This window comes from Bacillus sp. ATD, from assembly GCF_050585765.1.
GTDB classification, from domain to species: domain Bacteria; phylum Bacillota; class Bacilli; order Bacillales; family Bacillaceae; genus Bacillus; species Bacillus stercoris.
This window is the reverse complement of record NZ_JBOBQH010000001.1, coordinates 57,672-114,851: the sequence shown is the minus strand read 5'-3', so window position 1 is coordinate 114,851 and position 57,180 is coordinate 57,672. Positions and strand designations below refer to the sequence as shown.

Below are 57,180 nucleotides of genomic sequence, written 5' to 3'. Positions count from 1 at the left end.
ATGGCTGAACAGCTTGATGACCGCTTCTGCTAAATCCTTCGTATAAGTCGGCGAACCTATTTGATCGGTGACAACCCGCAGCTCTTGTTTCGTTTCAGCAAGCTTCAGCATGGTATGAACGAAATTGCTGCCGCCATGTCCGTACACCCATGATGTTCTGATGATCGTGCTGTCTTTTGTTGCCAAACGAATCAGTTCTTCTCCGAGCTTTTTGCTTTTGCCATAGATGGTGTTTGGATCAAGGGGATCGTTTTCCTTGTAAGGCTGGTTTCCTTTCCCATCGAATACATAGTCCGTGCTAATATGAACATATTGAGCGCCGATGCGGGTTGCCTCTAGCGCAGTATAATAAGCGCCGATTCCGTTGATCAAGTACGCTTTATCAAGCTCTTTCTCACATTGATCAACCGACGTAAACGCGGCGGTATTGACCACAATATCCGGCTGATAATGGCCAAACGAATGCCGTACTGAGCGCTGGTCAGCAATGTTCATCATCTTCTTTGTTAACGCAATGACCTCGTATCCGGCTTGCTTCAGCTGGCGGCACAGTTCCAGTCCAAGCTGTCCTCCCGCCCCAGTCACCAATACCTTTGTCAATCAGATCACCTTCTTATCGGTCATTGTCTGTATACCACTGAATCGTACGCGCAATGCCTTCTTCAAACGGCACTTCCTGCCGCCAGCCCAGTTCGTTTTTCAGTTTTGATGCATTGATTGCATAGCGCCGGTCATGCCCTTTTCGGTCTTCCACGTGGGCGAACAATTCCTCACAGCCCAGGTGCTTCATGATGATGCTCGCAAGCTCTTTATTCGTGCGTTCATTTCCGCCGCCGATGTTATACACCTCGCCTACGGTTCCTTTTTCTAAAATCAGCTTGATGGCGCGGCAATGATCCTCCGCAAACAGCCAATCTCTAATCTGAAGTCCATCTCCATACAGCGGAACCGGCAGGCCTTGCTTCGCATGACGGATAATCGTCGGAATCATTTTTTCGCTGTGCTGATAAGGGCCGTAATTGTTGCTGCATCGTGTAATGATCGCCGGAAGCTTGTGGGTTTTCACATAAGACAATACGAGCAAATCAGAGCTTGCTTTGCTGGCTGAGTAAGGATTATTAGGAGAAAGCGGCGTCGTTTCTGTAAATGCTGGATCATCCGCTTCTAAATCTCCGTACACCTCATCCGTTGAAATATGAATCAGCTTCTTGGCTTTGCCTTGCAAGACCGCTTCCGCCAATCGGTAAGTCCCCATGACATTTGTGGTGATAAACGGCTCTGCTTGGGAAATGCTTCTGTCCACATGCGATTCTGCAGCGAAGTGAATAACCCCGTCATAGGTCTCGTCAAACGCGCAGTCGATATCCTCGTGAACGCTGATGTCCCCTTTTATAAAGCGAAAGCGGCTGTTTTGCTTTAATGTTTCCATTTCTTCCGGGTGGCTGGCGTACGTCAGTTTATCTAAAACGGTAATGCGCGCATCCGTTTCCCTGAGCATGAGCTTTGTAAACGTGAGCCCGATGAAGCCGGCCCCGCCCGTAATTAAATATGATTTTGCCATCACTTTTCGTCCTGTCCTTTCTGTAAAGCTTTGTGTACAAGCTGGGAAGCGAGATAAAGCGATTCGTGAGTTCCGGCATCTACCCACCAGCCTGATAACACATCATACGTAAGCTGGCTGTTTTCGATGTATAGATTATTCACATCGGTGATTTCCAGCTCGCCTCGCTTTGATGGTGATATTTGTTCAATATACGAAAATACCTCCGCATCATACATATAAATGCCGGTAACGCAAAGGTTGGTCGGCGGCTGTTTGGGCTTCTCGATGATGGAACGAATCCGTGTGTTTTCTTCATCAATCTCAGCGATTCCGAAGCGTTCCGGGTCATCCACTTCTTTCAGCAGCACCTTTGCCCCTTTCCCCTGCTGTTCAAAGCGTTCTGTATAAGGCTTTAATGAATCTTCAAATATATTATCACCTAATAACAAAATGAAAGGCTCTTTTTTCGTAAAGCGCTTTGCATAAGACAGCCCATCCGAAATGCCCGATGCTGCAGGCTGTACCTGATAAGTGATTGTAACGCCAAGCTCTTCCCCGTTTCCAAGCAGTTTATAAAATTGCGGCATATGCTCTTTTTGGCTGATGAGTAAAATGTCTGTTATTCCGGCTTCCTCCAGCTTCATAATCGACCAGTATATCATCGGATACGGGCCTACAGGAAGCAAATGCTTGTTGACGGCTTTCGTTAAGGGCATAAGGCGTGAGCCGTTTCCTCCGGCTAAAATAACACCTTTCACATTAACACTTCCTTACATGCATTTTTATACCTTTTGTTCATGTAATTCTTGAAGAATAGCTGTTACCCGCTTGATGCCTTTTCCATCCACGAACGGCCTTCCTCCTTTGTGCAAAGAAAGGCGAAGAGGATAGCTGCTCATAATGCGCGACATCTGATAAATGAGTGTTTCACCCGGTACAAGCTCACCCAAGCCAAGATCAAGAGCGGCACCTTGCCCGGCAAATCTTTTGGCTGTTGCCGTTTGATGTTCAACCTGAGAGAGAACAAGGCACGGCACGCCGATGCAAATGGCTTCATACAGTGAGATGCCGCCGGCGACAATGGCTGCGTCCGCTTGTTTCATCAAACCCGCCATATCATTTATCTGTTCGATCACCTTGTACTGCGGCTTCTTTTCGATCTGCCTTCGGACTGCCTCTTGATGCGGTGAAGCGCTCCCCATCACCAACATCATGTTTTTGTCTTTTATAGCGGGGACTTGATCAGCGGCAGCCAGCACTTTAAAAATAAGCTGCTTCGGATCACTTCCTCCTAATGCAACAAGGATAGTGCGGCAGTCTTTCTTAAGTGTGTAATTCTCTCTTGCGGCCTGAAAGGCGGGGTGAAGAATAAGATAGTCCGGGCCTTCATAGATGCGTGTGTTTCCCTGAACGTACACCCTGCCTCTGATGTCACCGTAAATGCCGTTAATGACCGCGTCACTAAATTGAATCGATTTACCATTTTTCTCTTCAAAGAGAACAATTTTCGCATCTGTTTCCGTCTTTATTTTCTTTAACAGCTCTGCAGGCGCACCTAGAATATCAAATAAAAGCAAATCAAGCTTCTTGCTTTTTATTTCCCGGAGAATAAATTCGTGCTGCTGCAGCTCCGGTTTTACGATGACACGCCAATGCTCTTCATGAAGAAACGCTTCAGACTCCTGATTCGTGTAAAACGTAATCAAGCAGCTCTGTTTGAGTTCTTCCGCAAGTCTCTTCATCCGGACAACATGGCCCATTCCCTTTTCATAGCCCCCGTCTGCAACGATCCCAACACGCATGGCTAGTCAGCCTCTCGTTTGATCGCCGCATCAGAGTTTCGGTTCAGAATGCTGATGAGCTCAGAGGCTGATACATTGGGGCGCTCGCCTGCTTTTTGATAGAGGGCCTTTATCGATTCATAGTCTTCCTTTGTATCAATGGTCAGCCGATATCGAGGGGCGCGAAACCGTTCCGGTGCTTCTAAAAACTGGACGTGATAAAGAGCTGGATGATTTCTCACATATAACGTGACATGCTCCTGATATTGATCCTCCAAAGCCTGAATACGGCTGATGTCAATTAACAGGTTGGCGTTGACCACTTCGCCGCAAATCCCTAATGGGGCATTCAGGAGATACGTATAATCCGCGCCTTGATCAAAATGCGCCTTAATCATTACATCGAGCAGCTCTGGATCAACAAACGGATGATCACCCGTTAACCGGATGATAACTGACGGTTTGACAGCCTCTATGACCTTGACAAACCTATCGAGAACACGTTCTTCGCTCCCGCGGAAAACGCGATAGCCATGTTTGGTGCAATGCGCCTCTAATATGTCGTCGGTTTCTTTGTCAGACGTGGCAATGACAAGATTATCCCGATCCTTTTGGTAAAACGCGCTTTTCCGGACGCGATGAACGAGAATATCAAGTAAACGATCCGATCCAATCGGCCGAAGCACTTTTCCCGGCAGCCTTGTTGAACCCATTCTCGCTTGAATGATAAATAGAATGTCATTCATGAAACGGGCTGTCCTTCATTAAAATGTCATCCCAGGCAATGCCTGTGTCGGCCGGGATGTCTCTTACAGCCCGAACACCGCCGGTCAGCAGTTCAAAAAATCTCGGGTGCAGTCCCTGCGGCTTTTGTCCGGGCCGAAGCACTGCGATATTGTCTTCACTAAAGACCTCACCTTTTTGAATCGGAGCTGTTGTAAAAATGCCTCTGTATGCAAAATTTCTGATTTCTCCTTCGATGGCGGTTGTTGTTTTGTATGAACTGCCAAGCAGTTTTTCAGAGATCGGCTTTTTGATCCCCTGTTTCAGCTCAGCCTCCGTTTTCCTGATGCCATCGACCATTTCTTTCAATTCATCCGGATTTAATGCAAACGAGTGGTCGGCACCCGGCAGATTTTTATCGATCGTAAAATGCTTTTCTATCAATCTTGCTCCAAGCCGAACCGCGGCACATGGCGCTTCTGTCGGATGCTCGCTATGATCCGAGAAGCCGATCACCGCCTCAGGAAAAGCGGCGGCAAGCATCGGAATGACGCTAAGGTTGCTGTACTCCGGCGGTGCGGGGTATTTCGCCACACAATGCATTATGGCAATTTGATTGTTTCCCTCTGCCCTGATGGTGCTCCAAGCTTCGTGAACATCAGAGATTTCAGCTCCGGCTGTCGAGAAAATCATCGGCCTGTTCAGCCTGGCAACATATTTGAGCAGCGGGAGATGGTTAATTTCATAGGATGCGATTTTAAAAGCGCTCGGCGAGGTGGACTGAAGCAGATCAGCTGACCCTTCGTCACATACCGTGCTTAAAAAGATTACCTGCTTTTCGCGGCAGTAATCCAATAACGGTGAAATCCACTCAGCGGGCATTTCCATAGATTGAACCAAAGAAAAAATAGAGACGTCCTTGCCCGCTGCCGTTTTGTACAAACCAGGATCTTTCTGATACATCCTATCAGCCTGGAACATTTGAAATTTAACGGCATCCGCTCCCGCTTCCGCCGCGGCATCTATCAGCGCAAAAGCCTGATCAAGCTTCCCGTCATGATTAATCCCCGCCTCGGCGATAATAAATACAGGAGCGTCATGGCCTACAGTTTTATTCGCAATCTGAAACTTTGCCATTATTTCGCCTCCTTGCCCGCCAAATATGATAATAGTAATACGATTGTTCAGCGGTGAAGCCCATTCGTTCATAAAGGCGGATCGCCCTTACATTGTGAAGCTGCGTCCCCGCTGTTACCGTTCTATGCTTCTGGATCTCCGGTTGTTCTATGAGATTCGCCAATAAATGAAAGGCAATACGTTTTCCTTCAAATCCCGGCTTTACAGCCATCAAATCGAGAATGCACTCATCATCCCTTGATAAGCCCTGAAGATAACCGATGACCTCGCCATTGTGTTTAGCGACAATATTAACCGCCGCCCTTCCATTCAGATTGTTTCGTGTCCACTCCTGAAAAATGTTGTTTGCTGCATCGCGGCTGAGATGAGGGTCCTGAAAATATCTGCTTTTTGCAAACGAGTCTCGGGCCAGCTCACATATCGCTTCTGTGTCTCCGGGCTCAGGCGGACCCAGTTCAAAAAATGGCGGGGTTTTGTCATAAAAAGACGGAGGCATCGCCAGCTTCAGCAAACTGCCGACAAAGTAAGAGGACGGCTGCTGCTGTATCACATGCGCGGCTCCGATATCTTCAGCCGGAACACGGACAAAGATAAAATCCGTTTCATCCATTTGGCGTACAGAATAAAAAGCTTCAAACAGCCTCTTCAGCTGCCCGGTGCTGTTCGCCGCAAGAAGTTTGACATTCATGACTTTCTTCTGAAGCACCTTGCTTTCCCACAAAGAATCTTCGTAAAGCAATACGCCTTGGAGCCTGCTGTTTTCAAAAAGGCCGAGGGAAAATTGATACGGAACATCCAATGTAAGCTGTCTGCTTTGGAGAAATTCCTCAATCGCCTCTTTGGAGACATGTTCTTTTACCGTATACACTTAATCAGCCCCTTTTACGATATCCCGCACAGCTTCAATGACATCATGTACATCGTCGTCAGACATTGATGGATAAAGCGGGAGGGAAAGGGTTCGTTTATAGTAATTCATGGCATTCGGAAAGTCCGCTTCCTTATATCCAAATTGCTTTTGATAATACGGATGAATGTGTACTGGAATAAAATGAACGCTCGTGCCGATATTGTATTTATCCTTTAAAGCCGTAATCATTTCGCTTCGCGTGACCCCAGCCTTTTTTTCATCAACTTGCAGAACATATAAATGCCAGGCGTGCCTGCCGTCATCATGGACAAACGGCGTGATCAATCCCGGAATCTGCTGAAAAGCGGTTTGATAGCGGCCGGCAATCTCTTCTCTCCGTTTCTGCATATCATCCAGCCGTTTCAGCTGATGAAGTCCGAGGGCCGCCTGCAAATCAAACATATTCATCTTATAGCCGGGCGATTCGACTTCATAGTACCAGCTGCCATTTGAAGAATAACGGTTCCATGCGGCTTTACTCATGCCGTGAAGGCTTAGCACCCGAATCTTATCAGCAAGCTCCTCATCATCTGTCGTGAGCATGCCGCCTTCCCCTGTCGCCAGGTTTTTGGTGGCGTAAAAGCTGAATGCCGTTGCATCCCCGATCGAACCGATCATTCTGTGCTTATAAGTCGTATATACCGCATGCGCCGCATCCTCCAGCACGAATAAACCATGTTTTTGGGCAATTGCCAAAATCGCATCCATATCGCAGGACTGCCCGCCAAAGTGGACAGGTACAACTGCTTTCGTTCGCGGTGTGACGGCTGCCTCAAGCTTTACCGGGTCAATATTGAGCGTGTTTTCGTCAATGTCCGCAAACACAGGCGTCGCTCCTGTATGAATAATCGTATTGGCGGTCGAGCTGAACGTAAGCGGAGAGGTAATGACCTCGTCCCCAGGACCGATTCCTTTTGCTTTCAAAGCCAAAAATAAAGCTGCGGTACATGAATTCACCGCCACGGCGTGTTTCGCCCCGACAAATGCGGCAAACTCTTTTTCAAACTGCTGAACCTTCGGGCCTTTGGAGAGCCATCCCGATTCAAGCGTTTCAGTAACCTCCTGAATTTCTTCCTTACCGATTAACGGCAATGAGTAAGGGAGAAAATGATTTCTCTTTTGCACCATTTCTTTGCGCTCCTATCATTTTATTCAGTATCTTCCCGCCTATAATCAACCCCTGTTTTGGCTTTCAGTTCCGTAAATAAAGCGTTTGTTGATTCTGCCACCGGATAATTAGCCGCTATGAATGCCAGACGCGCCTCTTCCGCTTTTTGATGCACGACAGGGCTTCGAAGAACCTCAACCAAGGTGTGTGCCAGTTCATCCGGCTGGTCAAACATAAAATCGCCAAGAGATTCATAGTACGGATACGAACGATTTCCGGATGATTTGCCGATCAGCACAGGCTTTTGAAACAGCATGGCTTCGAGACCGACTGTTGAGGTCTGCGTCACTGCGGCATCAGCATACGGCAGCAAGTCATAAAGGTCCAGCTCCTTTTTGATGACTCTGCATGCTTGATGTTTTTTCGCCGCTGCATGATACAGGTCAAGCTTGTTTTTCCCAATTTCCCACGGGTGGGGTTTGATGATGATTTGCAGCTGCTTCTGATCAGAAAGCCCTTCCAGCACACCGGAATAAAAATCTTCTGAAAAGGGCTGAGTGGCAATGAGCACAATTTTTTTAGACGGATGAAAAGCAAGTTTTCGATAGAATATGGACATATCCATTGGTGTTCTGTTAAAAATCTGATCGAAGCGGGGATGTCCCGTTACTAGAATCTGCTCGGGTTTACAGCCTTTTCGTAAGAACCACTCTGCTTCATACGCACCGAAAACTGCTTGATAGGTTGTAAAAACAGGAATGAAGGCTTCATCTCCCATCAACGCGCCATGCTGAAGACAAATGCTGACGGCCCCTTTCCTTTGACACATGAGAGCAAGCACCCTGCTGTAAATATCTTCTGCCGTACCGACAATAACAGCTGAAATCTTTTCCTGTTCAAACAGCGCATCAACTGTATCAATGGCCTCTATAAATAAAGGAATGTCTTTGAAAAGCCGGTCACGAAACGCTTGATCACCAAATGCCGGGTGGTCATCATAAGGGGCGAGAATCGAACAGGCTGTTTCGAGATAAGGCTTCGAATCGCCTTTTTGGCATGATTCCGCAATCTCCCGCTTGCTAATCACAGGCAGATCACAATAATGCGGCAAACTCCATCTGGCCAGAACAGCGGTTTTTTCAGGATCAAATTGATAGTAATTTTCGTTTGAAAAACGCAGGTAATCAAAGTGCAAAATGACTTTCCCTTTAACAGGTTCGTCATTTGTTTTAACGATGTTTTGGATTCTTTCTTCAAAAAACGGCTGAATCTGCCCCTCATCAATATGCTGATCCACCGGTCCGAATAACTCCGGTTCTTCTTCCATCATCACCCTCAGCTCAGGGCTGATGTATTGATAAAAATTACTGATAAGCCCAAGCGGAATCCCTTTGTAGCGAAGTTTGTCAAAAAGCTCGACATACTTCCGGTACAGCACCCAATAATTGCTTAAATAGGCCGACAAGCTCTCACCCCATTCCAAGCTTCTTTAATGATTCACGCAGCTCTCGGCAATTTCGCTGCGGAGGCAGGTTCCTGACAAATTCATTTTTTTCTGATTCAAACAGCTGAAAGTGAATCGATTGGTCGGTAATATAATTCAGGTCCAGCTCCTCATCCAGCGGGTAAAACGGATAAAAATGATTGACTCTCCAAAAGAACCGGGCATCTCCTATACGGTAAAACGCCGGGCTTTCATCCCAATAGGAGCCAAACTTCTCCTTCACCTTCTCAAGCACCGAATATCTGTGCATCACCGAGCAATGATCGATGGCGCACGGCGCGTTCCATGTCACTTGAGCGGCAGGCCTGACCGTTTCTTTTACAATGTCGCGATGCTCGTTTAAATGATAGGTTTTGGAGGCTGAGTAAATCACAGCCTTTTCAGGATGGGCATCGAGCTCTTGCACCATTTTCAGGAGCCGGTCCGGCATATAGATGTTGTCATCCGTCGCATAGGTGATATATTCACCCTCCGCCATCTCAATTGCCTGATTGATCAGTGCCGCGTACCTTGTTTTTTCTGTTCTTTCCTTTACTCCAGATACATCGCTTTGATAAAAACGCACTCGGTTATCATTCAAAAAAGGACGGATTACATTCAGCGTCTCTTCATTGGAGTTGTCATCCATAATAAACAATTCAAAATCTGAAAACGTTTGTGAGAGTATGCTAGAAATGGACTTTGCCACATAATCGCTTTTGTTATAGCTCGTCATAATGACTGATACTTTCGGCAAATCCTACACCTCCTTCTTGGAACTTCACACCTGAAACTATCGTTATCTTATGTCGCTTACGCTCAAGTTGCGCTAGGGATACAAACCAATATGCGAAAAGTTTGTGTATGTCTATGAAAAACAGCGGCTGCCCAGAGTGAAATCTGATCCGTCCGCTGTTCTTTTTCAGCATATTCCAAGCATCAGCCTCATAAGGTGAAAGAGATAAAAATCGCACCAGCGACTAAGATCGTTTTCCATCGGAGGTGAGTCATCGCGGAGCGTTCACCTATACATCCAGAACATGTTTTGAATGGCTTTCATAAAAAGGAGGAACGATATGAAACCGAAAAAAAATCAATACCAGCAAATGCAGGGATTTGATAATATGCAGGGGTATCAGCCTCAGTTTGGCGCCAACCCTTACCCGCAGCAAGGCCAAGGGTCACAAATGCAGACGATGGGGATGCAGCCAATGATGCCAATGCAGCAGGGACAGCAAGGACAGCAGGGGTTTGGATTTCCGGGCCAGCAGCAGGGCGGCGGGTTTCAAATTCCTTCGGGGCCTACACCATCAGCACCGGGCCAAAGCGTTCCCGGCATGCTGCCTGTTGAGGAATCTTATATCGAAAATATTTTGCGCCTGAATCGGGGAAAAACAGCCACCATTTATATGACATTTGAAAACAGCAAGGAATGGGGCTCGAAGATCTTTCGCGGCGTCATCGAAGCAGCGGGCCGGGATCACATCATTATCAGCGACCCGAAATCAGGAACACGCTATCTGCTCCTGACAATCTACCTCGATTACATTACATTTGATGAAGAAATTGCTTATACGTATCCATATTCCATGGCGTCCTATTCGCCAAGATAAGAAAAAAGCCAATCACTCATATGATGAGGATTGGCTTTTTTGTTTAGAGATATTTGACGGCTGCGACAACAACCATAATCCAAGAAATAATAAACGCCACACCGCCGAGCGGAGTGATCGCGCCAAGAATGGAGATTTGCGTCACACTTAGAATATATAGGCTTCCGGAGAACAGCACGATTCCCGCAAACATCAGCCATCCGGCTGTCGTGACACTGCCTATGCCGGATAATTTATCAGCCAGAAACGCGACAACGAAAAGCCCCAGAGCGTGATACATATGATACTGCACGCCTGTGTGCCAAACCTGAAGATATTTATCAGGTATTTTCCCTTCTAATCCGTGAGCGCCAAATGCTCCGAGCCCCACAGCAAGCAGGGCGTTAATGGCCCCTAATATGATAAAAACTTTCATCTATCTCTCCCGCCTTTTCGTTAAACTCATATCATTTATCTTATCGCACCTGCACCAAAATTCAATGTTTGTTCTCCGTTGACACGAGATTGTCGGATTTTCTCCTGCGCCAAAGCTGGAACTGGTCAGCCCCTATTGCAGCAAGCGTCCCTAATACGAGCCCGTTGCTTAACAGAGAAATAAATACCGGATGCAATCCTTTTAACGCAGTTTCAGGAACAAACATGATACCGACCCCTGTCAGCAGTGAGATGCCGATGACAGACCGCACCCTTTTTAATTCTTCTTTCTCATATGAATCAAATTCGGCAAAGGCCAGACCGCCCATTGCGGAAAAAACAACAAAATTCACCGCGAATCCGACGGGTGACGGCAGGCTCGCAAACGTATTCATAAAAAACGGGATCACGCTGATCACGATAACCAGAATACTGCCGAGCATAAACGGTTTTTTAGAAGGCATTTTGGTTGTTTCAATAAAACCTGCCGCTCCCGAAATCGGAACCGGTGCAATGGCACCCGTCAAGCCGCTAAGCAAATGGCTGAATGAAGCGGCAAAACCGGCATGGCGTTCATGATGCTTTCCATCAGGCTGTTTGCTGAATTTTTTCACGGCGATGTCCACGACCTTCATGCTCGCCAGCATATTCACGATCAGCAAGATGGTAATAAATATAGAAGTAATGATCAGGCCGCTGTTAAATAACGGAGTCCCAAAAGGAAACAGGGATGGCAGCTGAAACATCCGGTCCGGCATTTCAATCGGCTTTGCCGCCCCGGCAGCCGCAAACAGCACCCATCCGCCAAACAAAGCTAATAAAATAGAATATTGCTTGAAAAACATGATATTCGAATTTGTCATCATAAAGGCGGCAGCGATTACAACAAGCGCCAAACCAAATACAAGACCGTCCACCCCGTCCTTTCGATAGCCGATCCCGAGAATTCCTTTTATAATCGGCTGACTCAGCTGCATCACAAGAAGCAATAAATAGACGCCCGTGACAACCGGAGTAAACAATTTTGCAAGCCGGTCAATGACCTTGAAAACACTTAACAAAAAGAAACATACAGCGCTTACAAGAAGAGCTCCCTGCAACCCCCGCAGTGTGTCTCCATATGTCGCAAACACAGTTCCCGTCAGCCCTGCGTAGATCGTATACACTCCCCACCACAAACCGGCGGGGCTTTCATTGATCGGCAGTCTGTGGCCTTTCAAACACTGGATGACGGCGGCAATTCCCAGTACAAAAAAAGTGCTTTGAATCAATCTCGCAGAATCCGAGTGATCCAGATGAAACGACTGGGCAACCGCCACCGGAACAACAATCGCCGCAGCAATGATAAACGCTGTCCATTGCAGCGCGCCAAGAACCAATTTCACGTAAGCTCAACCTCTCTCTTTAAAAATCAAATAAAGACTCTCCGTTTCCGTCCTCTTCCTGCTTCTCTTTTTCTTGCTTTCGATATTTGTTTAATCCCGCGCTCCCCATCATTTTTTCCATCATCAGCTGGTCTGTCGATGGCGGCGGGGCAGGACTTGGCGTAACGCTCGGCTGTATGCGGGGCGCGCTCGCGGTCTCCGGCTGATCAAGCACGACATCACACAGAGAACGGACAACCGCTACATAACGCTTCAGCTCCTCATCTCGTTCAGCCGTTTTTGCTTTTTTCAGCTCTTCTTCCATCTTTTGAATCAAAGCAGATATATGAATGTTCATGAAGCACCCTCCAAAAAATAAATGTTATCTTCCTGCATTTTATCAAATTCCTGCCGCGAACGCAGAAATGAGTTTGTTATTTTTTCTGACAAACCTTGCGCAATTGACAAGCAGAAGAAATTTTTCACATAATAAATCACCATACCTTACAAAAAGGAGAGACGGAATGAACAACATCCCCTCTATCGTCAGCAAGCATAAAACCTATTTTGCAGCGGGACATACGAGACCGCTTGAAACGAGACTGAACATTTTGCAGAAGCTGAAACAAGCCGTCAAAACTCATGAGGCCGATCTCATAGCCGCTCTCTACCAGGATCTCCACAAATCTGAGCAAGAAGCGTACTCAACAGAAATCGGAATCATCTTGGAGGAAATCAGCTTTGTCATGAAACGGCTGAAAAAATGGTCCAAGCCCAAACGAGTCAAAACGCCACTGACTCATCTAGGCTCCAAGAGCATCATCATCCCTGAGCCGTATGGAACCGTTTTGGTGATTGCGCCTTGGAACTATCCCTTGCAGCTGGCGCTTTCCCCGTTGATTGGAGCCATTGCGGCGGGGAACACGGTCGTTCTCAAACCGTCAGAATATACGCCGGCTGTTTCCGCTGCACTTTCGAAACTCATCAGCAGTGTTTTTCCGACTGATTATGTCGCTATGGCAGAAGGCGGGCCCGACGTCAGCACGGCATTATTACAGCAGCCCTTTGACTACATTTTCTTTACAGGCAGCGTAGCCGTGGGAAAAGTCGTCATGGAGGCCGCCGCCAAACAATTAATTCCCGTAACCTTGGAGCTCGGCGGAAAAAGCCCCTGCATCGTCCATAAGGATGCTGACATACGGCTTGCCGCAAAACGCATCGTCTTCGGGAAATTTACAAATGCGGGACAAACCTGCATCGCACCGGATTATTTATTTGTCCACGAAGACATCAAAACGAAGCTGGCGGAAGAAATGAAGCATGCAATCAGAGAATTTTACGGCCCTCAGCCTGAACGAAATCCGCAGTACGGGAAAATCGTCAGTGAACGGCACTATCAGCGGCTGCTCAGCTTTCTGAATGATGGCATCCCGCTCACAGGCGGACAATCTGATCCTGATCATCACAAAATTGCGCCGACCATTCTCGAACAAGTGAAGGATGACTCTCCAGTGATGCAAGAGGAGATTTTCGGGCCGATTCTTCCGCTCTTTACATACCGTGATATCGGGGAAGTCATTGAGAAAGTCCAATCGCGCCCAAAGCCGCTCGCCCTGTATCTCTTCACCACAAACAAAGAAACTGAGCGCGCTGTTTTAGAGAATCTGTCGTTTGGCGGAGGCTGTGTCAACGATACGTTAATGCATGTTGCGACGCCGTATTTGCCATTCGGCGGCGTCGGGGAAAGCGGCATCGGCAGCTATCACGGATTTGACAGCTTTAACACGTTTACGCACAAAAAAAGCATCGTCAAACAAACGAACCGCTTCGACTTCGCATTTCGTTATCCTTCCTCCAAAAACGGGCTGCGAATGATTCGAAAAATACTCAAATAAAAAAGCGCAGATCACCTGCGCTTTTTACAAATCCTTAATACACCAATCAATCGGTGCCTCTCCCATTTTCTCCAAATAGGCATTCGCCCGGGAAAACGGTCTGCTCCCGAAAAATCCGTTTCTTGCAGAAAACGGGCTGGGATGCGTTGATTCAATGATAAAATGCTTGGACGTGTCGATCCGTTCTTTTTTCATTTGAGCATGCCGTCCCCACAAAATAAAGATAACCGGCCGCTCTCTTTCATTCAGCACATCGATAATCCGGTCTGTCAGACGCTCCCAGCCTTTTCCCTTATGGGAATTCGCCTGTCCGCGCCTTACTGTCAGCACAGTATTCAGCAAAAGAACCCCTTGCTTTGCCCAGCTCACAAGCGATCCGTGATTTGGGATGCTGCATCCGATGTCCTGCTGCAGCTCAAGAAAAATATTTTTTAACGAAGGCGGCTGCTTTACACCCGGCTTTACAGAGAAGCTTAAGCCTTGAGCCTGTCCCGGCCCGTGATACGGATCTTGCCCCAGAATGACGACCTTGACATCATCATAGGACGTATAATGCAGCGCATTGAAAATGTCCCGGCTGTCCGGATAAATCGTTTGCTCCGCGTATTCCCGCTTCAGCATTTCTCTGAGCTCTTGATAATACGGTTTCTCAAACTCTTCCTTTAGCTGATCCCACCAGCTGTCTTGTAAAAGCTGTTTCAAGATTCAGGCCTCCTTACGAACGATGAAGTCTGGAATAAACAGGTTCGCCATCCCAAACCATTTCACTTTTTGCTTCCCGCCTTTTCATCTCAGGCTCTTCAAGCAGGACGGCAAAGTTTTTCGTCGGCAGCTCTCCGAGTCCGTGCTTTTCACTTAACCGATCCAAATATTGCTTCCGCTTGGCGCCAAGGTCCGCAGACTGATTGTCTCCCGCGTCACTGAAGGCATAAATCACACTGGCGCAAGGGACACGCTTCACCCGGTAATCCTTGGCCGCGCGTAAATAAAAATCCCAGTCCCAATAATTGTGCACATCAGCATCGAAATACCCGATTTCATCATGCAAGAAACGTCTGTACATGCTGCCCGACGGCACATATGTAGAGAACACTCTCATATCCTCATAGTCTGCGGTATAAGCAAACAGCTTCCGTGAAACAGGATATCTTGTTCCGTTTTTCTCTTCAAACGAGACAATTTCCGCATCAGAATGAACGAAATCTGCCGTTTCTATTTCCTTCGCCATTCTCTCCACATGCCCTGGCGTAAAGAAATCATCGTCATCACACAGCATAATGCAATCGCCAGACGCCTCTTTTACACCGGCATTTCTCGCAGCCACATGCCCCGAGTTCTTTTCTAAATTGATGACAGCAATCGGCAGCTCCGGATACAGTGCTTTCACTGGCACGACCGATTCCCCCGCATCATTTACGATAATAATTTCATACGGCTTCAAAGTCTGGCGGGAAATCGACTCCAAAAGCTCACACAAAGCCGGAATCCGATTATAGGTCACAATTACGATAGAAATCTTCATGATGCTCTCCTTCTCATTTTCATAGTCATGTACTATTAAAACATATATTGGACGGGAGATCAGTGGGAATATCCTACTGAAACGGCATACTACAATGATAGAAACAGCAAAGTGGCTCCGATCAGAAGCACCATGATCAGCATCAGATCTCCAAAGACATGAAAGATATCTTTCATGCGGACGCCATTCGGAAGGATAAGACGCCACAGCTTAGATTGATAGACCGGCAGCAGCACCAGTGCATAAGAAAGACACAAAAATGTAAAAGCCGGCGGCACAAAAGCACAGCCTGCATCGTCCCAATTCATCATGATGTCATTCATACTAGATCCATCCAATAAAAACAAAGATATCATGAGGGCTAGCAACACAAAGGACCCCAATTGAACCTCAAACAGGCGCATTTTCTGGTTATATGCAAATCGGACCGCCCAAAACCAGACATAAGCATATGAACATAGCAGCGTAAGAATGGCACCTGCTGTAAAGACGACATCAGGCAGCCGATCAAGCAGAAAAACAAAAGGCAAGCTGGCTGCCATAGCCAAGAGCATGCAGCCACCAGTAAACAAAAATACTGCCCCATGAGCTACAAAACCATATAAACAAGAGCTAATCCTCACGACATACACCTCCTTTACATAGAATTTCTATGTATATACCTAAAAAATCAGACAAGCTGACGCCTGCCAATATAACAGCCCATTCGGCCAAATAACGGAAATAACAGCGTTGCAAAAGCACAAGTTCCAACAAACCAAGGTGTCAACAAGGATTGAAACAGCGCAGCAGGAATTACATTGAATAGAAAAACAAGCATAAAAATGACGTTTGGCACCATTGAGATCAGAATCGTATGTAGAACAAGCTTTTCTCCGCGTTTTCCAAACTCCTTCACGCCTTGATACCCAATCAGCACCCAGTAGACCATATATGCAGCTAAGATCAGCCAAACAGAAACAGAAATGCCTTTCCATACTGCTTGAACAAACGGTGATTCAAGCCATACATGCATTATTGCAATCGCAATGCCGACAGCGAATAGGGCACTGTTACAGAAAAGATGGAACATCAAAAACGCACGGAACGTTACTGGCTGTATTTTCTTAAACGAAGAAACAATGTCAGTTGGTGTTCCAAACTCCTGCAATAAAGTCTGCATAGCTTCCTCCTCACTCTTTCCTTCCTGAAAAGAGCGAAACAGATGATGTTCAATATGGCTCTCAATCTCTTCTATCATCGCCTCACCCTCAGGAAGCCCTTTAAGCCCGCTTTTGATTTCGGATACATATGTTTCTTTATCCATTTTGTCCGCTCCACTTCAGTATTCGGTCCATCATGGCTGAAAATACGCTCCATTCCTTCGTGCGTTCCGCCAGCACTTCTTTGCCCTCGTCTGTAATCCGGTAATATTTGCGGTCCGGTCCTTTCTCCTGCTTCTCCCAGTAGGAAGAAATATACCCTTGGCGTTCAAGCTTGTGAAGAGAAGGATACAAGGTCCCTTCTTTCATCTGCAGTTCATTTCCGCTGCGGCTTCCCATTTCTTTTACAAGCTCATAGCCGTACATCGGCCGCTCGTTCAGAAGCGTCAATACCAATATAACCGTGCTTCCCTTAACCAGCTCACGATTTAACATCTCAAAACCCCTACCTAGTTTTCTTATGTAGCATTTTACGAAAGCCCGTTGAGATTGTCAAATGATTCCTATAGATCTTCTATATTGTGATACAGAGAAAATCTAACTATAATGAAAGACAAAACACGATGGAGGTTCAAGACATGTCTATGCACAAAGCACTCACCATTGCCGGCTCAGATTCCAGCGGCGGTGCTGGGATTCAAGCTGATTTAAAAACATTTCAAGAAAAAAACGTATACGGGATGACCGCCTTAACGGTGATCGTTGCGATGGACCCGAACAACAGCTGGGACCACCAGGTATTCCCGATCGATACTGATACAATCCGCGCCCAGCTTGCAACGATTACGGACGGCATCGGTGTGGACGCCATGAAAACAGGAATGCTGCCAACCGTTGACATTATCGAGCTTGCAGCAAAAACAATCAAAGAAAAACAATTAAAAAATGTGGTAATTGACCCGGTTATGGTTTGCAAAGGTGCTAATGAAGTCCTTTATCCAGAGCATGCCCAAGCCCTGCGTCAGCAGTTGGCTCCGCTAGCCACTGTCATTACGCCAAACTTGTTTGAAGCCAGCCAGCTCAGCGGCATGGATGAACTAAAAACAGTTGACGATATGATCGAAGCCGCGAAAAAAATTCATGCACTCGGCGCTCAATATGTCGTCATTACAGGCGGAGGCAAACTCAAGCACGAGAAAGCCGTTGATGTTCTCTATGACGGTGAAACAGCGGAAGTCCTTGAAAGCGAAATGATCGATACGCCTTATACACATGGCGCAGGCTGTACATTCTCAGCAGCCGTGACAGCGGAGCTTGCCAAAGGTGCGGAAGTCAAAGAAGCCATTTACGCAGCGAAAGAATTCATCACAGCTGCCATTAAAGAATCCTTCCCGTTAAACCAGTATGTCGGACCTACGAAGCATTCTGCCCTGCGCCTGAATCAACAATCATAAAAAAAGCGGCTGCCTTACTGAGAGGCAGCCGCTTTTAAATCACCGAAGACTTTTCACAGAAAAAACTGCCGATCCCTCGGCAGCCTGTTTATTTGATTTTTAAATTATTTGCAGATTTCCTCAAAAATGCTTCTATCGACTGAACAAAAAGTGCATATTCCTTCATTTGTTGATATGCCCGCGTGAGAATTTCCGCCGTTTCACTGTGCGGTGTTGTTCCGCCAAGCATTTTTTTCAGCTGAAGCAACACATCCTTATATTCTTCCCGCTTATCTTCAACTTGGTCCGCAGCCTTTTCCAAACATGCCGGTGTTATCTTCTGTTCATGTATATTCAAGAAAACAACTCCTTTTACAGAAAAAAATAGTAGGTTATCGTTGAAGAATAGCACAGATGGCTTAGATTTCACATAAGAAAATAGAAGGATTTTCTACACAAGGGTCCAAATTCTGACATTCATTTCAGATTTCCCGGTCGAACTGACTGTTACTTCATGATTTCCCGGGAAAGGAAAATATCTCGCACTAAAGACCTCTTCTCCGTTATTGATAAAGATTTCAACAGAGGATGCGTCGATAAACATGTGCACGGTATGCAAATCCTTGATGCGGCAATGTCTCGACTCTGTTCTTTTTCCGTCGAAGCTCGTCCGTTCCAGCGTAACAATCCCCTCGTCTTTATGGAAGGAAAACGAAGCCGTTCCGCGGATACTGATTGAAAAACCGGACTCCGTATGAATGTCTTCCAGCAAGATCTCAGCTCTTTCAGCGTTTTCCACTGGAAGTGTGCCAGATGATTCGTGCATGTGGATTTGTAATTTCTTCTCGTTTCTGCGCATGGCTTTCAGCTCAGGCAGCGGCTGCTGAATCAGCTTCTCGCCTGATAGCGTCAGCTGTCTCGGCAGCGTCATGCAGTGAATCCAGTGATAGTCAATCGTCGGATGAGATCCTTCATCCTGGTCAGGCACAGCCATCCATGCAAACAAAATTCGTCTGCCCTGATCATCTTCAAGTGTTTGCGGCGCGTAAAAATCAAAACCTTGATCAAGCTCCCTAAAATCACCATGCTTCAGTTCAGGCTTGTTATAATCGAGACGCCCGACAAAATAACCTGACTGGTACACGTTCTGATAAAGGAAACCGTCAGCCTCAAGCCCTTGAGGCGAGACAATCAGCACGTCGGATCCTTGAAGGGTAAACAAATCAGGGCATTCCCACATGTATCCAAAATCGTCCAGCCCGTTGAATCCCGTGCCAGTTATCGGGCCAAGAAATCGCCACTCCGTCAGGTTATCAGAAGCAAACAATACAGCCTGCCCCTTCAAATTTTCCGTTTGCGCACCAATCACCATATACCATGTACCTTCATGCTCCCATACCTTCGGGTCGCGAAAATGGGGGGTGTATCCTTCCGGAAGGCGGGTGACAACACCCTTTTTCTCAAAGGACAGCCCGTCGTCAGAAACAGCAAGGCATTGATACGTTTCCCGATTTCCCTCCTGGTCCCTGACATTTCCTGTGTAAAACAGATAGAGCTGATCATCTTTCGGAACAGCGCTGCCCGAGTAGCAGCCGTTTTTATCGAACCAATCACTCGGAGCGAGCGCAATGTCTTCCCGCTTCCAATTCACAACATCCTGTGCCGTATAATGCCCCCAAAATTTCGCGCCGTGCCCCGTCTGAAACGGCTGCCACTGAAAGAATACATGATAGGTGCCCTTCCAATAAATCACGCCATTCGGGTCATTCAGCAGCCCAACCGGCGGCATGATGTGAAAATGCTGGCGATGCGGATCGCTGTCAGCGATAGGCTCTTTTTTCTCCACCTCTTCATAAGCCCGGCGACGAAGCTCCTGATCATGTGCTGTCATTTTTTTCTCCCCTCATCCTCATTGATCTTCATGACAAATGCTGCAATGAACGCTGACACTGCCGCAATGGCCATCCCAATCAGATAGTTGATCAAGTTGCCCATGCCAAACGGCGCAGCAATGGCGATCATCGGAATACCCGTTAACCCATAAGCGTTTGCAGCAACATGAGTAAAGACGACATAAGCACCGCCCAATGCGCCTCCGATCATCGCGGCGATAAACGGTTTTCGATAGCGAAGGTTAACTCCGAATATTACGGGCTCAGTAATGCCGAGAAAAGCGGAAAATGCTGCCGGAAGCGCGATTTCTTTTGTCTTTGCTTTTTTGGCCATAAAGAAGACGGCAAGGCCGGCCCCACCCTGTGCGACATTCGCCATTGACCAGATCGGCAGCAAGTAGTTTTTTCCTATATCCGCAATTAGCCCCGCCTCAATCGCATGGAAGCTGTGATGAACACCTGTCAGCACGATGAGTGAATACGTGCCCCCGAAAATCAACCCTGCAACAAAACCGGCATGGTCATACACATAAGTTAAAGCAACCGTAATCCCGGAGCCAAGGGCTCTTCCCAGAGGGCCAATCGCGATAAAAGCAACAAACCCGGTGACAATTACAGTAACAAAAGGTGTAACAAGCAAATCTACCGCATGCGGAACCACTTTTCTTGTCCATTTCTCTACCTTGCTCATTACATAAACCGCCAGCAGAACAGGGATGACAGTTCCCTGATAGCCTAGAAGCGCGATATCCAATCCGAAAAGATGCATATAATCAGGTGTCGCTTCAGCCAAACCCCATGGATTCAAAAGGTTTGGATGAATCATGATTCCCCCAATGACCGCTCCCAAGTACGGGTTGCTGCCAAATTCTTTTGAAGCGCTTACTCCAATTAGAATCGGCAAGAAAATGAATGCTGCACTTGAAAACATATCAAGCAGCTGAAAAACCGCAGAATCCTTGCTCATCCAATGAAACGCATTGATCATACCCAGCAATCCCATTAATAGACCGCTGGCTACAATAGCCGGGATAATTGGGACAAAAATATTAGAAAGCGTTTTCGCAAATCTCGCAGCAGGATTCAGCTTTTCTTTTGCCGCATCCTGATGATTGACGTGTTCCTCACGCTCAATATCAGCTTCTTTAGAAAAAGCATCGAATACTTTATTCACAAGACCTGTTCCGAAAATGATCTGGTACTGGCCAGAGCTGCTGAAGGCCCCTTTGACACCATCAAGCTCTTCAACCTGTGCTTGATCTATCTTTGATTCATCTTTCATCACTAAACGCAGTCTTGTTGCACAATGAGCCGCGCTGATAATATTATCTTTCCCTCCGAGAAGCTCAATGAGGCGTTTTGCAGTCTCTTTGTAATCCATCTGTTTCTCCCCCTTTTATTTAAACAAAAAAGACCTAAAATTCGCCAACGAATAAAGGACACAGTGATCCTTTTTTCATTTCGCAAATTTTAGGTCTTGCCTGCTTTACCAGTCACAATCCCGCTTATTCAGATTGAGAATACGCTTTCATCATAAAACATGACAGCGTTTTCGTCAACTACTTTTTAGTTAAATAGTTTGATAAAACATGTAGACAAAAATTCGTAAAAAATATTTGTGAAATAGTTCACAATATCATGCTATACTATGCTCAATCATGATAGAAAGCAGGAAAAGACCATGGAAACTCAAGCATTGCAAAAGGTTGAACAGTACGCTTTGAAAAAACAACACATATTCGCTTCAAGCAAAATCCGTTATGTGCTACGGTCCATTTTGGCCAGTATGTTTATTGGTTTTGGCATTACAGCCGCAAGTAAAACCGGCAGTTATTTCTATATGGCTGATTCTCCATTTGCCTTTCCGGCAGCCGCTGTCACTTTCGGGGCCGCTATTGTGCTGATCGCTTACGGAGGCGGAGATTTATTTACCGGCAATACCTTTTACTTCACCTATACCGCGCTCCGAAAAAAACTCCGCTGGCGCGACACCCTGTACTTGTGGATATCAAGCTATGCCGGCAATTTAATCGGCGCCATTTTGTTTGCCATCCTGATCAGCGCGACAGGGCTTTTTGAGGAGTCTTCCGTACATTCCTTTTTGATTCATCTGGCAGAACACAAAATGGAGCCGCCGGCTTCCGAACTGTTTTTCAGAGGATTGCTGTGCAATTGGCTTGTGTGCCTCGCCTTTTTCATTCCAATGGCTCTCAAAGGGGAAGGCGCAAAGCTCTTTACCATGATGCTTTTCGTTTTCTGCTTCTTTATTTCCGGCTTTGAACACAGCATTGCCAATATGTGCACATTCGCCATCTCACTTTTGGTCGAGCACCCTGATACAGTGACACTGATGGGAGCAGTCCGAAACTTAATTCCCGTTACGCTCGGGAATCTGACCGCTGGAATGGTCATGATGGGCTGGATGTACTACACACTCAATCCTGATCAATAAAAAAAACTTCCAGAGATCACTCCCTGCAAGTCAAAGCGGTTATTCCGAGAGATCTTGAAGACGCTGGACATGCAGCGTGATATAGCCGGTCTCGGATTCCGGCAAATGTAATTGATATTCATTTTTCAAAAACTCCGCCAGCTCCAGCGCACATTGATAGGCAAATGAATACTTTTTTTGGATGAAATAAAGCATCTCCTCGTCCATATGATGGAGCGCTTCATTTGATTCCAACCGGCTGACCGCGTATCGCAAATGCGTGACAAGGCGTTGATAGGAAATGCTGTTTTCATCCACCTTTCGATTAAAGTATTGTTCTATTTTCTCTATCATTTCTTTGATCATGGTCGTATGCTTCAGCGCTGAATACATGCTCTCCGCATCCATCTTGGCCGTATGGATGTGAAGGGCAATATAACCCGCTTCATCTTCAGGCAGAGACACGCCTAATGTCTCTTTTACATGTCCGATCGCCCACAGGCCGATCTCGTATTCTTTTTTATAGAGCGCTTTTATCTCATGCAGCAATTTATTCTGCACAAGCAGCCCATTTTGAACCCTTTCGATCGCAAAGGATAAATGGTCAGAAAGCGCGATATGAATGTGGTCGCTCAGCGGCGCCGCGAGCTCCCCTTCCGCATAGCTGATGATATCCTCAGCTATCTCTATATGCTCCTCCGGCAGTGTTTGCAGGATTTGTTTGAATTTTTCATTCTCGTCGCGCACGACAAAGATTTTTTCCACTTTATTCATAGGGATGAGATCATTTTTCTTTTTTTGAAAAGCGATTCCAGGTCCCATCACGATTTTTTCCTGATCATCCTCTTTTATTAAAGCCGCATTGTTGTTTAATACTTTATAGATTTTCAAGAGGTTATCTCTCCCGCCAATTTGCTTTTGACTGGGATTTTACCTCCTTTTGACCGCCATGTAAAGATGCGGGCCCGCTCTCTCCTGCTTTGGCGATTCCTTGAAGGCTTGCAAACACCTTCTTTTATAAAGCGCGGCGGCTTTCGCTTTCTGTTTTTCTTCCTCATTCACAGCCATCCGCCATTCATAAAACGAAACAAGTCCCGCGGCTTGCACCGCCGCCTTTCTTTGGTATGTACGCTGAGCCGAGTAGACCGCGGCAGCCGCAGTTTTTCTGTCCGGCGTCACCCAGTTCATCAAAAAGACCATCCACACCCGTAAAGATACAAGCAAACGTTTCATAGAAAAACATCCCTCCGCTTCTTTTTGGCAGGCAGCCTTTTTTAGCAGCCCGTTTTCTCAGCCGCAGCCCGCAGGAAAAGACGGCCGATTTCTTTTCTCGCAAACTAGCAGCTCTAGCAAAACTCATGACTCTATGATAGACCGTTGAAAGAGAATTCTTTGTCACAATATGAGTGAAAAAACCAACTAGTTTTTAGAAGTTTTGTTGAAAGCTGAGAGAATTGAAATGAAAATTGGAGAACGGTTTGAAAACTTTATACACAAGTTATCCCAAAGATAAGAACAACTTAATCACAAGAGATATCCACATGTCCACAAACTCTATCTATATTTTGTATACGAACATTTATTCCCAACTATATATATACACAGGTTTATTCACTTATGCACAGGGTTCTGTGTATAACTCCTTCCTTATACACAAACAAAATCCAATAAATGGTCCAAATGACACAAGGATTTTTTTGAATTTTCAAGAAATATATACTAGATCTTTCACATTTTTTCTAAATACAAAGGGGGAAACACATTGAAAAAGGGGATCATTCGCTTTCTGCTTGTCAGTTTCGTCTTATTTTTTACGTTATCCACAGGTGTTACGGGCGTCAAGGCAGCACCGCCGTCTTCAAAAACGTCGGCTGACCTGGAAAAAGCCGAGGTATTCGGTGATATCGACATGACAACAAGCAAAAAAACAACCGTTATAGTGGAATTAAAAGAAAAATCCTTGGCAGAAGCGAAGGAAGCTGGAGAAAGCCAATCGAAAAGCAAGCTGAAAACCGCTCGCACAAAAGCAAAAAATAAAGTAATCAAAGCGGTGAAAAACGGAAAAGTAAACCGGGAATATGAGCAGGTATTCTCAGGCTTCTCTATGAAACTCCCAGCTAATGAGATTCCAAAACTTCTCGCGGTAAAAGACGTGAAGGCAGTATACCCGAACGTCACGTATAAAACAGACAATATGAAGGATAAAGACGTCACGATCTCTGAAGACGCCGTATCTCCGCAAATGGATGACAGTGCGCCTTATATCGGAGCAAACGATGCATGGGATTTAGGCTACACAGGAAAAGGCGTCAAGGTGGCGATTATTGATACTGGGGTTGAATACAATCACCCAGATCTGAAGAAAAACTTTGGACAATATAAAGGATACGATTTTGTGGACAATGATTACGATCCAAAGGAAACACCAACCGGCGATCCAAGGGGCGGTGCAACGGACCACGGCACACACGTAGCCGGAACTGTGGCTGCAAACGGAACGATTAAAGGTGTAGCGCCTGATGCCACACTTCTTGCTTATCGTGTGTTAGGCCCTGGCGGAAGCGGGACATCGGAAAACGTCATTGCTGGCGTGGAACGCGCTGTACAGGACGGAGCAGATGTGATGAACCTGTCTCTCGGAAACTCTTTAAACAACCCGGACTGGGCGACAAGCACAGCACTTGACTGGGCCATGTCAGAAGGGGTTGTCGCTGTTACATCAAACGGCAACAGCGGACCGAACGGCTGGACAGTCGGATCGCCTGGCACATCAAGAGAAGCGATTTCTGTCGGTGCGACTCAGCTGCCGCTCAATGAATACGCCGTCAAATTCGGCTCCTACTCTTCAGCAAAAGTGATGGGCTACAACAAGGAGGACGAAGTCAAAGCACTCAATAACAAAGAAGTTGAGCTCGTCGAAGCGGGAATCGGCGAAGCAAAGGACTTTGAAGGAAAAGACCTGACAGGCAAAGTCGCCGTTGTCAAACGAGGCAGCATTGCATTTGTGGATAAAGCGGATAACGCTAAAAAGGCCGGTGCCATTGGCATGGTTGTGTATAACAACTTCTCTGGAGAAATTGAAGCCAATGTGCCAGGCATGTCTGTCCCAACGATTAAGCTTTCATTAGAAGATGGCGAAAAACTCGTCAGCGCCCTGAAGGCTGGTGAGACAAAAACAACATTCAAATTGACGGTCTCAAAAGCGCTCGGTGAACAAGTGGCTGATTTCTCATCACGTGGCCCTGTTATGGATACGTGGATGATTAAGCCTGATATTTCCGCGCCAGGCGTCAATATCGTCAGCACGATCCCAACACACAATCCTGAGCATCCTTACGGCTACGGATCAAAACAAGGAACAAGCATGGCATCGCCTCATATCGCCGGAGCAGTTGCCGTCATTAAACAAGCCAAACCAAAATGGAGCGTTGAACAGATTAAAGCTGCCATCATGAATACCGCCGTCACTTTAAAGGATGGCGATGGGGAAGTATATCCGCATAATGCCCAAGGCGCGGGCAGCGCAAGAATTATGAACGCGATCAAAGCCGATTCGCTCGTCTCTCCTGGAGGCTATTCATACGGCACATTCTTGAAGGAAAACGGAAATGAAACGAAAAAAGAAACGTTTACGATTGAAAATCAATCTTCCATTAGAAAGTCATACACACTGGAATATTCATTTAACGACAGCGGCATCTCCACATCCGGGACAAGCCGTGTTGTGATTCCGGCACATCAAACCGGAAAAGCCACTGCAAAAGTAAAAGTCAATACGAAGAAAACAAAAGCAGGCACCTATGAAGGTACAGTTATCGTCAGAGAAGGCGGAAAAACGGTCGCTAAGGTACCTACACTGCTGATTGTGAAAGAGCCCGATTATCCGAGAGTCACATCTGTCTCCGTCAGTGAAGGGTCTGTACAAGGCACCTATCAAATTGAAACCTACCTTCCTGCGGGAGCGGAAGAGCTGGCGTTCCTCGTCTATGACAGCAATCTTGATTTCGCAGGCCAAGCAGGCATTTATAAAAATCAAGATAAAGGTTATCAGTACTTTGACTGGGACGGCACGATTAATGGCGGAACCAAGCTTCCGGCCGGAGAGTATTACTTGCTCGCCTATGCCGCGAACAAAGGCAAATCAAGCCAGGTTTTGACCGAAGAGCCTTTCACTGTTGAATAAGAAGAAGCCCTGCCGATTGGCAGGGCTTTTTAACGATCAGTCAGCTAACGCCTCCTGCAATAAACGATACGACCGGAGCTTATCTTCAAAATGATGTGTAATGGTCACCACCATGATTTCCTCTGTTTCATACGCTTTACTCAAAGCTAGCAGCCGCTCCTTAACCTGTTCTTTCGTACCCACAATCATTCGATTTCGATTATCAGTAATTCGTCTCTGTTCATAGGGAGAATACGAGTTTCCCCGAACAGCTTCATACGAAGGAACTCCCTCTAAAGGAATCCCCTGCTCTCCCGCCAAAAGCGTAAAATCGAGGACAGCCCCAAGCTCCTCTGCCTTCTCCTCTGTGTCAGCACAAAGAACAAAAACAGCAACTGCCGCTCGAGGCGTATCTCCTAACACAGACGGTTTGAATCGTCTCTTATACTGTCTGACAGTATCCTCTCCGCCTTCTCCATTGATAAAATGGGCAAACATATAGCCAGCGCCAGATTCCGCGGCGAGCAGCGCGCTTTCTCCAGAAGAGCCTAGCAGCCATACATCCGGAGCAGTTGAAATATGCGGCGCAGCCGTCAGATTCGGAAAACGGTGTTTGTCATCCGCCAAATCATGCAAATACATGGTCAGCTCCTTAATTTGCTGCGGATACTGATCAGCATTGCGCTTACCGCCGTCATTCAGCGCCCATGATGCAATCGGCATTCCCCCCGGTGCTCTGCCAAGCCCCAGGTCAATTCTTCCCGGTGTCAGCCCCTCCAGAACACGAAAGTTTTCAGCTACTTTATAAGCACTGTAATGCGGCAGCATAACTCCTCCAGATCCAACGCGGATTCGCTTTGTTTTCGCCGCTATATGACTGATGAGCACCTCAGGACTGGAGCCTGCCAGCCGTTTAGAAAAGTGATGCTCAGAAACCCAAAATCTCTTATATCCAAGGTCCTCAGCAGCTTGGGCAAGCGCAACGGTTTGCTGTAAGGCCATTTCTGCATTGCTGCCCTTTGATACTGGAGATTGATCTAATATACTTAATGAAACCATCCCTACCACCTCATCCTCATCGTATCACTGATCCCCTAATTTTTCTTCAAAGCCGCTCACACTGCTTATCAGTGTCTCTCATCATTCGCCGTTTATTTGTGAAAGCATGTCCCTATTTGTCGGAATATGTTACACGTGAAACATAAAAACCCCTCCTAGACGGAGAGGTTGGCTTTAGTTTTTATTAAAGCCCTTTTCTTTCACGTAGTCATTTAAATACGTACGCGGCTTCTGCTTCATAAAGTTCAGTATTTGATCGGACCACGTTTCTTCCCGTTGTCCGTTTGTTCTTTCTCTATAGTAATCAGAAATGGTTTTGTCATACGAATTCATAGTATGACGGAAATCGTCTGCGTTCACATTATACGCATTCTCATGATAAACGGCCTGCTTTGGCAGTCTCGGTTTTTTGCCGGATAGATTCGCTGGATGACCTACTGCCAGCCCGAATAGCGGGAGCACATGGTCAGGCGTTTGCAGCACCTCTGTCACCTTGTCCAACTCATTCCGAATGCCGCCGATATAACAAATGCCAAGCCCCATAGATTCAGCCGCAATGCTCATATTTTGCGCTGCCAGCGCCGCATCAATCAAGCTAACCATAAACATTTCCGTATTCTCGAGCAGCTCAGAAATATGTTCCCCTTTTTCCTCAGCCAGTTGTTGATGGCGGTACAAATCCGCACAAAATACAAAAAAGTGCCCGTTCTTCTCAACGTAAGGCTGATTCCCAGCAAGCACAGACAGCTCACGTTTTTTCTCAGGATCAGAAACCCCGATAATCGAATATGCCTGCACATAACTGGATGTAGACGCAGCCTGCGCACTTTTCACTAATGTATCAATTTCTTCAGCTGTCAAAAGCTGATCAGTAAAAGACCGGATTGACCGATGATTCAAAATGGTTTCGATTGTGTTATTCATCACAAGAACCTCCTTATCTCTTTTTATCATATCCGAAAAAAAGTATTCCCAAAAGTGAAATGCTCTGCACAAAAAAAAGACAGCCTCTGAAAAGGCTGTCTTCATCTTAAGAATTAAAGAGATAACTTCTGTATTTCGTCAGCTGCACACTCGCGTTATACACAATCCCGAAACCGATTAGCGTTGCAAGCGTCGAGCTTCCACCATAGCTGACAAACAGCAGCGGAATCCCGGTAACAGGCATAATGCCGATGTTCATTCCGATATTCTGGAATGTGTGGATAACAATTAACGCCGTATAGCCAACGCAAAAGAAGGAAGCAAAACGGTTAAACGGATGTATTTTATCTATCAGAACGACAAGCCTGTAGATTAAGAAGAAGAACATGATAACAACAATTGCACAGCCTATAAAGCCAAAGCTTTCACCCAAAATGGCGAAGATAAAGTCGGTCTGTCCTTCTGGTACATACACCTTCAAATTGTGAACGCCATTTCCGACAATGCCGCCTGAGCCGATAGCCATAACAGCCTGATCAACCTGCCAGCTGCTATTTGCATCTTCCTGAGTTGTTCCATTTGTATCAGAAACCCAGGATGTTACCCTCTTTATTTGATACTCTTGAATCCCAACTGATTTAGCAGCATCAGGAAAATTAATCATTACTAACAAGATAAGAGAAATAAGTAAGATACCAGAACCACCAATGATTGCGATCAGCTTCCAGTTTACTCCTGACATAAAGATCATGACAATCACAATAAACATACATATCCCGGCTGTACCAGCATCCTGAAGAAGGATAAGTCCGATCGGCACTACCGATACACCTGCAATCTTAAGCAAAAGATGCACATCATCTCTGAGCGTTCGGATTTTTTTAGGGCTTGCTTTTGAAATCACTGAGGCTACCATCATCATGAGCCCAATTTTCATAAATTCAGAGGGCTGTAACGTTACAGAACCAAACTGAAACCAGCTTTTTGCACCGTTTTTCACTGGTGCAATAGACTCAGGACTGACTCTCAATATCAAAAGAAGCAAAATCCCGAATAAAAATACATATAAACTCAATTTTTCAAGCTGCTCCAAATCGAAATACAGCAGTACCGAAATGGCAATAGCCCCCAAAGCATAATAAATAATTTGTTTCGTCCAGGCATTATCTCCATACTGCCCAAACTGACCGGCAGCATAAATCGCCAATACGCTTATAATAAAAAACACACCAAATATAAAAATCAAATCCCCCTGGTAAAAGGGACTTTGCTGTTTCTTATATCGACTCATTCTATCCCGCCTTACATTTTCATCGGAAAATCACTAATGTTTATTATACATGAACCACGTTCAAGATGACACGTGAAGCTCGCTTCCTTTTAAGTTTTTTCCGCACTTGTGGCGTTTTTCAGCTACACGACATATGACGTATGATAGACCGAAATGTTTCGATTGACACAAAACTTTTCAAATAAAAAAACCCCTTTTAAATAAGAGGTTAAAAGAAATCCATAAGAAATGGAGGTTTTAGTTGAAAGTCGTCATCAAGCCGTTTGATTTCAAATACCGGTCCTTTTATCATGCCTGCTTCAAAAAGGAAACGGGCACTTCTGGCGCCTAGGAAGAAAGCGGTTAAAGAAGATATGCTGCATTCTATTAGATGGTCAGATGACTCTTCTGAAATGATCTGCACCTGCTGCGAATCGACGCGGAAAGTCTGTTGATTCCACGGTGCCCATTGATCCGTTACCTTAAAGTCAAAGGGAGCTGTTACCCGAGATTTTGGATATTCCCGTAAAAAACCTTCAACGTCAACGATGCGCGCCATACTATAAGGATATATCTCTTGTTTGACCCGGGGTTCGGCAGTTAAAAAATCAAGATCTTCCTCCATCCGTACAGTCAGTTCCGCTTCATTTAGCATCGAATCATGCTGGCAAATAAAATTCCACAAGCCTCTCTGTGCCTCTCTGTTCAAATAAACAAATTCCTCAACCCGCATCGTTTTATTTTTGATGTCATACACAAGATATCCACAGGGCACCCCATCTTCAGAGATGTACATAGCTTTCATTCCATGGATCTTCTCTGTCCAATGCTCCTTTGAACGCTTCATCAGCCCATTATGCTTCGTTCTGTACTGATTATAGATGGCATTCACTGCATCTGTTTCATCCTTTTGAAGCCTCCTCACGTCCCCAGGGGCATCGCCTAGTTTTTGAAACTGTTCTTTAAGGTAAGTCAGGCGTTTTTGATAGAAACAGAGTTCCCAGCCAAATTTGCGGTAAAAGGAGATCAGGAACGGATGCAAAAAGCTGATGGTTTGGTTTCTTTTCTTCATAACCGTTAGAGCGTCTAGAATAAGTTCCTTTACTGTTCCTTTTCTTCTGTATTCAGGCCAGGTTGCTACCCCGGCAATACCTCCCATCTTCATCTCCTGCTCTTCCAGCATGACAGAAAAGGGAATGATGTGAAGCTTAGAAAGGAGTTTCTCTTGTTCTTTGATTCCGATGATGTAATGGTTCTCTAAAGCTTTTACTTTCTCTTCTCGTTCCTCAGCACTAAGTTCTTTCTGAAAAGCATATTCAGACATACTGATTACTTCCCGCCAGTCTTCTTTTTCAAGCTTTATTACCTGATACATCTACATTCCCCCTGTTCTAAAAGAAAGCTCCGTACAATCTCCTATCTTATAAAGCATAAAAATAAGACAATAGGTCTAACTCATTTTCACGAAAACGTGTATCAATTTCTGGAAAACATGGTATAATAATTGTAACAGAATGTTCACAAAACAACCACAAAACAGACACAACTCAGTTCCTCTATTTCATTTTTGTAAACGTTATCACAAAATGAAAGGAGACGGGTATGATGGACATGTTTTTCGCTTACTTATTGGTTGCCAGCGCAACGCCTCTCTTTATTTGGCTTGATAACAAAAAAGTCGCACTCTCAGCTATTCCGCCAATCATTTTAATGTGGGTATTCTTCTTCTTTTACGCAACAGAAAGCCTTTCTCCACTAGGACACACTCTCATGATTATCTTGTTTGCCGTCAACGTCATTGTCGCTCATATCGCCGCATTTATCATTTACGGTCTTCCGTATCTTCGCAGAAAGCGAAGCAGCTGAAGACAGCAAAAAACCCTCTTCTCACGAAGAGGGTTTTTGTATTATTCGTTGTGGCCTGAGTGCTCTGAGTGTTTAGCGCCTCCAGGAGGATTTCCGTCCATGTGGTCACCATGGTGATAGTGAGCCGCGAAAATCCAGATGGATCCAAGTACGATAACGATCGCGCCAAAGAATCCGAACAGCGTGTTTCCGACTTGGATCGTGCCGTTTTCGCTCTCTGTCATGTGCATGAACATGAGAAGCTGCAGCGCCGCCTGAATGAAGGCGAAACCGAAGATAATCCAAAGTTTTGCTGATGGGCTCAATTCAGTATATACTGCAACCCATAGAGCCAGCAGGGTCAAAACGATAGACAGTGCAAAACCTACAATGTGCTTCCATGGAAAGTGACTGTGTTCAGCAGATTTGTTTGCCATTTTACAGACCCCCCAATCCCATGAGATAGACACCTGTAAAGATGAAAATCCATACAACATCTAAGAAGTGCCAGTACAAGCTTGAGATAAAGATTTTAGATGAAGTTTGCGGAGTTAAGCCGCGTTTCTTCAACTGAATCAGAATTCCTGTGATCCAGAAAATACCGATTGTTACGTGAGTTCCGTGAGTTCCAAGTAAAACAAAGAATCCAGACCAGAACGCACTTGTACTGAGAGCCGCTCCTTCATGTACATAGTGAACAAACTCGTTAATCTCGCATCCGACAAAGCCGGCACCGAGAAGAAGAGTGATAATTGTCCAAATGACGACGCCTTTTAAACTTCCGCGGCGCATTTCATGAACAGCGATCCCGCAGGTAAAGCTGCTGATAAGCAGCAAGAACGTCATAATCATTACCAGATTGACTTCAAAAAGTTCGTCTGGCAAGACACCTCCAGCTGTTCTGTTTTTAAGAACGAAGAAGGTTGCAAATAGTGTTGAGAACAACACAATTTCTGCCCCTAAAAAGATCCAAAACCCGAGTATATTAAGTCTGCCGGTTTCAGATTGATATTCCATAGGCGCGTTAGAATTGCCGTGTTCTGCATGTTCCATAACTCACGCCTCCTTATTCGGAAATCTTTCTTTCCGTCTCTTTTATTTCATCAACACTAATGTAGTAGCCGTTGTCGTATTCGAATGAACGCAGAACCATGCAGAGCAGGACTCCGATCAATCCGACTACGCCCATCCAGTACCATTCAAAGACAAGTCCAAAGCCTGCAAGACCGAAGGCAACAGACATAAAGAACGGTCTGCCTGAGTTGCTTGGCATATGGATTTTCTTGAATTTGCTTTCAGGGTATAATTCAGTTTTTTCTTCTTTCATATGCAGGAATGCATCTTGAGATTTGACTTCAGGAAGCACCGCAAAGTTGTAATGCGGCGGAATCGCAGAAGAAGTCGCCCAATCAAGCGTACGTCCCACACCCCATGAATCTCCGCTGATTTCACGAGTAGAGTAACGGAAGCTGTAGTAGATGTTATAGCAAAGGATTAAGAATCCTACACCCATCATGAAAGCTCCGACAGTTGAGATAAAGTTCAATGTTGTCCAGCCGTCGTTTGGTCCGTATGTGTAAATACGGCGAGGCATGCCTTGAAGCCCCAAGAAATATTGAGGGAAGAAACATACATTGAAACCGATCATAAAGATCCAGAAGAACCATTTTCCGATTCTTTCGTTCAGCTTGTGGCCGAACATTTTTGGATACCAGAAAATAAATCCGGCGAAACAAGCAAATACAGTACCCGCGATCAGCACATAGTGGAAGTGAGATACAAGGAAGTACGTATTATGGTATTGATAATCCGCTGCTGCCATCGCAAGCATAACCCCTGTAACCCCGCCGATAACGAAGTTAGGAATGAACGCAAGCGCCCACAGCATAGGTGTTGTAAAGCTGATTCGGCCTTTATACATCGTAAAGAGCCAGTTAAAGATTTTAACCCCGGTTGGGATTGAGATTGCCATTGTCGTAATTGAGAAGAATGAGTTAACGGACGCACTGTTCCCCATTGTGAAGAAGTGGTGAGTCCAAACTAAGAAACTCAATACAGAGATGGCGATAATAGAACCAACCATCGCTTTGTAGCCAAACAATTGTTTTCTTGCAAAGCTTGAGATGATTTCTGAGAAAATACCAAATGCCGGAAGAATAACGATATATACTTCAGGATGTCCCCAAATCCAGAACAAGTTAGCCCAAAGCATCGGCATACCGCCTGCTTCCAATGTGAAAAAGTGAGCGCCGAACAAACGATCAAATGATAAAAGTGCTAATGCTACTGTAAGTACAGGGAACGCAAACACGATAATAACCATTGTGATCAGTGTTGTCCATGTGAACATTGGCATACGCATTAATGTCATGCCTTTTGTTCTCATTTTTAAGATTGTTACCATAAAGTTGATCCCTGTCATCAGGGTACCGATACCGGCAATCTGAAGTCCGAGGAGGTAGTAGTTCTCACCCGGCCCAGGGCTCATGTCGTTACTTGCAAGCGGCATATAACTCGTCCAGCCTGCGTTCGGAGAACCTCCGATTACGAAAGAAATATTGAAAAGCATCGCACCTACAAAGAACGTCCAGAAGCTCAGGTTGTTCAAGTAAGGGAACGCAACGTCGCGAGCACCGATTTGAAGAGGTACAACAACGTTGATAAGACCGATTAAGAACGGCATCGCCATGAAGATGATCATGATTGTACCGTGAGTTGTAAAAATTTCATTATAGTGGTTTGAGTCTAAAAAACTGTTATTCGGAAGCGCTAGCTGGGCACGCATCATCAGACCGTCGACACCGCCGCGGAATAACATAATTACAGCAGATATAATATACATGATTCCGAGTTTTTTATGGTCAACAGTAGTTATCCATTCAGACCAAAGCCATTTCCACTTTTTGAAGTAAGTCAGTACAACAATGATGGCAATGGTTGAAAGCGCAATGGAAACTTGTGCGCCCAGAATTAATGGGTCACCAGTTACGAAAAATTCGTCCCATTTCATTTTCATGCGGGCTTCCTCCTTTCCTGATCAAATATCATTCTTCTGTATCATCAGACTTCTTAAATTCGTTTTTCTTTACGTTTTCAAACGGATCTGTTTTAGAGTGCGGTGAAACGGCTTGATAGCCAAGGCGTTTGCGCGCCTCCATCGCGTACTCAGCGTCTTGTCCGTGATCAACGTATTTCAGGTGAGTAGAAGAGAACGTTAATTCGTCCACATTTTCAGGAAGCATCAATTCATCATACTTCTCTTTTGTCAGCTTAGGAGCCTCGTTCTGAGTCTTTTTCACCCAGCTGTTAAAGTCTTTTTCTGTGACTGCATTCACATCAAACTCTTGGTCTGCAAAATGTTCACCTGTGAAGTTCGCGTTGCGGCCTTCGTAAGTACCCACTTTATCAGCCTGTAAGTATTGATCCATCAGCATTCCGGCCATCGCATATTTTTGTCCTCCAAGCTGAGGAATCCATAGCGAAGCCATTGAATCTGCAGATGAGATTTTGAACAAGATCGGGCGGTCTACAGGAATGTTTAAGTAGTTGACCGTTTCAATATCCTGTTCAGGGTAGCTGAATACCCATTTCCAGTCTACCGAAGTAGCATAAACAACAAGAGGCTCTTTGTCTTTTGTTGCTTCAGGAGCTTTTTCTAACGAATATATCGTCTGTACTGTTGGCACAGAAAGTGCAATGACGATTAAAATTGGGATCACTGTCCAGACTACTTCTAAAAACGTGTTACCGTGAATTTCTGGGTTATAAGATCCATTATCTTTGCCTTTACGGTCGCGGTATTTTACTAAAATAATGGTAAATAGAACAAAGACGACCCCGACGATAAACAGCATAAATCCGATAGATAACAGGATTAAATCACTTTGCTGTTCAGCTACAGGCCCTTTCGGATCTAGTACTGAAGCATTGCTGCATCCCCCAAGGACGAAAACCACAGTTAACAGCGCTAATACAAGCAACGGTTTTAATGCTCTGAACAAGAAGATCACCATCCTTCCTATTGATGTAATAAATCTGAAGTGCATACTTCCTCAAAATCTTTTCTCTACTTTGTTATGCTATCAAAAAGTTCACTTATTAGCTTTATTTTTTTATAAACTTCATCCCATTTTCGCTTAAATGTCATAAAATCGACAAAAATTGCTCCAACTTTATTCACATCTATCGCTTAAGATGAAAAGTTTCTAGTTATTTCCGCATATAAAGTAAAGAAAGATGATGAAGAACTAATTCTGACAAATTAAGGTTTACCACAATAAAAAACTTAGGTCAATCAAAAGTTTCATTTTGTTAAACTTTCTAGATAGGAATTATTTTTTCCTTGTCTAGCATCTTTTCACATGGTTACCATTTTAACGCATCAAATATTGAAAGAAAAGGCTCAATGAAGAGCCAATATGCTCTGAATTGTCCGCATTTTTCAAAGAGAGCATCCAGTTGTTTATCTTATACAAAAATGAGGAATGATATAAGCAAATAATAAAAATAGGATGTGTTGCATGATGAGTTTTCTTATTTCACTTATCGTAGCTATTATTATCGGATGGCTTGGAAGCCTTTTTGTAAAAGGAGATATGCCCGGAGGAATTATTGGGTCTATGATCGCAGGTCTTATTGGCGCCTGGATCGGTCACGGGCTGCTTGGAACATGGGGGCCGCACCTAGCCGGATTCGCCATTATTCCAGCGATAATCGGCGCAGCCATTGTTGTTTTTCTAGTAAGTCTGTTAACCAGAAAAAGAGGATAAATGCAACAGCACCCGAGGCGTCAGCGCTTTGGGTGTTTGTTTTGCCATAAAAATCGAAAAAGCCTCAACCCTAGCGGTTGAGGCTTTTGACTGGTTTGGCGCCCAACTGATCGATGAACGTTCTGAAGGCCTGTTTTCCCTCTGTTGTCTGTTTAAATACACCGGCGTGTTCAAGAATGCGCGCGAATACCTGTCCCAGCTCTTCCTTTATGACTAGATCTGCATTCTCTTTCGTTATGGTTCTTTTTTCCATCATCCGAAGAGCCCATTCACTATGTTTTGCCGTGAGCGGATTTTGTTCTAAGGCTGTTTTCGGATCAGCAGAGCATAGCGCCGCTGCCGTTTCTTTCATTTCCTCCTGTAAGCGGCCAGGCAATATCGCCAATCCCATGACCTCAATCAGGCCGATATTTTCTTTTTTAATATGGTGGACTTCCTGATGAGGATGAAATATTCCTAATGGATGCTCCTCATTCGTCCGGTTGTTCCTCAGGACGATATCGAGTTCGTACAGGTCTCCCCTGCGCCGCGCAATCGGTGTGACCGTATTATGAGGCGTATCGCCTGTATAGGCGGCAATGCCGGCTTTTTCATCGGAATACGTTTGCCATGTGCGGAAGATATGATCAGCCACTTCAGCGACACGATCCGGTTTGTCTCCTTGGAGCCTGAGCACAGACATCGGCCACTTCACTAAGCCCAGCGACACGCCGGGATAATCATTTAAGTCATAAACGTCTTCCGCTTCTGCACGTGCCATTGGAAAGTCATGTGCGCCGCCTTGGAAATGATCATGGCTTAGGATACTGCCGCCGACAATTGGGAGATCCGCGTTCGAACCGATAAAATAATGCGGATACTGCCCAAGAAACGACATCAGCCTTTCAAATGTTTTTTTGCTGATCTCCATCGGTTCATGTTCACCTTTTAAGACGATGCAATGCTCTGGATAATAGACGTATGGCGAAAATTGCAAAAACCATTGTTCGTCTTCAAGGATGACTGGAATGATTCTGTGATTTTGCCGGGCTGGATGATTCACATTTCCCTCGAACCCGACATTTTCTTTACACAACAAACACATCGGATAATTTGTCTGCGCCTGCTCTTTTGCAGCCGCAATCGCTTTCGGGTCCTTTTCAGGCTTGGATAGGTTAATGGTCATTTCCAGCTCGCCATATTCGGTCGGTACTGTCCAATGAACATTTTTGGCGATTCTGTCAGTACGTATATAATAGACATCCTCTGAATATTGATAGAATTCCTTTGTCGCCTGTTTTGGGCCGTATAATGCTTTTGTTTCTTCAAACTTGCGAATGACCTCGGATGGAGCAGGTACAAAACAGCCCATCAGCTTTGCGCTGAGCAGGTCACGGTACGTATCTGTATCCGCTTCCATTCGGCCGGTTTCCGCAGCCCATTTATAAATGGGAGCGAGTAAGTCCGGAAGGCTTTGTGACTGCTTAATAGAGGTGCTGGAGACCGGCTCGGGATGTGTGATGCCCAGTGCTTCATAAAGACGGTTTCTCGTATATTCCCGATCCCAGATTGAAATCAGTTTTCGTTCCAGGCCATACTCAAGCAGCTGTTCCAGATGTTCTACAATACTCATGTGTCACTCCCCCTTTAGTTCTCTTGCACCTTCTCCGATATCAGCGACATAAAAATCCGCTTGGAGTCCTGTTTTTTCTTGATATCTGTCTCCAACTTTTTGAATAAAATCATCAATAAACGCATCTTTTACAATGCTGATGGTGCAGCCGCCGAAGCCCGCGCCCGTCATTCTTGATCCAATTACACCTTCGTGATCCCACGCCGCAAACACAAGCTCATCAAGTTCAGGGCATGTTACTTCATAATCATCCTTCAATGAAAGATGGGATTCCTTCATTAAACGCCCGATCTCATCTATATTGTTTTCTTTGAACATATGGGCTGTCTTGATGGCACGGTGATTTTCGTATACAGCGTGCTTTGCCCGTCGTCTGTTCGTTTCATTTTGGATCAGGCTGGAATGCGCATCGAAATCAGAAGGCGTGACGTCGCCCAGCGAGGCAATATCGAGTCCTTTTTGCAGATCAAGCAATGCATCGTTGCATTCTTGGCGTCTCGTATTATAGCTTGAGTCTGCCAATGTCCTTTTTTTGTTCGTATTCGCGATGACCAGCGCGAGGCCAGAGACATCGAGCTTGCTATATTCATAGTCAAGCGTGTCGCAGTTCAGCAGCATCGCATGATGTTTTTTCCCCATTCCAATTGCGAATTGGTCCATAATCCCGCAATTGACGCCGATAAAGTGGTTTTCCGCATGCTGCGCCATTTTCACAAGCTCAAGCGCATCTATTTCAGGATAAAAATAGCTTTGGAGGACGACTCCCATCAGCAGTTCAATAGAAGCGGACGACGACAGCCCCGCCCCGTTTGGAATATTTCCTGAAAATACAATGTCAAAGCCATGGGGAACAGAATAGCCCCTCTGCTGAAATTCATAAATAACGCCTTTCGGGTAGTTCGCCCAGTCGTCTTCTTTTTGATAGTTAATGTCGCCAAGGCTGCACTCCTTGATGCCTGCGTTTTTAAAGTTATCTGAATACATCCGGACAAGTCCGTCGTTTCTTTCTGCAACAGCAGCATATGTACCCATTGTCAGTGCGCACGGAAATACATGCCCGCCGTTATAGTCAGTATGTTCTCCAATCAAATTCACTCTTCCAGGTGCGAAAAAAAACCGTAACCCCTCTTTTTCTCCGAATACACTTGCAAATATCCCCTTTAGCTCTTCCCGCATGTGCAATCACCTTTCTGGTTTTTATTTTTTATTCCCTTTATTTCTTCAGAGAAAACGGTAGATCATATGCTGCTGTCCTCTGTCATACCCCTTCTTCTTTTGTTTTTTTGAAGACGAGCCATTTGCTCGCAACATAGTTGACGACAACAATGACTGCGTTGTCGAGTATTTTGGCCAAGGTTTCATTTGTATTGAACTGGCCGACAAGAATGATCATCATGCCTAAATCTATGCCGAGAGACAGGACCCGAACGCTGAAAAAAGCAGTGATCTCTTTCAGCAGGCTCTGCAGATCATGTGTTTTTTGCTGAAACACATATAATTTATTTGTTATGTAAGCAAACAGCACGGACAAAATCCAAGCAGCGACAGTGGCGGCTTTGTAATCCATATTCATCATCTCTACCAATATATAAAAGCTGGCGATATTCACAATGGTTGTGAAAACCCCCATAATGACATACATAATCATTTCTCTATACTTCACTGATGTTCCTCGCTTTCTGAAAAACTTTTCAAAAGTCTTGGCCTCTCGTGCTCTCTGTCTAAGGTGAAAAATGCCGAAAGTGCGTCTAAAAAGCTGCGGAAGGTGGCGGGCTGGCCCAATACATATGATTGTTTGATGATTCCGTCGAGGACTGCACATATTATTTTAGCCGTATATTCCGAATCAATACAGGCGTCAATCAGCTTTCTCTCCTTCAGCCAATTAATAAACAACACATTTTCTTCCACCCACAATTCGTACAGCCGGACATAGGCCTTGCATTTCTGTAAGACTTTATATGTCGGCATGTTCATGGCAAACGAGGTAATGTCCCACGACGGTTTATTTATGTAATAGGAATAAAGCAGTTCTGCAGCGTGTTTTGCAGCCTCGTCCAATGTCAGCGATTTCACTGATTCCCGCTCCATTTGATCAAGGTACCCTATAATGATCTTTTTTTTCATCTGGCGTTTTTCAAGAAGATACAGCAGAAAATCGTCCTTGCTGACAAAATGAACATAAAACGCTCCTTTGCTGTATCCGGCGGCTCTGCTGATATCTTCTACAGAAACCGGATCATACGCTCGATCAATCAACAAATTCACGCCAGCTTCTATAAAACTTTCAAATGTTGCTTCTCTTTTGATTTGAAATTTGTTTTTTTTCATATTTTTCTCCTGGCGGTAATGATTACCCTTATCTTACACCGGATCAATCTTTAGCGGTATTTATTTCTTTGAACGGTTATGCTATTCGGTTTCCCAGGGGTCATTTTTAATAGGCTAATTGATTTATTTTCATTTACATACTATCCAGTCAGTATTTAATTGTTTATTATTATAATTAAGATCCATTGGTTATATTAGTCATTTTTTTAGGGAATAGGTAGGTGGTTTTTCCTTCAGTTTGTGAACACCGAGCAACTATGTGTGAAATTTGTTGTACTCGCCTCATCATCGCGCCGGCTTGTCTTTTATTGCCCGCATGTTGCAGGAAAACATTTTATACAATTGGAGGTTACTATGAAAACTCATGTTAAAAAAGATTTGGACAAAGGTTGGCATATGTTGATTCAAGAAGCTAGATCCATTGGATTAGGCATTCATGATGTGAGGCAGTTTTTAGAATCTGAAGCAGCATCGAGAAAGAAAAACCACAAAAAAACCGTCCGCCAAGACTAATCCGAACAGGCGGATCTATTTACCTCTGGCTTTTCTATCACCTGATCTGAGTTTTCACCATATCCTCTATTTCGAAAGCACATTGCTGCGCTTAGTACCTTGAGGACAAACGGTGTGTCAGCTAACTACGACAGACAGCCGGTGATGCGATCACCTCTTGGCACATGCATTGTCATAAAGAGGTGATGCGAATATGATAACCGTGCTCTGATAAACAGCAGCTTTGCTGAGAAGAAGCTGCATTCGGTGAGGTTTTGAAAGCAAACTCGTTTATACACGGCCGAGCTTGAAAACCTTCGCCTGTCTTTATACCGCTGTGTTCACCTCTTCACGACTTCCTTCTTTTTTCATCCTCCAGGTATAGTTCAACGCATAAATCAGACTTTCAGTACATACCTATTGGTGTACCTTTTTGCTTACGTATAGCGAATAAAAGGAGGAAAGCCATGTACAAAGCTGATTACAAACAGATTGCTGCAACGCCGTCTTTCCAAGCTTTTTTAAAGCAGAAACGTGCTTTTATTGTTCCTTCTGCGATTTTCTTTTTTGTCTTTTATTTTTCACTTCCTGTTTTGACTTCTTATTTCACCTTTTTGAATGCGCCGGCCATTGGAGCTGTTTCATGGGCTTGGCTGTTTGCCATCGCCCAATTCGCCATGACCTGGATACTGAGTACGGTGTATTCCCGAAGAGCAGCTCATTTCGATCGGTATGTAAGCGCTTTAAAAGGGGATCTAAAGGGTGAACAGACATGAATATGACCGCTTTTTTATTGTTTTTGGCGATTGTCGGCCTGACGCTTATTATCACGTATTTTGCCGCGAAGAAGACAAAAACGACAAGTGAGTTTTATACGGCGGGCGGCGGGCTCACCGGTGTTCAAAATGGACTGGCAATTGCGGGTGACTACATGTCTGCCGCCTCGTTTCTTGGGATTGCCGGAATGATTGCGTTATATGGATTTGATGGTTTCTTTTACAGCATCGGTTTTCTTGTGGCTTATCTCGTTGTCTTGTATATCGTGGCGGAACCGCTTCGGAATCTTGGAAAGTATACAATGGCAGATATGATAGCCGCTCGATTTAAAGAAAAGAAAATCCGCGGAGTTGCGGCGCTCAATACCATTGCCATCTCTACTTTTTATATGATTGCCCAGCTCGTGGGGGCGGGCGCGCTGATCAAACTGCTTCTTGGGCTGGATTACACCGCGGCGGTTCTCATCGTCGGAGTGCTGATGACCATTTATGTCGTGTTTGGGGGCATGATCGCGACAAGCTGGGTTCAAATTATTAAAGCCGTTTTGCTGATGGCCGGCACACTCGTGATTTCGATCATCGTGTTTTCAAAATTCGGCTTTAGCCTTAATACCATGTTTGAACAGATGAAAACGGCTACTCCGCTTGGCGCTGATTTCTTGAATCCCGGGAATAAATACAAGGTGCCGCTTGAAACCTTATCGTTAAACTTGGCACTCGTGCTGGGAACCGCCGGGCTTCCGCATATTTTGATCCGGTTTTATACCGTTAAGGATGCCAAAACAGCCCGTACTTCTGTGGTGTCAGCGACATGGATTATCGGTGTGTTTTACATTATGACGGTGTTTCTCGGCTTTGGCGCTGCTGCATTTGTCGGTTTTGACGCAATTACGGCAGCTGACCAAGCAGGAAATATGGCGGCTCCGCTTTTAGCAAAAGCGCTGGGGGGAGACTTCCTATTCGCGTTTGTATCAGCCATTGCCTTTGCTACCATTTTGGCTGTCGTGACAGGATTAGTGCTGTCTGCCGCCTCAGCATTTGCCCATGATATTTACAGCCAGATCATCAGAAAAGGAGAGGCAACTGAAAAAGAACAGATGAAAGCGGCCAGATGGGCTTCTGTCGCCGTCTCAGTGCTCTCGATTCTCCTAGCGATTTTTGCACAGTCCTTAAATGTGGCGTTCCTTGTTGCCCTTGCGTTTGCGGTAGCCGCCAGCGCAAATCTCCCGCTGATTGTGTTTACTGTCTTTTGGAAACGATTCAATGCTTCGGGCGCTTTATGGGGAAGTCTGACAGGCCTGATCAGCGCGCTTGTGCTTGTGTCGATGAGTCCGAGTGTATGGGATCCGGCCGGAGGTGCTATTTTCACAGGCGATCCGCTCATCCCGCTGTCTAATCCAGGGATTATTTCCATCCCGCTTGGCTTCCTCGGCGCGTGGCTCGGAACGGTGCTGTCGTCTGATAAAACAATTGATGAAGATACCTTTGCAGAAATACAGGTGAAGGCGCATACTGGCATTCATATGGAACAGGAGTAAAAAAGCTCTCTTTATCGAGAGCTTTTCCCCTTACTTTTTATTCTGCTCGTCAGAAATCGCTTTTTCAAATACATCCTTGCCAGCCGCACCCGGAATGACAGTGTCGCCAATAATAAAGGTTGGAACGGCTGTGATGTCAGCCTCTTCATAGGCGTGCTTCAAGGCTTGGCGCTGCACGTCCTGATATGTTCTTGCTTCCAGTGCTGATTGAAATGATGCTCCGTCTAATCCCACTTCCTCGGCGAGCTTCGTCAAGATGTCAATGTCGCCGATATTTTGGCCCTCTTGAAAAAATGCCTGAAAGACACGGGTGTTGTATTCATGTCCTTTATTGAATTCCTTCGCAAAATGGAAGCCTTCAAACGCGAGATCTGTATACGGATGGGGCGAGACGTTTGGAAAATTGATCTCGACTCCTAATTTCTCCGCCATTGGCTGAATGGAAGTCTGCCACATGTATTGTTTGGACGGATCATTGACCGGATCAAGCTGAGGGGATGGGCTTGGGCGCAGTTCAAACGGCATCCACTCGACTTCAACATCCTTTCCTTTTATCGCTTCTTCAAAAGCGGCTTTTCCAACGAAACAAAATGGGCAGACGTAATCTGAATAAACTTTGATGTGTACTGTCATGATAATTCTCCTTTCGTATAAATTGATTTTAAACTGTAACAATTAAAGTTACAACTGTTTTTTTAAAAAGAAGCCGATAAGGCTTCTTTCAGATTGTTGACAAAATCCTAAAAAATTTTAGGATTTTGTCATCCTTTCAGCGTGATTGAAAACCCTTGAAGTCTAGGAAAGCCGAGCATTGGAGCGGAGCGAATGCTCTAATTCGTGAGCACCAACGCACAGGCTTGACAACGAATGCGGGGGTTTGTCGACACGCTGAAAGAAGCCTGTAAAGGCTTCTTTTATGATTCCAGCAAGCGCTGGGCAATATATTCTCCTTTTTTGCAGCCGCCTGGGCATGCGTATAAAGCAGAACCGATTGTTTGTGTATATTCATTTAACGCATCCTTTGCCGAAAGGGCCTTCAGCATCGGGATAAACTGATTGTCGGGATTTTTTTGAAAACTGATAAACAGGAGACCTGCATCCATATAGCCGGTTTTCGGATCAAGTCCTTCTGTGTAAGAGAAAGCTCTTCGCAAAATTTGCTTGCCAGTAGATTTCGCTAGACTGACGTGCGAATTAGACGGAATTTGATTCAGCTTCACGGGATCTGTTTCCTTTTTCTGTCCGAAAGGCGCCCCTGAGCTTTTTCTGCGGCCGAAGGTATCCTCTTGGTCCTTGAGGGAAGAGCGGTCCCATATCTCAAGGAACATTTTGATTTTCCGAAAAGCCATATAGGTGCCGCCCGTCATCCAGTCAGGCTCACCGGACTCAATCCACACGATTGAGTTCATCAAACTGTCATCCTCCGTGCTCTGGTTGCCTGTTCCATCTTTGAACCCGAAGAGGTTGCGCGGTGTTTCACCATTTTTTCCTCCGCTTAAAAAGCCTTTGTTCACAAAGCGGACCTCACAAGTGCCTACCGCTTGATTTAACAGGTTGCGCAGCGCGTGAAACGCCACTTGCTCATCGTCTGCACACACTTGAATACAGATGTCTCCGCCTCCCTGCTTTTCATCCAGATTGTCATTCGGCATCGCTGGAAGAGCGGCCAAGTGCTTCGGTTTTTTGCTTTTCAGCCCGAAGCGGTCCTTTCCGTCTTTTTCAAAAAAGCCAGGCCCGAATCCGAATGTGACCGTTAAGTTGGAAGGGGGTAAATCAACAGACTCACCTGTATCCTGCGGCGGCAGATATTGATTTTTCTGCTCAGCCGACATTTTCTTGCCAGACGTCAGCATCTGTGTGAGACTTGTCCAGTTTCTAAATAACGTAATGATGTCGCTTTTCTCTTTTGCTGTCACATCCAGCGCAGCAAAATAGACATACGTTTGATGGGCAGTCGTGATTCCGGCCTGATGCTTTCCGTAAAACGGAACGACCTGATCATCTTCTTTTTCATCCTTTTTCGATGGCTTAGCCGCGGTCTGCACAAGCGGAGCAAGTCCGCCGAGTCCGCTGGCACCGATCGCAACGGCTGCCCCCGCCATTGCCCCCCATTTTAAAATGTCCCGTCTGTGAATTTGTTCTGGCTTTTTTTGTTCATCGCTCATGATGTTGCAAAACTCCTTTTATAGCACATTCGCAATCTTCGACATGGTTTCAGAAAGAGTCGTCAGCTTAGTGCTCAGCTCTCTGATTTGCTTTTCACTTAATTTATCATAAGACGTATAGGACTGATCATTTGTTTTGTATTTTGCCATTAAAACTTCAAATTCGCTGAATTCCGTATCCAGTTTTTCCGTCAAGTCGGAGTGATCTTTTACAAGCGCGCTTTTCACTGTTTGATAAACGGCTTCGGAGCCTTCCACATTTGCCATAAGGTCGACTAAGTCGATTCGTGAGTAGCGCTCTTCTTCTCCCGTGATTTTCGAAATCCCGGCTTCGTTCAGAAGCTCCATTGCGCCTGCTACAATTTGTTCAGGTGTTAATTTCAGTGATTGAATTGAACCGTCAAGCTCTTTTACATCTTTGAGAAGCTGGTCAGCTGTTGCCTTTTCCCCGGAAATATCTTGATCCTTCCAAATGGCCTTCTCAAGCTTATGGAAGCCTGTCCATTTGTCTCCTTCTTCAACATCGTTTTCGCGTGCATCAATTTTCGGGTCAAGATCTCCAAGACTTTCAGCGATCGGCTCGATTCGCTCGTAATAAACACGCGCTTTCGCATATAACGTTTTAGACTTTTCGACATCGCCGGATTTCACAGCGCTTGTAAATGCTTCAGTCGCTTTGACAAGCTGGTCACTCTGCTCTTTAACATAACCTTTATATTCATCCGCTGCTTTTGCCAGTTGATCGCTAGCCTTTTTGCCGCTCTTCTTCGCTTCTGTCAGGTCTTCTAAGGACGCTTTCAGTGACTCGGATTCTGTCTTGATTTTTGCTGTATCCGGTTTGTCTTTTTGCGCTTCTGTGTAGATTGGCTGAAGATGCTTTTCGATTTCTGTATATTCGAATGGATAGTCGCTGCGAATATCGTTTTCAAAGGAAAGCCAGTAGCTGTTTAACTCTTTCCCCTTCTTTTCAATCTCTTTTTGGTCTCCTTTTTCCGCTGAGTCATTCAGCTTGGAAATGATGGTTTCCATTTTATTTACCGATGCGGAGATTTCTTTCGTGACCCCGCTTTTCTCAGATGAAGCTTTTTCTTTAGTTGAAGATGTGTCGTTGGCTCCGCAGCCCGCGCACAGCGCAAGGATGCATCCGGCTGATACAGCGATTTTTGTGAAATTCATTTTGTCAGTTCCTTTCCGTTTGTAAAATGTTTTGCCGCTTCTGAAACAAGCGCAATCAATAAAAAGAGTAAAATCAGCAATTGCGGAATCGTGCTGTACACGGACGGATAAATTCCTAACACCGATACAGACGGCAGCCAGCTTTCTGCATCAGACGGAAGAATGCCCGCCAGCTGAAGGCTGTGAACGCCGGTTCCGAGAAATTTCACGCACATATACAGGACAACCGCCATTGATAGAAGAAAGAACGGCTTTAATGGAATGCGCATTCCGAGCTTGATCATCAGAACACCGACGATAACGAGAACGATAAGCCCTGCTGCAGTTCCGCCGATCAGTTCAGTGAGCGGGAGCTTCCCGACAAGCCCGATGAAAAAGATGACCGTTTCGAGACCTTCTCTTACAACGGCCAGAAATGCAATGAGCGCAAAGGAAAGCAGGCTTCGTTTTTTCAGTGCCTGGGACTTCTGGATATTGACTTTTTCTCTCCATTTATCCATTGAGGCGTTTCTGTGCAGCCACACCCCGACATACAAAAGCATGACAGCGGACAATACGCCGGTAACACCGCCAAGCAAGAAATTATTTTCTCCGAATACACTGGAGGAGAACAGAACCGTGACACCGATGCCGGCTGCTAAGGAAACAGCCATGCCGGCGGACGCCCCGCCCCAGATCCATGCCGAGGAGCGCGTGACCCGCGCTTTTTTTGTCATGGTTAGCAGCGCTCCGATGACAAGGAGGGCCTCCATTCCTTCACGAATCGGGATCAGCGCCGCGTCCCACCAGCTGTAGCTGCTTGAAGCGATCGGCTCGAGCAATTGAATCATTTCGTCAATTTGCTTTGATACCTTTTCGGGATGGCTGCCGATCTCAGCTTTCATCAGCGCCAGATTTTCCTCTGATGTCGTATAGGCTTCTTTCGATTGGGAAACGACGTCTCCCTCTACGGCGAGCCAGGATGTAACTAAATTGTCGATTGCGGATGATGCTTCATCCAATTGTTTTTTTTCTATTAACTGCTTCGTGTCTTTCAAGCTGTGTATATAGGCTGTTAAGGATGCCCTTGATTGACCTGAGGATGTCTTTTTCAACACGACAGCCTGCTGATAGGTTTCTAAATGAGACGAAAGCTCTTCAAGCTGTGTTTTGAGCTTGTCTGCATCTTGATTGATAAAAGAAAGAGAAATCATTGCGATATTCGCGTCCATTTCGCTGTGAGAAGAAAGGTTTTCCTTCTTAATAGAAGGTTCTTCTTTTTTCCACTTCGCCTTGAAGGTTTCAAACGTTTGTTGTGCCGAGTCTATATCTCCGTCTTGTACGGATTTGATCATTTGCTTGTTTAATTGAAGTAATGCAGCGATCGGATCATCTTCCGCGTGTGCCGCAGAACCGAAAACCATCAACAAGCTGAATAAAATAAGTGCCAGCCCCCGAGCCATCATGTTCCTCCTATAACTGAAAATGATTATCATTGTATAACATAATCATAGCCAGTTCCTGTCCTTTGTCAATTAAAATTTGAAGGTCTAAAAACCTTGATGGAAAGCAAAAAAGCTGTCCTTTTACAGAACAGCCTTTTGAAGAAAGATGAACGTTATCTTCCTGTTTTATATGTTTGAATTTCCTCACGAAACTTGCGTGCAGCACTCTCAGGATCCTCCGCCTGACTGATGGCGCTGATCATACTGACACCATCGGCCCCCGCTTGGATAACAGGTGAGGCATTATCTATTGTGATGCCGCCGATGCCGACAATTGGAATGCTGATGCCTTGGCGGCGGACTGCTTCGATAAGAGATACCCCTTGTACCGCTCTCGTATCCTTTTTCGTTTCAGTCGGATAGATCGGCCCGAGTCCGACATAATCTGCTCCGTCTTCTTCGGCTTGCTTCACCTCAGACATCGTATGGGCGGAAACGCCGAGAATCATATCACCTATAGCAGCTCTTACCTCTTTCGCGTTTGCGTCTTCCTGGCCGATGTGGATACCGTCAGCTTTCAGCTTCAGAGCCAATTCCACATCATCATTGACAATGAACGGAACACCAGCTTCGCGGCAGGCTGCCTGCACTTTTTCAGCAAATTCAGCCCGAGCCTCTCCAGTCAGTGCATCCCCGCCCTTTTCACGGAATTGGTACAGGGTGGCACCGCCTTTTAACGCTTTTTGTACAACTGTGACAGGATCAGCTTTCGTATTGTTTGACCCCATAATGAAGTAAACAGATAATAACTCTTTCATCATTTCCCGAGAAATACGAGTCATGAGACAGTCACCCTTTCAATTGTCGTCCATTCTTGGACGTCTTGTTCAGTAACAGACGAAAGCTTGTTCAGCAATTCAATCTGAAAGCTTCCCGGACCTTTGTCAGCTGTTTGCTGTGCGGCAAGCTGAGCTGCGACTCCATACGAGGAAATAGCAGCGATAGCAGCAAACAATGGATTTTCTTCCACAGCGCAAAACGCACCGACGACGGAAGTCAACAGGCAGCCGGCGCCTGTTACTTTTGTCAGCAGCTTGTGGCCATTATGAAGGGTATATACGTTTGATGTGTCGGCAATGACATCGACTTCACCAGTAATCGCAATGACCGTGTTTAGCTTTTGTGCCGCTTGCTGAGCCAGCCGGATGATGTCGCCTCCGCCTTCACCCGCATCAACACCTTTGATCAGCCAATCCGTCACACCGACGGTATGGGCAATTTCCGCCGCATTTCCTCTGATTGCAGCAAGGCGCACCTTACGAATGATGTCACGTGCCGATTCAGTTCGGAACGGTGTTGCTCCGGCACCGACAGGATCAAGAATGACGGGGACGCCATGTTCATTGGCTGATTTTCCCGCGATGATCATCGCTTCGACTGACTCCTTGCTCAGCGTTCCGATATTCAAAACGAGTGCACCCGCAATCTTCGCCATATCGGCAACCTCTTCTTTCGCGTACGCCATAACGGGCGATGCGCCGAGCGCGAGCAGGCCGTTTGCTGTGAAATTCGTTACAACATTGTTGGTTATGCTGTGCACCAGAGGGCTATGCTGGCGGACAGCAGTCAGGCATTTTGCTGCTGATTGTGCATCCATGTTTGCATCATCCTTTACTATCTTTTTTCGGGTCCCATAAATACGATTTCGTATGTTCGAGCCAAGCTCTGGCGGCAAACGGCAAGTAGCGGTCCTTTCTCCAAATAATGGCGAGATGCCAAGGGATGACCGGATCGATAAGCGGAATGACTTTCACTTTTTCCGGGTCAAGTCCGCGGCAAATCCGTTCAGGCAAAAGCCCAATTCCAAGGTTGGCTGATACCATCTCACTAATAAAATCCCATTGCGAGGTTTCATAAATGATATGGGGCCGGAATCCAGCCTTGATACATTCCGTCATAATTCGGTTGTGCAGGACAAAATCCTCCCTGAAGAAAATAAAAGGCTCGTCCTTCAACTCACGCAGCTGACATTCTTTCTCATCAGCCAGCCGGTGGGAAGGGTGAACGACAAGCATTAAGGTTTCTTTTACGATTGTAAACGAATGAAAGATGTCTTCGTTTGCGGGAAGAACTACAACGCCGATATCAAGAGAGCCGTCTCCGACACCTTCTTGGACTTTTATAGAACCGTCTTCGACTAGCTGAAAGGTGATATTCGGATAGTTTTCACGGAAATCGCCGAGCACTCTCGGGAAAAACCCCGAGCCAATCATCGGCGGCAGTCCAATCCGTACGTGCCCTTTCTTGACTTCCATAATATCATTTAATTCTGACGTCAGGTTTTGAAATGATTTAATAATTTCCTGCGCCTGCACATACATGCTATGGCCGGCGTCTGTCAGTTCCACCTGCCTGCCGTTTCGGTAAAACAGTTCAATCCCGAGCTCTTCTTCTAAATTTTTGATCATTTTTGATATCGTCGGCTGAGAAACATAAAGGGATTGGGAAGCCTTCGTAAAACTTTTTAAACGGGCGACTTCCAAGAAATATGTTAAATGGCGGATATCCATGTGCTTCACCCTTTCTATAGACAAAAGGAATACTTCTTATTCTTAATATATATTTTACCTATAGTGAGACCTCATGTACAATATGAATATAAGGGAGGCATCAATATGAAAAAACTGTTGCTAACCGTTATTCAAATCGCTCTGTTATTTATATTTGCTCGGCTGATTAATTGGGTGACAGCCCTTCTTCATATAAATATTCCCGGCAGTATAATAGGGATTGTGATTCTTTTCACATTATTGCACTTTAACATCATCAAGCTGGAATGGATAGAGCTTGGTGCAGCGTGGCTTCTCGGGGAGCTGCTTTTATTTTTTATCCCGTCTGCCGTCGGAGTGATTGAATACGGAGACATTATGTCGAAATTTGGTGTCAGCATTCTGCTTGTTGTCATCATCAGCACGTTTGTCGTGATGGTGTCTACAGGAACGCTTACACAACTTATTGCAAAAAGAAAGGAGAAAAAGCATACGTGTTCATCGGAATTGTAAGTTTGTTTTTAACGGTTTTGGTGTATTTAGGAGCAAAAAAGGTCTATCAACGCTTTCCGCGTGTTTATACGTCGCCGCTATTGCTGACGCCCGCTGTGTTAGTCGGTCTGCTGCTGCTGGTGAATGTTCCGTACGAGTCCTATAATCTCGGCGGCGGTTTGCTGACCGATATGCTTCAGCCGGCCACCGTGGCATTCGCGATCCCGCTATATAAATATTTCCCTGTTTTAAAGAAATACGCAGTGGAAATTATTTTGAATGTGGCTGTCGGTTCATGCATCGCGATTATTTCTACCGCTCTTATTGCGAAATGGCTTCACCTCGGCACCGGCTTAATTGACAGCCTCGTCCCGAGATCAGTGACAACGCCGATCGCGATGAACGTATCTGAAATGATCGGCGGAATGCCTGCCGTCACTGCCGTGTTTGTGATTTTAACCGCTTTGTTCGGCACGGTGATCGGCCCGATGGTCATCCGCTATTTCCGCATTGATAACGAAATCGCCCGGGGCGTGCTGCTCGGCACAAGCGCGCACGGAGCGGGAACGTCAAAAGCATTTGAGCTCAGCTCTGTGTCCGGCACGATTTCAAGCGTGTCGATGATCCTAGCTGCGATTATGACGCTTTGCGCGGCGCCGTTTTTGCTTTCATTTATGTAAAACTGTCCTTTCACGGGCAGTTTTTTTATGTGCTTCCACTTATTGAAAAGCTGGCGAATTCCAATATAATGTATTTGTGGATACCCAAAGGAGGCACCCTGATGCACAACTTGCAGGTGAGACGGCATTATGCCGCGTTAAAAGGATTTTATTTGTTTGCTTTTCTCGGTACGGGCAGCATGATTCCCCTACTCAGTATGTATTTAACGAAGGAACAGCATTTAAGCGGATCACAGGTCGGCTTGATCATGTCACTGGGCCCGATTGTGATGATTTTCTTTCAGCCATTTTGGGGCATGCTGAGCGACTATACACAAAAAACGAAAAGCCTGCTGGCGGTTTGCACATCAATCACAGGCATCATTGGACTAGGCTATATTGCATTTGACAGCTTTCCTCTGTTTATTTTGATTGCGGCCTGTTTTGCAGCCTTTCAAAGCACGATTATTCCACTTTCGGACAGCATTTCACTAAGGTACACACAAGAAACAAACGGCAATTATGGCGGAATCCGCCTGTTTGGTTCTCTCGGCTTCGGCGTCGCGGTGTTTGTGATGGGACAGGTGACGAATCAGCTGTATCCCATTCATGTGATCTTTATCTTTGGTTGTGCCTTTCTATGCATTGCCGCCATATTGGCTTCTCAAATGCCGGGCCAGCAGAAAACGAAAACAAAGGTCAATATCCGCAAAGGATTCCGGGAGCTTATCAGCAACAAAACCTTCCTCATCTTTATGATCATCACTTTTACGACATTTGCTCCAAACTTAGCAAACAATACGTATTTCAGTCTTTTTCTGGACAAAAGCGGCGCGTCACTTTCCGCTATCGGCATTTTATTTTTCATCGGCGTGATTTCAGAAATACCGTTTATGCGATTTGCCCAAACATTTATAGATAAAATGGGGCTGCTCAACGTCATTATGCTGTCAGGCGGGGTTTCATTATTCAGGTGGGCGCTCTATTTCACGGCGCCTTCACTATGGATCATTTATGCGACGGTCTTTCTTCAAGGAGTGGCCATCGGTTTATTTATCCCGGCAGCACTTCAATATGTGAAAAAGATTACTCCAAGACACGTTGAAGCGACGGCGCTGACCATGTACGCCGCCATCGGCAACGGGTTCGGCAACTGGTTCTGCACATTTGCGGGCGGGTATATTTTTGACTACGTATCGATCTTCGCAGTCTACTTGCTTTTTGGCATTCTGAGCATAGCAGGCTTTGGCTTGACATTATATTTAATGAAGGCTGAAAAAAACAAAAATACACTTCATCAGCCGGCTGTTACTTTTAAACCATAATGACTATAATGAATAAAAGAAAGGATGAGCGTTATGAACGGGCAAGAGCGAAACAGCATTTCGAAAGGGTTGCAGGTTGATATTGTATTGAAAGCGGATCAAAAAACAGGAAAACTGACGCGAGGGACAGTGAAGGATATTTTGACGAAATCAAGCTTTCATCCGCACGGCATTAAAGTCCGGCTTGAAGATGGCCGTATCGGCCGCGTCCAGCAGATCATTTCTACATAAAAAAGCTGCCCCCGAACAGGGCAGCTTTTTCGTTATTTTTTCTGCAGAAAGACCACTTTCAGATAGTTGCCTTCCGGAAATGCCGAAATCGTTTTGAAATCCTCCGGCAGTGTAAATTCCTCAATAATCGTGTAGCGTTCATTTGTTTCTTTAAAGGCGGCATCGATAAAGCATTTGAACTTTTTCATGCCAAAGGCGCTGCTGTTTGTAGAGGCAACAATGACACCCTTGTCAGCTGTGATGGCGATCGTTTCCTTCAGCAGGTTTTTATAATCCTTGGCCGCGCTGAAGGTGCGTTTTTTTGTACGCGCAAAGGAAGGCGGGTCGAGAATAATGAGATCAAAGCGCAAATCCTTTTTTGCAGCATATGAAAAATAGTTAAACACGTCCATCACTTTAATGTCGTGCGCTTCGTAATCCAGCTTGTTCACGCTGAATTGCTCGATCGTTTTGGCCAGGCTTCGATTTGCCACGTCCACGCTTGTTGTTTTCTCCGCTCCGCCAAGCGCCGCTGCCACGGAGAATGCACCCGTATAAGAAAACGTATTTAAAACTGTTTTCCCTTTTGCATAGCGGTCTCTGATTGCCTTGCGCACATGTCTTTGATCCAAAAAGATGCCCGTCATGGCGCCCTCATTCAGATCCACCGCGTATTGAATGCCATTCTCCTGGATGATGATCGGGAACTCGCCTCTTTTCCCTTTCACGAAGTCATCGTCTTCAACGTATTGTCCGGCCGTGTCGAATCGTTTTTTCTCGTAAATCGCTTTATAATCAAGATTCATTTCATCCAAAGCGGAAATCAGCATGTCTTTAAAGGTGTAAATGCCCTTGCTGTACCATTGTACCAGCAGATAGCCGTCATAATAGTCTATGGTGACGCCCCCGACACCGTCGCCCTCACCATTGAACAGGCGGAAGGCCGTTGTATCTTGAGTCTCGAATAATGTGGCGCGCGCTTGGGCCGCTTTTGTTAATTTGGTGAGAAAAAAGGCTTGGTCAATCTGTTCATGTTTATTGCGGGTAAGCGTCCAGCCGACCCCTTTGTTTTGCAGGCCATAATAGCCCCGCGCGAGAAACTCGCCGCTCTCAGACACGATATCAACGAGGTCTCCTTCTTTCATGTGCCCCGCACTCCCTGCGAGAGCTTCTTTTTCGATAAGGGGATAGCCTTTTTTGATTTTGGCAGCGTGTGCTTTCTTTAGGGTGAGTAGCTTCATATATGTCGTCCTCTTTCTGTTTGCTTTCTCTTATCGTACCACAAAACGCCAAGATGTCTGCATTGACAGAAAGGAAAGGTTTTTCTACGATAGACAAAAAGAGTTTCGAGGAGGAGCAGCATGCCAAAACGAATTGACCATACAGGCATCATGGTAAGAGATATTAACGCGTCCATCACATTTTATGAAGAGGTACTCGGCATGAAATTGAAGGATCGCATCACACACACGAACGGTGTAATCGAGCTTGCTTTTCTCGGCTTTGAAGACGGCCCGGAAACAGAAATCGAACTGATTCAAGGCTACAGCAGTGAGCTTCCCTCCGAAGGAAAAGTGCACCACATTGCCCTGCTGACGGATGACATCGCGGCTGAATATACAAAAGCGGAAAGAATGAACGCGAAATTTATTGACGAGGAGATCACAACCCTTCCAAACGGATACCGTTATTTCTATATCGAAGGCCCTGACGGTGAGTGGATTGAGTTCTTTCAGCGGTAAAAAATAACGAACGTACATACTATGATGTACGTTCTTTTTTATCTGTACCAACTGATATACGTCGACTCATCGCAAACCATCGCTTCCCAGCCCATACGCTGAACCAGGTCATTGATGTTTTTATCTTTTGCTAAAAAGACATTAATGAATGAGTCATATACGCTCATAAACACAAACTCCATTTTCTCATCAGTCAAAACGAGCTCTGCCGCGGCTTCATCAAGAACCGTTCGCAAGTTCGCCTCAGTTATCTCCAAAAAGCCGCTGTTTTCCACAATCGGTTCTGCGTAATAAAACCGATTAGATCCGTTCATACCTAACACCTTTATCAAACCCGGAATATGAAAATTTGAAATATGATCCTCACTGGGATAATAGAGGTCTCCATTTATGTTTTCATGTAAAAGCTCAGCCAAATCCTCTCTCGCGCACTCGTCCCTTAAGGCGCCTATCGATGTCATTAAAGCCAGCGCCAGCTCAGCATGTGTTTGCAGGCCGCAAGAGGACATAACCTTCTCCCAGGAAACAGCCTTGCCTTTTCTTCTTATTTCATCATCGTTTGGATAAATATGCTCGTAATCATGTTTTCTCCTTGCTTTCTCCCATCCTTCAGGCATTTGGATAAAAGGAGAAAAAATAAGAGCAGCTGATGAGTATTCAACAGGTATTTGTTTTAAGATCGGTGATTCGTCATCGAACCATATATAATCTAACATGCGCACCTCCTTTACATATTCTAACATTTCCCTTCGTTTGAAAGAAGATGATCAGCCCTATGACAGGCTGATCGTCTATCACGTCACATTCTTATCTCCGGATTCAACCGCACTCTCTTCCCGCCATTTTTGATGATCCCATATTCTGAAAAACGGATAGTAGATAGCACAGGTGATCAACAGATTCACCAGCTGCATAACGGCGCCCGAGACCTTGCCGCCTGTCGCCAAATAGCCTGATATGAGCGGCGGCATCGTCCATGGCACGGCGATTCCGGCCGGCTTCGCCACCAATCCGGTGCTCATGCCGATATAAGTTGCGGTAATCGTGAGGAGCGGCGCGATGATGAATGGAACAATGAGAAGCGGGTTCATGACAATCGGCATGCCGAAAATGATTGGCTCGTTGATATTAAAAAGCGCGGGCCCAATCCCTAATCGGCCAAGCTGCTTCATTTGTTTGCTGCGAGACCGGACAAGCATCGTCAAGACAAGCGCCAGCGTCGCTCCGCTTCCGCCGACATTGATCCAAATTTGAAAAAACTGAGTCGTAAAAATACTCGGCAGCGCCTCGCCCGCTTGGAAGGCGAGACGGTTGGCATCCATCGCGCCGTACCAAATCGGCGCCATGATCCCGCCAATGATGGAAGCCCCGTGAATCCCGCACGACCAAAGCAGCATCTGCACAAATTCAGCAATCAGGCTTCCGCCGAGACTGCCGCCAAGGATGGAAAGCGGTGTGCCAAGCAGGTCTCCTACGACATTGTGCAGGCTCTGAAAAGGAGTCATTTCAATCAGAAGGCGCGCCAGCCACACGAGAAACACAATGATAAAGCCCGGGATCAGCGCGACAAACGATTTGCTTACCGCAGGCGGCACACCGTCTGGCATTTTGAAGACGATATTCTTTTGAATAATATATCGATAGATTTCGGTTGAAAACAAAGCGATCAGCATGGCGACAAATAAGCCTTTGCTGCCGAGCAGCGTGATCGGGATTCCGCCCCCTACCATGATGGACTCCGTTGAGCCACCCGGTGTAAACGGCACCTCAAACGGCGTTGCCAATAGAAATGCGGCAATTGAAATCGCTCCGGCCGAAAGGGCATCAACACCATAGCTTTCCGCCAGCCGATAGGCGATCCCGAAAGCGGCGATCATCGCCATAATATCAAACGAAGCATTAACGGGATATCCGAGCTTATCAGCCCATTCCTTCCCAAACACACTCGCCATGAAATCAGCATACCCCGGAATCGGCAGGCTCGTTAAAATCAAGAAGACAGACCCGATAATAATCAGCGGCATGGTCAGGATAATTCCGTCACGCAAAGCGCTGAGATGCCGCTGTCCGGCAATTTTCCCGGCAACAGGCATTATTTTTTCTTCCATTACCCGAGTGAATGCGCTCATCTGAAAAGCCCCCTTTTCTCATTGCTTTGTGAACAACCTCCGCAATGTTTTCTTTATCTTATTTTGAAAACGCTTACAAATTCATTTGGAAAATTTCCTCTTCCTGCGGAAAAAATCTGCATTTTGCTAAACAACCCTGC

At 45.6% G+C, this 57,180-nt stretch carries 59 protein-coding genes and 1 pseudogene (1 of these 60 cut by a window edge); 15 read left to right on the top strand and 45 right to left on the bottom strand.

The features are described 5' to 3' along the window. From rfbD to spsA, 10 genes and pseudogenes are all read right to left on the bottom strand, one after another. A protein-coding gene (rfbD, locus tag ACQXR1_RS00580) for a dTDP-4-dehydrorhamnose reductase (RefSeq protein WP_071581877.1) crosses the window boundary here: on the bottom strand, positions 1–600 show its 5' portion. Its footprint begins 252 nt before the window's first position; only the first 600 of its 852 coding nucleotides appear in the window; the start codon lies at positions 598–600; the stop codon falls past the left edge of the window. A gap of 13 nt (positions 601–613) precedes the next feature. Then, positions 614–1,561, bottom strand: a complete 948-nt coding sequence (rfbB, locus tag ACQXR1_RS00575; RefSeq protein WP_430771553.1) for a dTDP-glucose 4,6-dehydratase — start codon at positions 1,559–1,561, stop codon at positions 614–616. Then, the gene (locus tag ACQXR1_RS00570; protein WP_326246201.1) at positions 1,561–2,301 is read right to left on the bottom strand and encodes a sugar phosphate nucleotidyltransferase; all 741 of its coding nucleotides are present in this window, start codon (positions 2,299–2,301) and stop codon (positions 1,561–1,563) included. The genes rfbB and ACQXR1_RS00570 overlap by 1 nt, the downstream gene beginning before the upstream one ends. Before the next feature lie 24 nt (positions 2,302–2,325). Next, a complete protein-coding gene (locus tag ACQXR1_RS00565) occupies positions 2,326–3,345 on the bottom strand; it encodes a PseG/SpsG family protein (RefSeq protein ID WP_430771552.1) in 1,020 nt (339 codons plus the stop codon). A gap of 2 nt (positions 3,346–3,347) precedes the next feature. Continuing rightward, the gene (locus tag ACQXR1_RS00560; protein WP_069838476.1) at positions 3,348–4,070 is read right to left on the bottom strand and encodes a glycosyltransferase family protein; all 723 of its coding nucleotides are present in this window, start codon (positions 4,068–4,070) and stop codon (positions 3,348–3,350) included. Further along, complete coding sequence (locus tag ACQXR1_RS00555) at positions 4,063–5,184, bottom strand: N-acetylneuraminate synthase family protein (RefSeq protein ID WP_306645617.1); 1,122 nt, start codon at positions 5,182–5,184, stop codon at positions 4,063–4,065. Before ACQXR1_RS00555 ends, ACQXR1_RS00560 begins: the two co-directional genes overlap by 8 nt. Continuing rightward, positions 5,184–6,052, bottom strand: a pseudogene (locus tag ACQXR1_RS00550) (GNAT family N-acetyltransferase). The gene ACQXR1_RS00555 and the pseudogene ACQXR1_RS00550 overlap by 1 nt, the downstream one beginning before the upstream one ends. After that, on the bottom strand, positions 6,053–7,222 hold the full coding sequence (locus ACQXR1_RS00545; RefSeq protein WP_430771551.1) for a DegT/DnrJ/EryC1/StrS family aminotransferase: 1,170 nt from the start codon (positions 7,220–7,222) through the stop codon (positions 6,053–6,055). A 20-nt stretch (positions 7,223–7,242) separates the two neighbouring features. Then, a complete protein-coding gene (locus ACQXR1_RS00540; RefSeq protein ID WP_430771550.1) occupies positions 7,243–8,667 on the bottom strand; it encodes a CDP-glycerol glycerophosphotransferase family protein in 1,425 nt (474 codons plus the stop codon). A 4-nt stretch (positions 8,668–8,671) separates the two neighbouring features. Continuing rightward, entirely contained in the window at positions 8,672–9,442 is a 771-nt protein-coding gene (gene spsA, locus ACQXR1_RS00535) for a spore coat dTDP-glycosyltransferase SpsA (protein WP_069150540.1), read from the bottom strand. 319 nt (positions 9,443–9,761) lie between these two features. Between spsA and gerQ the strand changes: the two genes are divergently transcribed. Beyond that, the gene (gene gerQ, locus ACQXR1_RS00530; RefSeq protein WP_014665822.1) at positions 9,762–10,298 is read left to right on the top strand and encodes a spore coat protein GerQ; all 537 of its coding nucleotides are present in this window, start codon (positions 9,762–9,764) and stop codon (positions 10,296–10,298) included. Positions 10,299–10,341: 43 nt separating this feature from the next. Here gerQ and ACQXR1_RS00525 read toward each other — a convergent pair whose 3' ends face one another. From ACQXR1_RS00525 to ACQXR1_RS00515, 3 genes are all read right to left on the bottom strand, one after another. Next, positions 10,342–10,713, bottom strand: a complete 372-nt coding sequence (locus ACQXR1_RS00525) for a DUF423 domain-containing protein (protein WP_014665823.1) — start codon at positions 10,711–10,713, stop codon at positions 10,342–10,344. A gap of 61 nt (positions 10,714–10,774) precedes the next feature. Continuing rightward, the gene (locus ACQXR1_RS00520; protein ID WP_095431121.1) at positions 10,775–12,097 is read right to left on the bottom strand and encodes a purine/pyrimidine permease; all 1,323 of its coding nucleotides are present in this window, start codon (positions 12,095–12,097) and stop codon (positions 10,775–10,777) included. A 19-nt stretch (positions 12,098–12,116) separates the two neighbouring features. Then, the gene (locus ACQXR1_RS00515) at positions 12,117–12,434 is read right to left on the bottom strand and encodes a YwdI family protein (RefSeq protein ID WP_014665825.1); all 318 of its coding nucleotides are present in this window, start codon (positions 12,432–12,434) and stop codon (positions 12,117–12,119) included. A 166-nt stretch (positions 12,435–12,600) separates the two neighbouring features. On the opposite strand from ACQXR1_RS00515, the gene ACQXR1_RS00510 reads away from it, so the two are divergent. Then, the gene (locus tag ACQXR1_RS00510; protein WP_430771549.1) at positions 12,601–13,971 is read left to right on the top strand and encodes an aldehyde dehydrogenase; all 1,371 of its coding nucleotides are present in this window, start codon (positions 12,601–12,603) and stop codon (positions 13,969–13,971) included. Between the two features lie 24 nt (positions 13,972–13,995). On the opposite strand, the gene ACQXR1_RS00505 is transcribed toward ACQXR1_RS00510, so the two are convergent. The 5 genes from ACQXR1_RS00505 to ACQXR1_RS00485 form a co-directional block, all read right to left on the bottom strand. Next, positions 13,996–14,673, bottom strand: coding sequence for a uracil-DNA glycosylase (locus ACQXR1_RS00505; RefSeq protein ID WP_040081472.1), 678 nt, complete (start codon positions 14,671–14,673; stop codon positions 13,996–13,998). A 13-nt stretch (positions 14,674–14,686) separates the two neighbouring features. Continuing rightward, positions 14,687–15,493 (bottom strand): glycosyltransferase family 2 protein, encoded by an 807-nt coding sequence (locus ACQXR1_RS00500; RefSeq protein WP_047183375.1) that lies wholly within the window; start codon positions 15,491–15,493, stop codon positions 14,687–14,689. An 89-nt stretch (positions 15,494–15,582) separates the two neighbouring features. Further along, the gene (locus tag ACQXR1_RS00495; RefSeq protein ID WP_168781544.1) at positions 15,583–16,116 is read right to left on the bottom strand and encodes a hypothetical protein; all 534 of its coding nucleotides are present in this window, start codon (positions 16,114–16,116) and stop codon (positions 15,583–15,585) included. A gap of 47 nt (positions 16,117–16,163) precedes the next feature. After that, positions 16,164–16,799 (bottom strand): permease prefix domain 1-containing protein, encoded by a 636-nt coding sequence (locus tag ACQXR1_RS00490; RefSeq protein ID WP_430771548.1) that lies wholly within the window; start codon positions 16,797–16,799, stop codon positions 16,164–16,166. Then, complete coding sequence (locus ACQXR1_RS00485; protein WP_003227432.1) at positions 16,792–17,130, bottom strand: PadR family transcriptional regulator; 339 nt, start codon at positions 17,128–17,130, stop codon at positions 16,792–16,794. Before ACQXR1_RS00485 ends, ACQXR1_RS00490 begins: the two co-directional genes overlap by 8 nt. 143 nt (positions 17,131–17,273) lie before the next feature. Here ACQXR1_RS00485 and ACQXR1_RS00480 point away from each other — a divergent pair, with 143 nt between their 5' ends. Then, positions 17,274–18,089: a bifunctional hydroxymethylpyrimidine kinase/phosphomethylpyrimidine kinase gene (locus tag ACQXR1_RS00480; protein WP_103749234.1), complete on the top strand. Its 816-nt coding sequence runs from the start codon at positions 17,274–17,276 to the stop codon at positions 18,087–18,089. Between the two features lie 88 nt (positions 18,090–18,177). Here ACQXR1_RS00480 and ACQXR1_RS00475 read toward each other — a convergent pair whose 3' ends face one another. From ACQXR1_RS00475 to scrA, 3 genes are all read right to left on the bottom strand, one after another. Next, positions 18,178–18,426 carry a hypothetical protein gene (locus ACQXR1_RS00475; protein WP_430771547.1) on the bottom strand — a complete coding sequence of 83 codons (249 nt, stop codon included), beginning with the start codon at positions 18,424–18,426 and terminating at the stop codon, positions 18,178–18,180. A 93-nt stretch (positions 18,427–18,519) separates the two neighbouring features. Beyond that, positions 18,520–19,959: a sucrose-6-phosphate hydrolase gene (gene sacA / locus ACQXR1_RS00470; RefSeq protein WP_430771546.1), complete on the bottom strand. Its 1,440-nt coding sequence runs from the start codon at positions 19,957–19,959 to the stop codon at positions 18,520–18,522. Continuing rightward, entirely contained in the window at positions 19,956–21,341 is a 1,386-nt protein-coding gene (gene scrA / locus ACQXR1_RS00465; RefSeq protein WP_069838465.1) for a PTS system sucrose transporter subunit IIBC, read from the bottom strand. The genes sacA and scrA overlap by 4 nt, the downstream gene beginning before the upstream one ends. 300 nt (positions 21,342–21,641) lie before the next feature. Here scrA and ACQXR1_RS00460 point away from each other — a divergent pair, with 300 nt between their 5' ends. After that, on the top strand, positions 21,642–22,412 hold the full coding sequence (locus ACQXR1_RS00460; protein WP_069838464.1) for a formate/nitrite transporter family protein: 771 nt from the start codon (positions 21,642–21,644) through the stop codon (positions 22,410–22,412). Between the two features lie 39 nt (positions 22,413–22,451). On the opposite strand, the gene sacT is transcribed toward ACQXR1_RS00460, so the two are convergent. Both sacT and ACQXR1_RS00450 read right to left on the bottom strand, forming a co-directional pair. Beyond that, the gene (gene sacT, locus ACQXR1_RS00455; protein ID WP_243571645.1) at positions 22,452–23,282 is read right to left on the bottom strand and encodes a sac operon transcriptional antiterminator SacT; all 831 of its coding nucleotides are present in this window, start codon (positions 23,280–23,282) and stop codon (positions 22,452–22,454) included. A gap of 39 nt (positions 23,283–23,321) precedes the next feature. Next, positions 23,322–23,624, bottom strand: a complete 303-nt coding sequence (locus ACQXR1_RS00450; protein ID WP_003222155.1) for a hypothetical protein — start codon at positions 23,622–23,624, stop codon at positions 23,322–23,324. A 529-nt stretch (positions 23,625–24,153) separates the two neighbouring features. On the opposite strand from ACQXR1_RS00450, the gene vpr reads away from it, so the two are divergent. Then, positions 24,154–26,574 (top strand): serine protease Vpr, encoded by a 2,421-nt coding sequence (gene vpr / locus ACQXR1_RS00445; RefSeq protein WP_243571646.1) that lies wholly within the window; start codon positions 24,154–24,156, stop codon positions 26,572–26,574. A 36-nt stretch (positions 26,575–26,610) separates the two neighbouring features. Here vpr and ACQXR1_RS00440 read toward each other — a convergent pair whose 3' ends face one another. From ACQXR1_RS00440 to ACQXR1_RS00425, 4 genes are all read right to left on the bottom strand, one after another. Next, on the bottom strand, positions 26,611–27,612 hold the full coding sequence (locus tag ACQXR1_RS00440) for an LLM class flavin-dependent oxidoreductase (protein WP_430771545.1): 1,002 nt from the start codon (positions 27,610–27,612) through the stop codon (positions 26,611–26,613). A 174-nt stretch (positions 27,613–27,786) separates the two neighbouring features. Continuing rightward, positions 27,787–28,536: an oxygen-insensitive NADPH nitroreductase gene (gene nfsA, locus ACQXR1_RS00435; protein ID WP_430771544.1), complete on the bottom strand. Its 750-nt coding sequence runs from the start codon at positions 28,534–28,536 to the stop codon at positions 27,787–27,789. Positions 28,537–28,642: 106 nt separating this feature from the next. Then, positions 28,643–29,827, bottom strand: coding sequence for an FtsW/RodA/SpoVE family cell cycle protein (locus ACQXR1_RS00430; RefSeq protein WP_014665841.1), 1,185 nt, complete (start codon positions 29,825–29,827; stop codon positions 28,643–28,645). Between the two features lie 208 nt (positions 29,828–30,035). Further along, a complete protein-coding gene (locus tag ACQXR1_RS00425; protein ID WP_430771543.1) occupies positions 30,036–31,181 on the bottom strand; it encodes a GNAT family N-acetyltransferase in 1,146 nt (381 codons plus the stop codon). A 227-nt stretch (positions 31,182–31,408) separates the two neighbouring features. On the opposite strand from ACQXR1_RS00425, the gene ywcE reads away from it, so the two are divergent. Further along, positions 31,409–31,672 carry a spore morphogenesis/germination protein YwcE gene (gene ywcE, locus ACQXR1_RS00420; RefSeq protein ID WP_003227411.1) on the top strand — a complete coding sequence of 88 codons (264 nt, stop codon included), beginning with the start codon at positions 31,409–31,411 and terminating at the stop codon, positions 31,670–31,672. Positions 31,673–31,713: 41 nt separating this feature from the next. Here ywcE and qoxD read toward each other — a convergent pair whose 3' ends face one another. From qoxD to qoxA, 4 genes are read right to left on the bottom strand one after another with little or no spacing between them, the layout of a single operon-like run. Beyond that, positions 31,714–32,088 carry a cytochrome aa3 quinol oxidase subunit IV gene (gene qoxD / locus ACQXR1_RS00415; protein ID WP_136653911.1) on the bottom strand — a complete coding sequence of 125 codons (375 nt, stop codon included), beginning with the start codon at positions 32,086–32,088 and terminating at the stop codon, positions 31,714–31,716. 1 nt (position 32,089) lies between these two features. Then, positions 32,090–32,704 carry a cytochrome aa3 quinol oxidase subunit III gene (qoxC, locus tag ACQXR1_RS00410; protein WP_003227409.1) on the bottom strand — a complete coding sequence of 205 codons (615 nt, stop codon included), beginning with the start codon at positions 32,702–32,704 and terminating at the stop codon, positions 32,090–32,092. A gap of 13 nt (positions 32,705–32,717) precedes the next feature. Continuing rightward, positions 32,718–34,667, bottom strand: coding sequence for a cytochrome aa3 quinol oxidase subunit I (gene qoxB / locus ACQXR1_RS00405; RefSeq protein ID WP_014665843.1), 1,950 nt, complete (start codon positions 34,665–34,667; stop codon positions 32,718–32,720). Positions 34,668–34,695: 28 nt separating this feature from the next. Beyond that, on the bottom strand, positions 34,696–35,661 hold the full coding sequence (qoxA, locus tag ACQXR1_RS00400; RefSeq protein ID WP_010886637.1) for a cytochrome aa3 quinol oxidase subunit II: 966 nt from the start codon (positions 35,659–35,661) through the stop codon (positions 34,696–34,698). A gap of 513 nt (positions 35,662–36,174) precedes the next feature. Here qoxA and ACQXR1_RS00395 point away from each other — a divergent pair. Next, positions 36,175–36,420 (top strand): GlsB/YeaQ/YmgE family stress response membrane protein, encoded by a 246-nt coding sequence (locus ACQXR1_RS00395; RefSeq protein WP_040082491.1) that lies wholly within the window; start codon positions 36,175–36,177, stop codon positions 36,418–36,420. 70 nt (positions 36,421–36,490) lie between these two features. Here ACQXR1_RS00395 and galT read toward each other — a convergent pair whose 3' ends face one another. The 4 genes from galT to slrC all read right to left on the bottom strand — a co-directional run bounded on the left by galT (position 36,491) and on the right by slrC (position 40,363). Next, positions 36,491–38,032 (bottom strand): UDP-glucose--hexose-1-phosphate uridylyltransferase, encoded by a 1,542-nt coding sequence (gene galT / locus ACQXR1_RS00390; RefSeq protein ID WP_430771542.1) that lies wholly within the window; start codon positions 38,030–38,032, stop codon positions 36,491–36,493. A gap of 3 nt (positions 38,033–38,035) precedes the next feature. Next, positions 38,036–39,208, bottom strand: coding sequence for a galactokinase (locus tag ACQXR1_RS00385; RefSeq protein ID WP_430771541.1), 1,173 nt, complete (start codon positions 39,206–39,208; stop codon positions 38,036–38,038). An 82-nt stretch (positions 39,209–39,290) separates the two neighbouring features. After that, positions 39,291–39,674, bottom strand: coding sequence for a GtrA family protein (locus ACQXR1_RS00380; protein WP_014665847.1), 384 nt, complete (start codon positions 39,672–39,674; stop codon positions 39,291–39,293). Positions 39,675–39,691: 17 nt separating this feature from the next. Beyond that, on the bottom strand, positions 39,692–40,363 hold the full coding sequence (gene slrC, locus ACQXR1_RS00375) for a transcriptional regulator SlrC (RefSeq protein WP_430771540.1): 672 nt from the start codon (positions 40,361–40,363) through the stop codon (positions 39,692–39,694). Between the two features lie 354 nt (positions 40,364–40,717). On the opposite strand from slrC, the gene slrA reads away from it, so the two are divergent. From slrA to ACQXR1_RS00360, 3 genes are all read left to right on the top strand, one after another. Next, positions 40,718–40,876, top strand: a complete 159-nt coding sequence (gene slrA, locus ACQXR1_RS00370; protein ID WP_014665849.1) for a transcriptional regulator SlrA — start codon at positions 40,718–40,720, stop codon at positions 40,874–40,876. Between the two features lie 446 nt (positions 40,877–41,322). Next, positions 41,323–41,631: a DUF485 domain-containing protein gene (locus tag ACQXR1_RS00365; protein ID WP_069838457.1), complete on the top strand. Its 309-nt coding sequence runs from the start codon at positions 41,323–41,325 to the stop codon at positions 41,629–41,631. Then, positions 41,628–43,169 carry a solute symporter family protein gene (locus ACQXR1_RS00360; RefSeq protein WP_095431107.1) on the top strand — a complete coding sequence of 514 codons (1,542 nt, stop codon included), beginning with the start codon at positions 41,628–41,630 and terminating at the stop codon, positions 43,167–43,169. Before ACQXR1_RS00365 ends, ACQXR1_RS00360 begins: the two co-directional genes overlap by 4 nt. Before the next feature lie 30 nt (positions 43,170–43,199). Here the strand turns inward: ACQXR1_RS00360 and ACQXR1_RS00355 are convergent, their stop codons facing one another. From ACQXR1_RS00355 to cidR, 7 genes are all read right to left on the bottom strand, one after another. Further along, positions 43,200–43,802 (bottom strand): DsbA family oxidoreductase, encoded by a 603-nt coding sequence (locus tag ACQXR1_RS00355; protein WP_430771539.1) that lies wholly within the window; start codon positions 43,800–43,802, stop codon positions 43,200–43,202. A 281-nt stretch (positions 43,803–44,083) separates the two neighbouring features. Beyond that, positions 44,084–45,334 carry an iron uptake transporter deferrochelatase/peroxidase subunit gene (efeB, locus tag ACQXR1_RS00350; protein WP_069838454.1) on the bottom strand — a complete coding sequence of 417 codons (1,251 nt, stop codon included), beginning with the start codon at positions 45,332–45,334 and terminating at the stop codon, positions 44,084–44,086. Positions 45,335–45,352: 18 nt separating this feature from the next. Then, the gene (gene efeM, locus ACQXR1_RS00345; RefSeq protein ID WP_430771537.1) at positions 45,353–46,510 is read right to left on the bottom strand and encodes an iron uptake system lipoprotein EfeM; all 1,158 of its coding nucleotides are present in this window, start codon (positions 46,508–46,510) and stop codon (positions 45,353–45,355) included. Beyond that, positions 46,507–47,952, bottom strand: coding sequence for a ferrous ion permease EfeU (gene efeU, locus ACQXR1_RS00340; protein WP_430771536.1), 1,446 nt, complete (start codon positions 47,950–47,952; stop codon positions 46,507–46,509). The genes efeM and efeU overlap by 4 nt, the downstream gene beginning before the upstream one ends. A 155-nt stretch (positions 47,953–48,107) precedes the next feature. After that, positions 48,108–48,776 (bottom strand): thiamine phosphate synthase, encoded by a 669-nt coding sequence (thiE, locus tag ACQXR1_RS00335; protein ID WP_430771534.1) that lies wholly within the window; start codon positions 48,774–48,776, stop codon positions 48,108–48,110. Next, positions 48,773–49,591 (bottom strand): hydroxyethylthiazole kinase, encoded by an 819-nt coding sequence (gene thiM, locus ACQXR1_RS00330; protein ID WP_430771532.1) that lies wholly within the window; start codon positions 49,589–49,591, stop codon positions 48,773–48,775. The genes thiE and thiM overlap by 4 nt, the downstream gene beginning before the upstream one ends. Positions 49,592–49,598: 7 nt before the next feature. Continuing rightward, positions 49,599–50,504, bottom strand: a complete 906-nt coding sequence (gene cidR, locus ACQXR1_RS00325; protein WP_430771531.1) for a cidABC operon transcriptional activator CidR — start codon at positions 50,502–50,504, stop codon at positions 49,599–49,601. A 105-nt stretch (positions 50,505–50,609) separates the two neighbouring features. On the opposite strand from cidR, the gene ACQXR1_RS00320 reads away from it, so the two are divergent. From ACQXR1_RS00320 to ACQXR1_RS00305, 4 genes are all read left to right on the top strand, one after another. Then, on the top strand, positions 50,610–50,996 hold the full coding sequence (locus ACQXR1_RS00320; RefSeq protein WP_003227375.1) for a CidA/LrgA family holin-like protein: 387 nt from the start codon (positions 50,610–50,612) through the stop codon (positions 50,994–50,996). Beyond that, complete coding sequence (locus tag ACQXR1_RS00315; protein WP_014665858.1) at positions 50,978–51,655, top strand: CidB/LrgB family autolysis modulator; 678 nt, start codon at positions 50,978–50,980, stop codon at positions 51,653–51,655. The genes ACQXR1_RS00320 and ACQXR1_RS00315 overlap by 19 nt, the downstream gene beginning before the upstream one ends. A gap of 101 nt (positions 51,656–51,756) precedes the next feature. Next, positions 51,757–52,959, top strand: a complete 1,203-nt coding sequence (locus ACQXR1_RS00310) for an MFS transporter (RefSeq protein WP_014665866.1) — start codon at positions 51,757–51,759, stop codon at positions 52,957–52,959. 33 nt (positions 52,960–52,992) lie between these two features. After that, positions 52,993–53,190 carry a YwbE family protein gene (locus ACQXR1_RS00305; protein ID WP_015385004.1) on the top strand — a complete coding sequence of 66 codons (198 nt, stop codon included), beginning with the start codon at positions 52,993–52,995 and terminating at the stop codon, positions 53,188–53,190. 32 nt (positions 53,191–53,222) lie between these two features. On the opposite strand, the gene ACQXR1_RS00300 is transcribed toward ACQXR1_RS00305, so the two are convergent. Continuing rightward, on the bottom strand, positions 53,223–54,410 hold the full coding sequence (locus ACQXR1_RS00300; protein WP_243571652.1) for a class I SAM-dependent rRNA methyltransferase: 1,188 nt from the start codon (positions 54,408–54,410) through the stop codon (positions 53,223–53,225). A gap of 120 nt (positions 54,411–54,530) precedes the next feature. Here ACQXR1_RS00300 and glxA point away from each other — a divergent pair, with 120 nt between their 5' ends. Next, positions 54,531–54,911 (top strand): glyoxalase GlxA, encoded by a 381-nt coding sequence (gene glxA, locus ACQXR1_RS00295; protein ID WP_014665869.1) that lies wholly within the window; start codon positions 54,531–54,533, stop codon positions 54,909–54,911. 38 nt (positions 54,912–54,949) lie between these two features. On the opposite strand, the gene ACQXR1_RS00290 is transcribed toward glxA, so the two are convergent. Then, a complete protein-coding gene (locus ACQXR1_RS00290) occupies positions 54,950–55,627 on the bottom strand; it encodes a DUF2711 domain-containing protein (RefSeq protein ID WP_243571653.1) in 678 nt (225 codons plus the stop codon). A gap of 78 nt (positions 55,628–55,705) precedes the next feature. After that, positions 55,706–57,040 (bottom strand): PTS cellobiose transporter subunit IIC, encoded by a 1,335-nt coding sequence (gene celB / locus ACQXR1_RS00285; RefSeq protein WP_430771529.1) that lies wholly within the window; start codon positions 57,038–57,040, stop codon positions 55,706–55,708. Positions 57,041–57,180: the final 140 nt, after the last annotated feature.

Bases quoted from the DNA above. Each gene is read 5' to 3' on its own strand.
- scrA (WP_069838465.1), bottom strand. From the start codon at position 21,341: ATGGATTACAAAGAGACTGCAAAACGCCTCATTGAGCTTCTCGGAGGG.
- cidR (WP_430771531.1), bottom strand. From the start codon at position 50,504: ATGGATATCCGCCATTTAACATATTTCTTGGAAGTCGCCCGTTTAAAA.
- efeM (WP_430771537.1), bottom strand. From the start codon at position 46,510: ATGAATTTCACAAAAATCGCTGTATCAGCCGGATGCATCCTTGCGCTG.
- thiM (WP_430771532.1), bottom strand. From the start codon at position 49,591: ATGGATGCACAATCAGCAGCAAAATGCCTGACTGCTGTCCGCCAGCAT.
- qoxC (WP_003227409.1), bottom strand. From the start codon at position 32,704: ATGGAACATGCAGAACACGGCAATTCTAACGCGCCTATGGAATATCAA.
- ACQXR1_RS00425 (WP_430771543.1), bottom strand. From the start codon at position 31,181: ATGTATCAGGTAATAAAGCTTGAAAAAGAAGACTGGCGGGAAGTAATC.
- qoxD (WP_136653911.1), bottom strand. From the start codon at position 32,088: ATGGCAAACAAATCTGCTGAACACAGTCACTTTCCATGGAAGCACATT.
- ACQXR1_RS00310 (WP_014665866.1), top strand. From the start codon at position 51,757: ATGCACAACTTGCAGGTGAGACGGCATTATGCCGCGTTAAAAGGATTT.
- ACQXR1_RS00380 (WP_014665847.1), bottom strand. From the start codon at position 39,674: ATGTATGTCATTATGGGGGTTTTCACAACCATTGTGAATATCGCCAGC.
- ACQXR1_RS00305 (WP_015385004.1), top strand. From the start codon at position 52,993: ATGAACGGGCAAGAGCGAAACAGCATTTCGAAAGGGTTGCAGGTTGAT.
- ACQXR1_RS00565 (WP_430771552.1), bottom strand. From the start codon at position 3,345: ATGCGTGTTGGGATCGTTGCAGACGGGGGCTATGAAAAGGGAATGGGC.
- slrA (WP_014665849.1), top strand. From the start codon at position 40,718: ATGAAAACTCATGTTAAAAAAGATTTGGACAAAGGTTGGCATATGTTG.
- celB (WP_430771529.1), bottom strand. From the start codon at position 57,040: ATGAGCGCATTCACTCGGGTAATGGAAGAAAAAATAATGCCTGTTGCC.
- ACQXR1_RS00360 (WP_095431107.1), top strand. From the start codon at position 41,628: ATGAATATGACCGCTTTTTTATTGTTTTTGGCGATTGTCGGCCTGACG.
- ACQXR1_RS00450 (WP_003222155.1), bottom strand. From the start codon at position 23,624: ATGAAACGTTTGCTTGTATCTTTACGGGTGTGGATGGTCTTTTTGATG.
- ACQXR1_RS00525 (WP_014665823.1), bottom strand. From the start codon at position 10,713: ATGAAAGTTTTTATCATATTAGGGGCCATTAACGCCCTGCTTGCTGTG.
- ACQXR1_RS00320 (WP_003227375.1), top strand. From the start codon at position 50,610: ATGAAAAAACTGTTGCTAACCGTTATTCAAATCGCTCTGTTATTTATA.
- nfsA (WP_430771544.1), bottom strand. From the start codon at position 28,536: ATGAATAACACAATCGAAACCATTTTGAATCATCGGTCAATCCGGTCT.
- ACQXR1_RS00490 (WP_430771548.1), bottom strand. From the start codon at position 16,799: ATGGATAAAGAAACATATGTATCCGAAATCAAAAGCGGGCTTAAAGGG.
- ACQXR1_RS00290 (WP_243571653.1), bottom strand. From the start codon at position 55,627: ATGTTAGATTATATATGGTTCGATGACGAATCACCGATCTTAAAACAA.
- ACQXR1_RS00560 (WP_069838476.1), bottom strand. From the start codon at position 4,070: ATGAATGACATTCTATTTATCATTCAAGCGAGAATGGGTTCAACAAGG.
- ACQXR1_RS00510 (WP_430771549.1), top strand. From the start codon at position 12,601: ATGAACAACATCCCCTCTATCGTCAGCAAGCATAAAACCTATTTTGCA.
- ACQXR1_RS00515 (WP_014665825.1), bottom strand. From the start codon at position 12,434: ATGAACATTCATATATCTGCTTTGATTCAAAAGATGGAAGAAGAGCTG.
- ACQXR1_RS00355 (WP_430771539.1), bottom strand. From the start codon at position 43,802: ATGACAGTACACATCAAAGTTTATTCAGATTACGTCTGCCCATTTTGT.
- ACQXR1_RS00440 (WP_430771545.1), bottom strand. From the start codon at position 27,612: ATGGTTTCATTAAGTATATTAGATCAATCTCCAGTATCAAAGGGCAGC.
- qoxB (WP_014665843.1), bottom strand. From the start codon at position 34,667: ATGAAAATGAAATGGGACGAATTTTTCGTAACTGGTGACCCATTAATT.
- ACQXR1_RS00485 (WP_003227432.1), bottom strand. From the start codon at position 17,130: ATGTTAAATCGTGAGCTGGTTAAGGGAAGCACGGTTATATTGGTATTG.
- slrC (WP_430771540.1), bottom strand. From the start codon at position 40,363: ATGAAAAAAAACAAATTTCAAATCAAAAGAGAAGCAACATTTGAAAGT.
- ACQXR1_RS00545 (WP_430771551.1), bottom strand. From the start codon at position 7,222: ATGGTGCAAAAGAGAAATCATTTTCTCCCTTACTCATTGCCGTTAATC.
- thiE (WP_430771534.1), bottom strand. From the start codon at position 48,776: ATGACTCGTATTTCTCGGGAAATGATGAAAGAGTTATTATCTGTTTAC.
- ACQXR1_RS00480 (WP_103749234.1), top strand. From the start codon at position 17,274: ATGTCTATGCACAAAGCACTCACCATTGCCGGCTCAGATTCCAGCGGC.
- ACQXR1_RS00395 (WP_040082491.1), top strand. From the start codon at position 36,175: ATGAGTTTTCTTATTTCACTTATCGTAGCTATTATTATCGGATGGCTT.
- efeU (WP_430771536.1), bottom strand. From the start codon at position 47,952: ATGGCTCGGGGGCTGGCACTTATTTTATTCAGCTTGTTGATGGTTTTC.
- efeB (WP_069838454.1), bottom strand. From the start codon at position 45,334: ATGAGCGATGAACAAAAAAAGCCAGAACAAATTCACAGACGGGACATT.
- ACQXR1_RS00385 (WP_430771541.1), bottom strand. From the start codon at position 39,208: ATGCGGGAAGAGCTAAAGGGGATATTTGCAAGTGTATTCGGAGAAAAA.
- rfbB (WP_430771553.1), bottom strand. From the start codon at position 1,561: ATGGCAAAATCATATTTAATTACGGGCGGGGCCGGCTTCATCGGGCTC.
- gerQ (WP_014665822.1), top strand. From the start codon at position 9,762: ATGAAACCGAAAAAAAATCAATACCAGCAAATGCAGGGATTTGATAAT.
- ACQXR1_RS00430 (WP_014665841.1), bottom strand. From the start codon at position 29,827: ATGAGTCGATATAAGAAACAGCAAAGTCCCTTTTACCAGGGGGATTTG.
- ACQXR1_RS00365 (WP_069838457.1), top strand. From the start codon at position 41,323: ATGTACAAAGCTGATTACAAACAGATTGCTGCAACGCCGTCTTTCCAA.
- ACQXR1_RS00300 (WP_243571652.1), bottom strand. From the start codon at position 54,410: ATGAAGCTACTCACCCTAAAGAAAGCACACGCTGCCAAAATCAAAAAA.
- ywcE (WP_003227411.1), top strand. From the start codon at position 31,409: ATGATGGACATGTTTTTCGCTTACTTATTGGTTGCCAGCGCAACGCCT.
- ACQXR1_RS00500 (WP_047183375.1), bottom strand. From the start codon at position 15,493: ATGAAGATTTCTATCGTAATTGTGACCTATAATCGGATTCCGGCTTTG.
- sacA (WP_430771546.1), bottom strand. From the start codon at position 19,959: ATGACAGCACATGATCAGGAGCTTCGTCGCCGGGCTTATGAAGAGGTG.
- ACQXR1_RS00555 (WP_306645617.1), bottom strand. From the start codon at position 5,184: ATGGCAAAGTTTCAGATTGCGAATAAAACTGTAGGCCATGACGCTCCT.
- galT (WP_430771542.1), bottom strand. From the start codon at position 38,032: ATGAGTATTGTAGAACATCTGGAACAGCTGCTTGAGTATGGCCTGGAA.
- ACQXR1_RS00460 (WP_069838464.1), top strand. From the start codon at position 21,642: ATGGAAACTCAAGCATTGCAAAAGGTTGAACAGTACGCTTTGAAAAAA.
- glxA (WP_014665869.1), top strand. From the start codon at position 54,531: ATGCCAAAACGAATTGACCATACAGGCATCATGGTAAGAGATATTAAC.